Below are 57,671 nucleotides of genomic sequence, written 5' to 3'. Positions count from 1 at the left end.
TTCAGTGTGCTGATATTAGCCACGCTTCTTGCCTCCGAATTCGAGGTAGGCCCATGGGATGACGATGATGGCGACGGTCAGAAGCATCATGGTCGAGGCGGCGAAGCCCTGCCCCAGGTTCTGCGCCTGAAACATGTAGTCATAGACATATTTCGCCGGCACTTCGGAGGCGATGCCCGGCCCACCGCTGGTCTGCGCCACCACCAGATCGTAAACCTTGACGATGCCGCTGGCGATGATGACGAGCGTGGTGATGAAGACGGGCCGCATCATGGGAATGATGATGAGAATATAGGTCTTCCACATCGGAATGCCGTCGACGCGTGCAGCTTTCCAGATATCCTCATCGATACCGCGAAGACCGGCGAGCATCAGGCACATGACGAGCCCCGTGCCCTGCCAGAGCGCTGCAATCAAGATGCCGTAAATGACGATCTGGGAATTATAGAGCGGATCGAAGGTGAAGCTTTCCCAACCCATCGAGCGGACCACGGACTGGATGCCGAATTCCGGGTTCAACAGCCATTGCCAGACGAGGCCGGTAACGATGAAGGACAAGGCGAAGGGATAAAGAAATATCGTGCGGAAGGTGTTTTCAAACCGGATTTTCTGGTCCATCAGCGCCGCCAGCACGAAGCCGATAACGAGGCTGAAGATCAGCGACAGCACGCCGTATATCGCGAGATTCTGGATGGACACGATCCAGCGCGGCGCGGCCCACAGCCGCTCATATTGGTCAAAACCGATGAAGCTTGCCCGCGGCAGAAGCTTGGAATTGGTGAAGGAATAAATCACCGTCCAGATCGTTCCGCCAAGGAAAATCACCATGGCGGTTAGGATCATGGGAATGGAGGCAATCTTGGAATTGAGATTGCGGAAAAGCTGGTTGGGACGCCCTGAGCGCGTTTGACCTGCCATGTTACCTCCTCCTGTAACGTTACAGTCAACGACCGAGCAAAAAGCCCCGCCGCGTGAAACCCCGACCAGTGCCAACTGTTCTGGCGCAAACCGGACGTTGGAAAGGGGAGCGGTGAATCGCTCCCCGATCCGGAGAGATCACAATCAGTCAGCCGAACCGATAATGTCCGCGAAGCGCTTCTGCCCGTCTTCTGCCGACATCGAGCCCGCGAAGAACTCCGCCATCAGGTCTTCCTTCTGTTTCTGCGTATCGGCAGAAATCAGCTGGTCGGTGCTGGTCAGCGCATTGCCTTTGGCCAGAATTGCCAGACCCTTTTTCATGCAGTCATTGGCTGCATTGAGGTCGACGTCGCCGCGGATCGGCAGCGAGCCTTTTTTCAGGTTAAAGGCAACCTGCGTTTTCGGATCAACAATGGTTGCGGCAAGAACGTCCTGCGCCTTGGTTTTCGCCTCGTCTTTCAAAACAGGGAAATAAAAGGCGTCGCCACCCGTGGTGAGGTATTCACTGAGACCCAGACCGGGAAGGCAGGAATAGTCCGTGCCGGCTTTCTGATTGGCAAGCTGGAATTCGCCCTGTGCCCAGTCGCCCATGATCTGGCCGCCGGCCTTGCCCGTTATCACCATATTCGTGGCCTGATTCCAGTCCTGAACATTGGTGCCCTTGGCCATGTCGCGGGCCTCGACGGCAGCTGCGAAAATCTTCGCCATATCAGGACCGGCTGCCGCTTCGGCATCCTTGTCGCCATAGACCTTCTGATAAAGGTCCTTGCCGCCGATCGAAAGCGTCAGCGTGTCGAACAGGCCGTTCGCCTGCCATGCCTGGCCGCCAAGCGCGAGCGGCTGGATGCCCGCCTTTTTCAGCGCCGGTGCGGCTGCGACGAATTCCGTCCAGTTCTTCGGAACCTCTACGCCCGCCTTTTTGAAGGCCGCATTGGAAAGCCACAGCCATTGCCAGGAATGGATATTGACCGGCGCGCAATAGATCTTGCCGTCGATGGTGCAGCTGTCGAGCAGGCTTGCCGGCTTGATCACATCTTTCCAGTTACCCTTTGCGGCAACATCGGAAAGATCGCGCATCAGGCCTGCCTGGACAAGCTCTTCCGCCTGCCGGCCGTGGTTGAACTGGGTGGCACCCATCGGGTCGCCACCGGTGATGCGGCTGATCATGATCGGCCGGGCCGTGCCGCCCGAACCGGCAATCGCGCCGTCCACCCATTTATTGCCGGTCGCGTCGAAAGCCTTGGCCAGTTCGGCGACGGCAGCGGCTTCGCCGCCTGATGTCCACCAATGGGTCACCTCAAGATCGGTGGCCCCGGCAATACCCGCCGGAATCATGACGCTGGCCAGAAAAGCCGCAGAAATAACACGCATTCGCATGAGTCTCCTCCCTCACTGAAACGTTGCAGTTGGAACGTATGCGAAGATTTTTGATTAGGCAACCGCCTAAAATACGAATCTCGCCACCACCGTCAGGAGGCATTTCGAACGGGCAGTAAATATGCCGAACAGCCAAGCGACGCAGGGGATTGGACCGCGTAATCCAAACGCAATGCCGGTCATTTACAGACCTCATGGTGAGGAAAACAGGCGAAAGAGACCATGAAACGCTGGCATATTCTTTTGATCATCGGACTGACCGGCGTCGCATCGCTTTTACTGGCAACGTTTGAGCAGCTTATACCGGGGCAGCAAGCTTCATTGGCTATGCGCCTGCTGATCCTCGTCCAGCCGGCAATCCTGACCGTTACAGCGGTGGCAACCGGTCAGGTTCTTGCCGCGAAACTCGGGCTTGGCGCCCCGTTGATCGATAGCTGGTTGCAGGGTGACAATACGCGCGCAGTGCTGCGAAGACAGTTGCCGCCTGCGCTTGCGGCGGGCATTGCCGTCGCCGTGTTGATGATCATCTATTCGTCGGTGATCCTGCCCCTGGTCACGGATGCGGCAACCCTGGCAAAAATGACCAGATTTGACGTCCCGCTGGCGACCCGGATTTTATATGGCGGCATCACGGAAGAGCTGCTGACCCGGTGGGGCCTGATGTCGTTTTTCGCATGGGCCCTCTGGCGCATGACAGGAAGCGGGGAAATCCGATCATCTCTTGTATGGGCTGCCATCATAATCGCCGCAGCTCTCTTCGCCGCCGGCCATCTGCCGCTTCTGTTCACGATCGCCGCTCAGCCGCAACCGGCGCTCGTCCTTGCGGTGCTGCTCGGCAACTTTATTCCCGGCCTCATCTTCGGGTGGCTATTCTGGCGTCGGGGACTGGAAGCGGCGATACTGTCCCATGGCTTTGCCCATTGCCTGAACGCGCTGGCCGCCTGAACCAAAAAAGGCGAAGCGGACTTATGTCCGCCTCGCCTTATGTTCCCTTTGCATAGGCAGTGCCCCTATTGCCTCTTGTAATCATCCTCGATGCGGATGACATCGTCCTCGCCGATATAGGCCCCGGTCTGGATTTCGACCAGTTCGAGTGGAATCTGCCCCTCATTTGCCAGCCGGTGCGGCTGGCCGATCGGGATATAAACCGACTGGTTTTCCGTCAGCAGCCGGATTTCCTCACCGATCGTGACAGTCGCGGTTCCCTTCACGACGATCCAGTGTTCCGAGCGGTGATAATGTTTCTGGAACGAAATGCGGTGGCCGGGATCGACCGTGATGTGGCCCACCCGGTAACGCTCGTCCACATACATGTGTTCGATATAACCCCAGGGGCGATAGACGCGCTTGTGGGTCTGCGTCTGTGGCGCGTGTTCGCTGTCCTTCAGCTTTTCCACCAGACCCTTCACATCCTGCACCCGGTTTTTCGGCACCACCAGAACCGCATCCTTGGTGGCCACCACCACCATGTCCTTCGCGCCCACCACCGTCGTCAGCAATTGCGTGGAGTGGATGAGGCAGCCTTCGGAATCGATGAAGACGCCGTTACCTTCCAGTGCGTTGTCGTTGCCGCGCTTGTCGGCAATCTCCCAGATCGCATCCCAGCTGCCGATATCCGACCAGCGGAAATGGCCGTGCACCACCGCCATGCGCTTGGTTTTCTCGATCACCGCGTAGTCGATCGAGTTTTTCGGCGAGGCCTCGAAGCTTGCCTGATGCAGGCGCACGAAGCCGAGGTCGCTTTCATATTGCTCGACCGCCTGCGTCACCGCGGCAAGGATCTCCGGCGCGAAGGCCTTCAGTTCGGCGATCATCACATCGGAACGGAACAGGAAGTTACCGGAGTTCCAGAGGTAACCTTTTTCCAAGTAGGAGATCGCCGTCTTCACATCCGGCTTCTCGACAAAAGCATCGACGGTGCTGAGGTCTTCCTCGCCGTCGATCGCCTCGCCCGGCTTGATATAACCGTAGGAGGTACGCGGCTCGGTCGGCACGAGGCCGAAGACGACGATATTGCCCTGATCGGCGGCTTTTGCTCCGAGCTTCACGGCATCGGAAAACTTTTGGGCATCGAGCACCACATGGTCGGCGGCAAGCGCCAGCACCAGGCATCCGGGCTCGCGGCGCTCGGCAAGCACGGCGGCGGCGGCCATCGCGGCGGCGCTGTCGCGGCGGGCGGGCTCAAGCACCACCGTTGCCGGCAGATCGATCTCTTCCGCCTGGCGGCGAGCGAAGAAACGGAAATCCTCGTTGGTGATCACCAGCGGTTCGGCATAAAGGCTCTTGTCGCCCACCCGCTGCAGCGTCTGCTGATAGGTCGAAAGATTGCCGACCAGCGGCTGGAACTGCTTGGGCAACTGATCGCGCGATACCGGCCAAAGCCGGGAACCAGCACCGCCGGCAAGAAGAACCGGCGTGATCTTTCGAGATTGTTCCTTCACAACAAAACCTTTCCAACTCTAAAAATTTCCCGGCGCGCCGGACAATATACATATTTCGAAATGCCGCCATCATCGGTTCACGGGCGGATAAGCGCAAGCTCATAAATTCGCCTTGTGAAAGCTTGGTGAACGGCGGGAGTGTTTGCCGGCAGGACCGTTTTCCTAACGCAAGGGAGGGTGCAAGGTTCCGCACGGAATGGCCTCGCACTCCGGCCAGGGGCAAAGAAAAACCCCGGGGACCATGCCCCGGGGTTCCTTTTTCAGAGTGATAAACCGCCAAGATCAATCCGGCAGCGCATAGGCGATCACATAGTCGCCGCGATCGGGCGACTGGCGCGCACCACCGGCCGAGATGACGACATATTGCTTGCCGGTCTTCGGAGACTTGTAGCTCATCGGACCGCCTTGGCTGCCGACCGGAAGGCGGGTCTTCCAGACTTCCTTGCCGGTCGCCGTATCGAAGGCGCGCAGATAATAATCCTGCGTGCCGGCGATGAAGACGAGACCGCCCTGTGTGGCAAGCGTGCCGCCAAGCGTCGGCATGCCGATCGGGATCGGCAGGCCCATCTTGATGCCGAGCGGCCCGGTATCCTCGACCGTACCCACAGGTACCTGCCACTTGATCTTCTGGGTCTTCATGTCGATCGCGGTCATCGTGCCATAGGGCGGAGCCTGGCAGGGAATGCCGAGAGCCGAAAGGAAACGGTTCTTGTCGACGGCATAGGGCGTACCCTTCATAGGCACGAGGCCCATGCCGGTATTGACGCTTTCGCCGCCGCTTGCCGTTGCCTTGCTGGGTGCGGCTTCCTTCATCTGAATCCAGAGGCCGAGGCGCATGTCATTGACGAAAATGGTGTTCGTCGTCGGGTCAGTCGAAAGACCGCCCCAGTTCATGCCGCCGAGCGAACCCGGGAATGACAAGGAGAGGTCCGTACCCGGCGCCGTATAAAGCCCCTCGTAGCGCATTCCCTTGAAGGCAATACGGCAAAGAAGCTGGTCAAACGGAGTGGCGCCCCACATATCCGCTTCCGTCAGGGTCTGCGCACCGATCTCGGGCATGCCGACCGAGCGCGGCTGTGTCGGCGCATAGGGCTCGTTCGGAATATTGGCGGGTTTGACCGGAACTTCTTCAACCTTCGTCAGCGGCTGGCCGGTCGCCCGGTCGAGAACATAGATCTGCGCCGCCTTGGTGCCGAAGACCAGTGCCGGAACAGTCGTTCCATCCGCTTTTGGGAAATCGATGAAGCTTGGCTGCATCGGCACGTCGAAGTCCCAGAGGTCGTTATGAACCGTCTGATAGACCCATTTTTCCCGGCCGGTAGTGGCATCGAGCGCCAGCATCGAAGCACCATATTTATGGTCGAGCGGCGTGCGCGTCGCGCCATACAAGTCCACCGAAGGGCTGCCGACCGGCATGAAGACCGTGTTCAGCTCCGGATCGTAAGACATGGACGCCCAGACGTTGGGCGTGGAACGCGTGTAGGTCTGCCCTTCGGGCGGCAGTCCGGTGATCTCGGGGTTGCCGGGATCGAAGGCCCAGCGGAGCGCGCCGGTCACCACATCGAAACCGCGCATGACACCACCAGGCATATCCACCTGTACGTTGTCGGCGATACGGCCGCCGACAACGACGGTCGTTCCCGCCAGTGTAGGCGCCGAGGTCAGCACATATTGCGGGTCCGGCGCATTGCCGAGACCGATCTTCAGATCGACACGGCCATTGTTGCCGAAGTCAGGGCAAAACGCGCCGGTGTCGGCATCAAGCGCAATCAGTTCCGCATTGATGGTGTTCATCAGAATACGGCGCTGGCAAAGCGCGCCTTCGGCAACCACCGCCGGCGTGACAGGCGTTGAGCCCGGTGCGGTCGGCTGCTTCAGCGGCGCCTTGGCATCGAAATAGGCAAGACCGCGGCAGCGCATCCAGACGGAGGATTTCGCGTTGATTTCCGTCTTCCATTTCTCAGCGCCGGTATCGGCATCGAGAGCGATGACATTGTTGTGCGGCGTGCAAAGGAACACGGTGTCGCCAACCTGCAGCGGCGTTTCCTGATCTTCCGCACCATTCGCGCCGGGGCTGATCGGAGTGTCGCCGGTATGGTAAGTCCATGCGACTTCGAGGTTCTTGACGTTGTCACGGGTGATTTCGTCGAGCGCGACAAAGCGGCTGCCGCCGGACGTATTGCCGTAATGCTCCCAGTTCTTCTGCTCGGTTTCCGGGGTTACCGGCGTCAGCGCGGCCGCCTCACCATTGAAGGCGACGGTCGGATGCGGCACGAACATGCCGGCAAAACCTGCACCGGAAGCGATGGCGAGAATGGCGGCAATGGCAAAGGAAGTGCCATATGCCGGGGCCTTGCCTGCCGCACGGCGCAAAAGCGGATAGGAGAGCGCAACGACCGTGGCGCCGACACCTATCGCCAGAAGGCGGGAAATGAGCGGCCAGAAGTGCAATCCGGCTTCCCACACCGCCCAGGCGCCGGTGAGGACGACGACAAGGCCGAAGAGAAGCGCGCCGGCAGGCTTGCGCAACAGGATGAGCAGGCCGGAGACGATCAACGCGATGCCCGCCGCAATGAAGTAAAGGCTGCCGCCGAGGGCCGCGAGCTGGCCGCCGCCAATGGCGAAGAACAGGCCTGCGGCAATGATGACCGCGCCGAGCACCAACAGCCATAATCTGGCTGGGAGCGATAGTGAAGTTGCTGGATTACCCATGAAAGAATGTCCGGTTAGAAGAGCCGCCAAAAAGGCTGAAGCCCGATGATCGTTCAGTGTCCGGCAAAGCCGGGACAGTTCGCGGCCATTGCGGCCAGGCGAAGATGCGCCGGAGGCGGCGCGGCTGAACGGGGAACAATGGTGGGGAAGACTTCCGTCGTGACTGTCATTTTGACCCATTCACTGCAGGTGACCGCCGGCCCCATGGACGGCGGACAAGGTGCTTGAACAAATCCTCCCCGGTTCGTATCGCCAATGCCCGCATAAGCGGCAAAGACGACCGAAACACTGGCTGCGGTATAACGTCGCCTGCGACAAGATGACAATGCGCAAGACGGGCAATTTTGATAAGCTATACTTATACCACACCAAGCCCGACAACACAAAGACCTGTCCGCCGATGGATATTCGCCAACTCACAATATTCGTGGAAGCCGCAAGGGCCAGAAACTTTCGCGCCGCCGCCCTGCAGCTCGGCATCGCCCAGCCTGCTGTGACCCAGCGTATCCGGCAGCTGGAGGAAAATCTGGGCTTCAAGCTCTTTCACCGCATCAATCGCGGTGTGGAACTCACGCCTGCCGGCCAATCCATGCTCATCGAGGCGGAAGAAATCCTTGCCCGCACCAAAGGCGCGCTGGAAAAGGCGCAGCAGATCAGGCGCGGCCAGCTCGGCACGCTGCGCATCGGTTACGGCACCAGTGTCATGGCGGAACGCAAACTGCCGGCGCTGATTACCCGCTATGGCGACGAACACCCTGATGTGACGCTTGAACTGTTGCCCGGCATGACGATGGAGCAGCTGATCGAGCAGGTGGCGACCCGCAAGACCGATGTTGCCTTCATTCGCGCGCCCCTTCCCTCGCTGCCGCAGACCTTGCGCGCCATGCCCTTCGATCGTTCGAAACTTTGCGTCGCCTTGCCGGAACGGCACGCACTCGCCCACCGCTCGCGGATTTCGGTCGGCGATATCGTGCGCGAAAAACTGCTGTTGCCGGTTGACGAGATTGGCCTTGGCCTCAGCAGCAGCGCGCTTTCGCTTTTTGAGGATGCCGGCTGCACGCCGGAAATCGGCATGCGTATCGCCAACGTCAATACGATCCTCGCACTCGTGGAGGCGGGTGCGGGCATTTCCATCCTGCCGGAAACCACCGTGCGTTCCGCAAGGGGCATTGCCGGCGTGCCACTGGAGAGCGCGGATGCGTGGTCCGATTGTGTGCTGGTCGTCAGGCGCGGCGCCCTCGCCCTGCATGTCGAAGCCTTCGTGAACATGGCCCGTCAGGCCTATCGGCCGAGCCTCTGACACGAAAGACAGGAATTAATCGATTGAATCGGCCGCAAATTTCATCACGCTTAAATTTGCTGCACTGAACAACATTCAAGGCTTGGCAGGCGCGCGAAAAATACAATAACAACGGCGGATATTTTTACACTATTATCGACAGGAAAGCACGCTCAGCCCATGTCCGACACGACGAAACCCGCCAGCACAAGAACATCGGTTACGGATCAGGAAGCCCTGGATTTCCACGCGGAAGGCAGACCCGGGAAACTGGAAATCACCCCGACCAAACCGATGGCGACGCAGCGGGATCTGTCGCTTGCCTATTCGCCTGGCGTTGCCGTGCCGGTGAAAGCCATCGCCGAAAATCCGGCGACCGCTTACGACTACACCACGCGCGGCAACATGGTGGCGGTCATCTCCAACGGCACCGCCATCCTCGGTCTCGGTAATCTCGGCGCGCTCGCCTCCAAGCCGGTCATGGAGGGCAAGTCCGTTCTCTTCAAGCGCTTCGCCGACGTCGACTCCATCGATCTCGAGGTTGACACCGAAGACGCTGATGAATTTATCAATTGCGTGCGTTACCTCGGCCCCTCCTTCGGCGGCATCAATCTGGAAGACATCAAGGCGCCGGAATGTTTCATCATCGAAAGCCGCCTGCGCGAGCTGATGGATATTCCTGTTTTCCATGACGACCAGCACGGCACCGCCATCATCGCCGCCGCCGGCCTCATCAACGCCATCGAACTGACCGGGCGTGACTTCAAGACCACGAAGCTCGTCTGCAACGGCGCGGGTGCTGCGGCAATCGCCTGCATGGACCTCATCAAGGCGATGGGGTTCAACCCTGAAAACATCACGCTCTGCGATACCAAGGGCGTGATCTACCAGGGTCGCACCGAAGGCATGAACCAGTGGAAATCCGCGCACGCGGTAAAAACCAACAACCGCACGCTGGCCGAAGCCATGAAGGGTGCGGATGTGGTGTTCGGCCTGTCGCAGAAGGGCGCTTTCAGCGAAGAGATGATCCGCTCCATGGCGCCGAAGCCGATCATTTTCGCCATGGCCAACCCGGATCCGGAAATCACGCCGGAAGAAGTCTCGCGCATTCGCGACGACGCCATCATGGCGACCGGCCGTTCGGATTACCCGAACCAGGTCAACAATGTCCTCGGCTTTCCCTATATCTTCCGCGGCGCACTCGATGTTCGCGCCAGCCAGATCAACGACGCGATGAAGATCGCCGCTGCACAGGCGCTCGCCGATCTGGCCCGCGAAGACGTGCCTGATGATGTGGCCGCCGCCTATCAGGGCAACCGTCCGCGTTTCGGATCGCAATATATCATTCCGGTTCCCTTCGATCCGCGCCTGATCTCGGCCATTCCGGTGGCCGTGGCGAAGGCCGCCATCGAAACCGGCGTCGCCCGCCGGGAGCTGCCCGATCTCGACGCCTATGCCCGCGAGCTTTCCGCCCGCCGCGACCCGATGGCATCGACCACGCAGCGCCTTTACGAGCGCGTGCGCCGCTCGCCGAAGCGCGTCGTCTTTGCGGAGGCAGAGGAAGAACAGGTCATGCGCGCGGCGATTTCGTTTACCGCGCAGGGGCTTGGCACCGCCATCCTGCTCGGCCGCGACGACATCATCAAGGCCAACGCGGAACGCGCCGGCATCGATCTCGACCGCGCCAATATCGAGATCACCAACGCCCGCCTCTCCACCCGTGTCGATGCCTATGTCGATTATCTCTATGCGCGGCTGCAACGCGGCGGCTTCCTGCTGCGCGACGTGCAGCGTCTGGTCCACAATGACCGCAACCATTTCGCCGCCTGCATGGTGGCGATGGGCGATGCGGACGCGGTAGTAACAGGCGTTACCCGCAACTATTCGACGGCGCTCGAGGATATCCGCCGCTGCATCAACACCAAGCCCGGCCACCGCGTCATCGGCGTTTCGCTGGTCGTTTCGCGCAACCGCACCGTCTTCGTGGCCGATACCGCCGTGCACGACATGCCGAATGCGGAGGACCTTGCCGACATCGCCGAAGAAGCAGCCCACCTTGCGCGCCGTTTCGGCTACGAGCCGCGCGTTGCCATGCTCGCCTATTCCACCTTCGGCCAGCCGACCGGCGAGCGCTCAGACAAAGTGCGCGAGGCCGTGAAAATCCTCGACAAGCGCAATGTCAATTTCGAGGTCGATGGCGAAATGTCGGCGGATGTGGCGCTCAACCATCATCGCATGCAGAGCCAGTATCCCTTCGCGCGCCTTTCCGGCCCCGCCAATGTGCTGGTCATGCCCGCCATCCATTCCGCCTCCATCTCCACCAAGATGCTGCAGGAACTGGGCGGCGCGACCGTCATCGGCCCGCTTCTCGTCGGCCTCGACAAGTCGGTGCAGATCACCTCGATGGGCGCGAAGGACAGCGATATCGTCAACATGGCGGCAATCGCGGCCTATAACGCCGGTCGTTGAGACAGGCTGGGACGTTGCAGCACGTTTCTTCTCCCCGGCGGGGAGAAGAAACAAGCCGGATGCGCTCGCTCCGCATATGGCCATCCGGTCCTCAGCAACATCCGGATTACTCTCCCGCCCCTCATGGAGGGACACGAAGCGGCGAGACAAAGAACAGGATTCTACGATTTCCGGTTATTAGGATATTTTTTCCGCTGAAAGACTTTCTTGGAACCGGTTTCTATTCATAGTATTTTTTGCGCAATGCCAATTCTCGCTCTTGGCGGGTGCCTCATGTAGTTTCCACCTACAATCAAAAGGAAATACCCATGGCCCTCTCTTTCTCCAGATTTGCCGCAAAACTCATCGCCGGAACCGTCGTCATCGCTTCGATGGCAACCGCCGCTCACGCGGATGCAACGCTCGACCGGATCAAGGGCCGCGGCAAGCTCACTGTCGGCGTCATTCTCTCCGGCGCGCCTTTCGGCTTTATCGATCCGAAGACGCAGGAGCAGAAGGGTCTCAACATCGACGTCGCCAAGGCGCTGGCTGCCGGTCTCGGCGTCGAGCTGGTGACTGAGACCGTGACGCCGCCCAACCGCGTGCAGTTCCTGCAGCAGGGCAAGGTCGATATTCTGATCGCCAACATGCAGTACACCGAAGAGCGCGCCAAAACGCTCGATTATGTGCCCACCCCCTATGACCGCCAGGGCGGCGCCGCAATCGGCCGCAAGGACAGTGGCATCAGGGACTGGCCGGACCTGAAGGGCAAGATCGCCTGCGTTTCGCAAGGTTCCAACTACACGCAGCCGCTGATCGAACAATATGGCGCACAGGTAAAGGCGCTGCCGAGCCAGCCGGAATCGCTTCTGGCGCTGAAGGGCGGCAATTGCGACGTTTCCGTGCACGTCAACGGTACGCTGAGCCTGATGCTTCAGGACCGCGCCGACGAGTGGAAAGATTACGGCATCCTGATCCCGACCGACCTCATCCCGTCGGATTCTGTCATCTGGCTGCGCAAGGGCGAGGCCGACACGCAGGCCGCTCTCGACAAGATTGTCAAGGAACTGCACGCTTCCGGCAAGATGATCGAATTCGCCAAGGCCAACCGCCTGCCCAGCATCGGTTATATGGAAGAGCAGAAGAAGAAGCTCTCCGCCGCGCAATAAGGACCGGGGCAACCCCGCTCGGGTCTGGGTCCAGCGCGATCAAGTCCTTGACCACGAGAGTCTCCTTCGCGGCGCGGACGTGCCGCGGCTGGATGCCGGATCATCCCCGTGCTTGTTCCGGGGACCGGCATGACGGAAAGGGCGGCGGCTATCATCGCCATTTCCCCCAACCATCAAGAACGGCCGGTTTCGCCTGCCGTTCTTTTCTGCTTTATAACAAGGCAGGCCATTCTGGCGCCGCCCGCCGGGCGGCACCCGCAATAACAGCATGGATTTCCGATGCAGGATTCATTTACAGCGCGCTTCATAGAACTGGCCGCGCATCTCGGCCTTAACTATGACTTTCTGAACAGCGGTTACGAGGTTCAGATCTGGCTCGACGGCATGAAGATGACGTTGATCCTCGTCGCCGTCACCTTGCCGCTCAGCCTCGTCTTCGGTTTCATTTTCGCAGCCATGCTGACATCAGGCAAAACCTGGCTTGCCGGCCCCGTCCGCGCCTATGTGGAACTGACGCGCAACACGCCGACGCTGGTGCAGCTGATGTGCGGCTTTCTCGTGCTTAACATGCTGATTTCCAACGTACTCGGCGGCGCACAGAACAATCCGCTGACACCCTTCTTCTGGGTCGTCGCCATTACCGGCCTGCACATTGCCGCTTTCCACGCGGAAGCCTTGCGCGGCGGTATCGAGGCGGTGCCGGCCACTACCATCGAGGCGGCCCGCGCGATTGGTTTCAGCTCCTTCGAGATTTTACGCTATGTGGAGTTTCCGCTGGCGATCCGCACAGCGCTGCCCTCCATCATCAATAACCTCGTCAATCTGGTGAAGCTCACCACTGTCGGCTCGGCAATTGCAGTGGGTGAAATCACCTATGCCTCGATCCTGATCTGGACGCAGCGCGACAATGTGGTCGAGCTGATGATCGTCATCCTCATCTTCTTCAGCGTCATCAATTTTATCGTCGCAAGGGCCGGTCTGTGGCTTGAACGGCGTCTTGCGGTTCCGGGGTTCGGTCAATGAGTGCGGTGGTTTCTCCAACACAGGCGATAAGGAAGCCGCCCTTCGGCACCATTCTGCTGCTCGGCGTGGCGATATCAGTCATCCTGTGGCTGATCCTCGATCCCTCGCTCGGCCAGGTGCTGCTGCAATGGCTGCCCTATCTGGCCAAGGGTTTTGCCATGAACGTGCTGATCAGCATCCTGGCGATCGCCATCGGCACCTTCATCGGCGTCCTGCTCGGCATCATGGAGCTCGCGCCCTACCGTCTCGTGCGCGCGCCGGCGCTGACCTATGTTCAGATCTTCCGCAACGCCCCGCATCTGGTGCTGATCTTTGCCGCGACCTACATCTTCCCCTTCGAGATCGTCGCTTTCGGCAATTACATCCCGTTTCCGGACTGGATCAAGGCCGTGGTCGGCCTTGCTATTCCGGCCAGCGCCCATATCGCCGAAATCACCCGCGGCGCCATCCAGTCCATTCCGACCGCACAATGGGAAGCGGCGCAGGGGCTCGGCTTCTCGCGCAACCAGACACTGCGCTGGATCATCCTGCCGCAATGCGTGAAGCGCTCGCTGCCGCCATGGATGAACCTCTATGCGTCGATCACCATGGGTACGGCGCTCGCCTCGCTGGTCGGCGTGCATGAGCTTCTGCATGCCGCGACAGACGCCAGCACCGCCGTGCAGCGCAACGATTTTACCGTCGTGGTCTATCTCACTGTCCTGATGGCGTTCTTCCTGTTCTGCTATCCTGTCTCCCGTTTCACGCAGCGCCTCGAGCGGCGCTTCGCCTCCCGCTGATTGGAACAAGCCATGTCCGCACCCGCACCACAAACCGCCGCAAAAGCTCTGGTCGAACTGGAAGGCATACACCTGTCCTTCGGTGACAATCAGGTCCTGAAGGGCATCGACCTCACGGTCAACAAAGGCGACGCCGTCTCCATCATCGGCCCTTCCGGTTCCGGCAAGTCCACCATCCTGCGCTGCATCAACGGCCTGCTCATTCCGCAATCGGGCAAGATCACCGTCGGCGGCACCCGTGTCGACCAGCTGAAGACCGAGGCCGAACGCATCGCGCTGCGCAAACGCATCGGCATCGTTTTCCAGCAGTTCAATCTCTTCCCGCATCTGACGGTCATGGAAAACATCACCATCGCGCCAATCAAGATTCTCGGCACGCCGAAGGCGGAAGCCGAGCGCCATGCCCGCGAATTGCTGGAAAAAGTGCGCCTCTCCCAAAAAGTCGATGCCTATCCCGGCCAGCTTTCCGGCGGCCAGCAGCAGCGCGTGGCGATTGCCCGGGCGCTGGCCATGCGACCGGAACTGGTGCTCTTCGATGAGGTCACCTCCGCGCTCGACCCGGAAACCGTGGGCGAGGTGCTCGCCGTCATCCGTGATCTCGTCAATGACGGTATGACCAGCATTCTCGTCACCCACGAAATGCGTTTTGCCGAAGAAATCAGTGATAATATCGTCTTCACCGAAAACGGCCTGATCGTCGATCAGGGCACGCCGGAGCACATCTTCTACAGGTCGACCAATCCCCGCATCAACGCCTTCGTCAAGGGTCTCGGAGGACAGGTAGCGCGGGTCGCTGACGGCGAAGGGATCTGATATCATGACCGCCGACGAAAAACTCACGCTTCATCTGGCCGAGGCCATCGCTGCCTCCGATCCGTTGCGCGACGACGAGGCGGTTGCCATCGCCCGCACGGCGCTGATCGATTTTTTCGCCTGCGTACTGGGCGGCGCTGCGGATAGAAGCACGAAAATCCTGATCGACAGCTTTACACCGGGCGCGTCAGGCACGGCGGGCATTATCGGCCATGATCTGCGCACGGATGCCTTTACCGCAGCCCTCATCAACGGCCATGCGGGGCATGTGCTTGACTATGACGACGTCCATGGCAGCGTGCGCGGCCACCCGACCGTCGCCATCATTCCCGCTTTGCTGGCTATCGCGGTCGAGGAAGGCTCGACGGCGGATGCCTTCATCGCCGCCTATATCGTCGGGCTGGAAACCATGGCGCGTCTCGGCCTGTCGCTCGGGACCAAGCATTACGAAAACGGCTTCCACGCCACCGCCACACTCGGCCCCATCGGCGCTGCGGCAGCAATTGCGCATATCCTGAAATTCGATCCTCAGACCACGGCCGTGGCGCTCGGCCTTGCCGCCACGCAATCGGCCGGACTTCGCCTGCAATTCGGTTATGAAGCCAAGCCGCTGCATGCCGGGCTTGCCACGCGTGCCGGCCTCACCGCCGCGCGGCTGGCGCGATCCGGTTTTCAGGGCGCGCCGGATTTTCTGGAAAATCCCATCGGCTTTTATTCCGCTTTCGCCTTCGGTGCAGAACAGCCGAAACGCGTTCTCTCCGGCTGGGGCGCACCCTGGCAGATCGTCTCGCCCGGCCTCACCCTCAAGGCCTTTCCCTGCTGCACCGCGAGCCATCCCGTTGCCGTCGGTGCGCTGGCGCTCCGCAACAGCAATGGTCTGACACCGGATGAGGTCGAGGCGGTCACCATCACCTTCCCGCCCGGTGGCGATGCCGCGCTCGTTGGACCGGCCACGCCCACCACCGGCATCGATGCGCGCTTCAGCGCCGAATACGTCTTTGCCGCAGCACTGACAGATGGAGCACTCGGAATCGGCCATTTCGACGAGCACCCGACACGCGCCGACCTGCTTGCCCTTTCCGCCAAGATCTCACGCCGGCATGATGAGACCGCCCGCCGCCTCTCGCCCGATCCCACCACCCGTTTCGTGGTCATCGACGTAACGAAGAAGGACGGCACGGTGCTCTCGCGCCGTGTCGACGGCCTCCCCGGCATTGATGACCCGACCGAAAAATTTGCCGACGCGACCGGTGGCAATGAAAAATTCACCGGCATTCCGGCACTGGTGCGGTCCATGAAAACCGCAGCCGACCTCAGGAAGCTTGAAACGCTTCTGGTATCGCAAATATAACTCGACTGACATGAAGGCATGATCCCCGTGACCACCACGACACGCAAAAGACAGATGCATCTCGGACTTTTCCTGCAGGGCGCCGGGCACCACGTTTCCGGCTGGCGTCACCCCGATGCGGAGGCCGGCAGCGAGAATTTCGATCTCCTCACCCGTGTTACGAAAATGGCCGAGGCGGCGAAATTCGACATGGTATTCCTCGCCGACGGCCTCACCAGCGGCGTCGACGCCCATCCGTCAATGATCGCGCGTTTCGAGCCGCTGACCCTGCTTGCCGCGCTTGCCATGGTCACCGACAAGATCGGGCTCGCCGCCACCGCCTCTACCACCTATGGCGAGCCGTACCACACCGCCCGCGCCTTCGCTTCCATCGACCATCTGAGCCACGGCCGCGCGGCGTGGAACATCGTCACCACCTCATACGCCCGCACGGCGGCGAATTTTTCCAAGGACCATCCTGAGCATGACGAGCGTTATGCCGTGGCGGAAGAATATGTGAATGTGGTGCGCGGCCTCTGGGACAGCTGGGATGACGACGCTTTCGTCAAGGACAAGCAGGCAGGCCGTTACGTCGATCCGGAAAAGGTCCATATCCTCAACCACGAAGGCAAATATTTCACGGTCAAAGGGCCGCTCAATATTCCGCGTTCGCCGCAAGGCCACCCGGTTCTCATCCAGGCCGGCTCCTCCGGCCCGGGACAGGACCTCGCCGCCCGCACCGCCGACATCGTCTTCACCGCCCAGCAGGCTATTTCCGAAGCGCAGGCCTTCTACACCAGCCTCAAGGCGCGCGTGGAAAAATTCGGCCGCGATCCGGCCAGCGTCGCCGTGATGCCCGGCTTCATGCCGATCATCGGCAGAAGCTTTGAAGAGGCCGGTGAAAAGCTGAAGGAACTGAACCGGTGGACGGATATCAAGAGCGCCATGCCGCTGCTTGAAGAACGCATCGGCCACAGCCTTGCCGATTACGATCTCGATGGCCCGCTGCCCGATCTGCCGATTTCCGACCAGCTGCGCAGCCGCGCCGAACTTCTGACGGAACTGGCGCGCCGCGAAAAGCTGACGATCCGGGAGCTGGCGCTGCGCGTCGCCGCCGGCCGCGGCCACCACATCGTCATGGGCACGGCGAAAGACGTGGCCGACCGCATGCAGCAATGGTTCGAAAACGGCGCCGCCGACGGTTTCAACGTCATGCCGCCCTTCTTCCCCGGCGGGCTGGAGGAATTCAACCGCGAGGTCGTGCCGCTCCTGCAGGAACGCGGCCTGTTCCGCAAGGACTACGAAGGCTCGACCCTGCGCGACCATCTCGGTATCGCACGACCGGTTCTGCGGGGATAACCTTATGCGGATGCCCGATCAAAGGCATCCGCATCCACCAAATCTGGTTAGTGCCCCTAAGAGGACCTGGGCCCGATCTTTATGCCGCCCGCGCCGACGTCCGATCCCGCCGGGCGGTATCCGGAGACTCCGACCGGACGGAAGATCCGTCTTCGCGCTGCGTCGTGCGGCGGTTCAACTTGAACAGGCTGACAAGCTGCGCCAGCGCATCGGCACCCTGCGCCAGCGTGGTGCTGATGACGGTGGTGCGGGCGCTCATCGCCGCATTCTCCTGCGTCATCCGATCCAGCCGATTGACCGCCTTGTTGATCTCACTGATGCCGACAGCCTGTTCGTCCGCCGCCTTGGCGATCATGTCGACGTTGCCGTCAATGTGCCTGACCAGCGCGTCGATCTGCTTCAGCGCCGTGCCGGTCTCGCCCACCAACCGGACGCCTTCAAGAACCTCGGTGCCGGAATTGTTGATCAGCGCCTTGATTTCCTTTGCCGCATTGGCGGAACGCTGCGCCAGTTCGCGCACTTCCTGCGCCACCACGGCAAAACCTTTGCCCGCGTCGCCCGCACGCGCAGCTTCCACGCCGGCATTCAGCGCCAGCAGGTTGGTCTGGAAGGCGATTTCGTCAATCACGCCGATGATCTGGCTGATTTCCCGCGATGCCGTCTCGATACGCTGCATCGCATCGACTGTCCGCTCCACGACCTCGGTGGAGGCCACGGTGGATGCCCGCGCGCTCTGAACGAGCTTGCGCGTCTCTTTCATATTCTCAGTCGAAGATCGGACCGTCGCGGTGATTTCTTCTAGCGCTGCCGACGTTTCCTCAAGCGCCACCGCCTGCTCGCGCGAGCGTTCGGCAAGATTGACGGAGGCTTCGCTGACCTCCTGGCTGCTGCGGGTCAGGTCTCCGGTCTGGCCGAGAACATTTTCCAGCGTCTTCTGGAATTCCGCGATGGATTTATTGAAATCGCAACGCAGCCTTTCGAACTCGCCGACAAAAGGTTTGTCCAGCGTAATACGGATATTGCATTGAGAAAGCCGCTCGAGCGCAGCACCAAGTTCTTCGACTGCGCGCATCCGGTCCGTCACATCGAAAGCAAATTTCACCACCTTGAAGACGCGGCCCCGATCATCAATGATCGGATTATAGGAAGCCTGAATGAAAACGCGTTTGCCATCCTTGCCAAGGCGCATGAACTGCCCGGTCGAGAAGTGGCCCTTTCCGAGTTCCTTCCAGAAATCCCGATAGTCCTGAGACTGGGCATAGGCCGGCTCGCAGAACATCTGATGATGCTTACCGATCAACTCTTCCGCCGTGTAACCGAGCGTCGCGAGGAAATTCTCGTTGGCGCTGAGGATTTTCCCGTCGGGCGTAAATTCGATCATGGCCTGCGCGCGGGAAAGCGCTGCCAGCTTGCCGTCATCCTCGGCGCTCTTGCGCTTGATCGCGGTGATGTCGGTTGCAATCTTGATCACCTTGTAAGGTTTACCGAAACGAAACACCGGATTGTAAGAGGCCTCAATCCAGATTTCGTCGCCATTCTTGGCCTGACGCCGGTACTGGCCCTGATCGTATTCGCCGCGCGACAGCTTTGCCCAGAAGGCCTTGTATTCAGGCGAAGTCGCATCTTCGGAAGAAAGGAACATGCTGTGGGAGCGCCCAACGATTTCAGACTGCTGATAACCCACAGCCTTGCAGAAATTATCGTTCGCTTTCAAAATCTTGCCGGTCAGATCGAACTCGATGATGGCCTGCGAGCGGCTGAGCGCATCAAGCACCGCATAAGCGTCCAGACCGAGTTTAGAAAGGTGAGACATCTTTTTTGAACCCCCAACAGTAATCCATGTGCAGACCTCCTCCATCCCCGAAATATAAAGATGAAAAACGGTCGGTCCGCCTGCACGCGAAACTAGCCGGACACCGTTAAATAGCGATTAATGATGTTCCATAACTATCGATCGGGAGCCTGAATCGACTGCTGATATGCTTCACGGCGACTATATTCTCCTTGTCTATTTGGGACCGCTTATTTGCCACAGTGCTGATATTTCTGCGCCAGCGACACGATGCGGCCTTTCATCCGGGCAGCATTCATTGTTATGGCGGGGTTGAAAGATTTGTGTTGCAGGAGCGCCGATGACCAAAACCCTGAAATGCGATGTGCTGGTGATCGGCACCGGCATTATCGGTTCCATGGCGGCGCTTTATCTGCAGAATGCCGGACGCGAGGTAGTGCTTCTGGAGCGCGGCGAGGTTGCCCGGGGGGCGAGTTCCGGCAATGCCGGCATTCTGGCTTTCCCCGAAATCATACCCATTCCCGCTCCCGGCATCATAAAAAAAGCACCGCGCTGGCTGTTCGATCCGCTCGGCCCGCTCAGCGTGCCGCCTGCCTATGCGGCGAAGATCGCACCCTGGCTGTGGCGTTTCTGGCGCGCCAGCGCCGAGCGCAACTTCCGCCACGGGCTGAAGTCGCTGACGGAAATCAACCGGCTGGCGGCCATGGAAATGGCCCATATCGCCGCCATGCCGGAACTTTCGCACCTCGTTTCAAAAACCGGGACGCTCGATCTTTACGACAGTGAGGCAAGCCTCAACGCCGCCCGCAAGGACTGGGACGAAAAGGAAAGCGCCGGCTTCACCTTTGAGCGCGTCGGCCGCAACGAAATCGAAGAGCTGCAACCGGGTCTCGCGCCGCAGTTCCGCCACGCCATATTCTCTCCCGATGGCCTGCAGGTCTCCGACCCCTATGATTTCACCCGCGCTATTTTCGATCTGGTGATTGCCCGTGGCGCGAGCCTGCGAAAGGGCGAAGCCGAACGCATCGATGCCGTTGGCGAAAGCACGATCGTGACGCTCGAAAACGGCGACAAGATCGATGCCGACAAGGTGGTGATTGCCTGCGGTGCCTGGTCGAGAAAGCTTGCCGCGACGCTCGGCAACATCGTGCCGCTGGAAACCGAACGTGGCTACAACACCACCCTTCCCGCCGGCGCTTTCAACCTGACGCGCCAGCTTTACTTCAACGATCATGGCTTTGTCGTCACCCCGCTGGCGACGGGCATCCGTGTCGGCGGTGCCGTCGAACTTGGCGGGCTGGAACTGAAGCCGAATTTCCGCCGTGCAGAGGCGATGCTGAAGAAGGCTGGGCGTTTCCTGCCCGGACTGAAGCTGGAGGATGGAAAACAATGGATGGGTTTCCGCCCGTCGATGCCGGACTGTCTTCCCGTCATCGGCACGGCCCGCGCCACGCCCTCCGTGATCTATGCTTTCGGCCATGGCCATCTGGGGCTGACACAATCCGCAGCCACCGCCCGTCTGGTGACGCAGCTGGCCAGAGGCGAGGAAACGGCAATTTCGGTCGACCCATTCCGTCCGGGACGCTTCTCCTGAACGAAAGAGGCCGGTCTATTTTACCGGCTGCATGGAATCATCAGGAAATTCCACCTCGGCAAAGGACGGGTAGACCTTGCGCAGGATAGTTACCTGCTGCTGGTCGCTGACCCTCAACAGGTACCAGTCCGCACCATCCATCAGCGCCAGCGTGTGGGATTTCGCCTCGATCGTCTGGCCGCCGGTTTCCATCACCGTCTTCGTCGGAACGAGCGCATAGGGCGTTCCATCAGGCGTCTGCGCAAGAGTGATTGCCTGCGTATCCATGGTGAATTCGGTTATCTTGACCGCCGCAAGCGCCATCTGCATCTGCGTGGTCAACGCGCCGCGCAATTGTTCCACGCTAACACCCGCGTCGCGTGCGATGAATTCAAAGATTTTCGGCGGCACGGTCCTGCCGACAAGCTCGAAATCCTGTGCATTCAAAGCCGTGCTGAACCGCTCAATCCGTGTGCGCAGGCTATCCTGCTCGGCAGGAGAAAGATCGCGCGACAATGCCGGATGCGCAATCGCCACCAGCAGAAACAGACAATAAAACAGACGCTTCATGGCTTGGCCTCTCCGGTTGTCCGGCATCGCCCGGTTTCCGGGACGGAAACCGCTCATGAACGGGATTGTTCAGCGCAGCAGAAAGAAACCCGCGGCCGACAGCACGGCGAAGACGACCACACCGCCAAGGAAGCCGGCGGCGGTGAAGAACCCCGCGACCATGGCCAGCATCAGCACGCACAGCAACATGGTGCCATACTTCGTCAGGGCCAGAAAACCGTTATAGGTCTTTTCGTGCTCGGCGTAATTCATCTCGGCGCCAACTTCGACCGGACCCGTGTGGTGTTCGCTCATTCCGCTTCCCCTTTGCTCCATCCGTCATGCCCGTCGTACGGGGAAATCTGCCCGTGGACGATCACCGGGCCATGCCGGATTCTCCGTAGCCAGAGGTAACATGAAGTCGCCGAAAAGCGCAATGCGTTCTGCATGAAAGAGCGGCAACGGCATGCAGCACGACTGCTCAACCGGGCGAAACATGCCATAGGGCAACATTCTTTCGCAAACGGTTGAAAAGGGCACTCGGTCGAGCTGTTTCATGGCGGTTTTGGTTGCTTTTCGAACCGCCTGACCATACACGGGATTCTGTGGGGAGGAACTCTGGAGCCTGTGGCAGCGGAAGCACGTGGAGGCGTGGCTGCAGCAGGGATACCGGGCTTTGCTCTCCGCCATAAACCCGCAAAGGGCCCGAAAAGGGAAGAGGGGAAAGTTATATGAAGTCGCTTTTAAAATTAAGTGCGCTGATAGACCTTGCAAGCGAAGCGCTGGGCAAGGTCGCCGGTTATCTCGTGCTCATCTGCTGCCTCGTCAGCGCCGGCAACGCCATGGTCCGCTACGCCCTGAACTACAGTTCAAACGGCTGGCTGGAAATCCAGTGGTACATGTTCGCCTTCATCGTGCTGATCGGCGCATCCTATACGCTGCGCATGAACGAACATGTGCGAGTGGACATCATTTATGGCGCGATTTCGCCGCGCAGCCGCATCTGGGTGGATATTATCGGCATCGTGCTGTTCCTGTTGCCCGGCTGCTTTTACCTCGCCTGGCTTTCCTGGCCCATGTTCGCCCTGTCCTGGCATCAGAACGAAATGTCCTCCAATGCCGGCGGTCTTATCCGCTGGCCGGTGAAATTCATCATTTTCGCCGGTTTCGCTCTTCTGGTTCTTCAGGGTTTTTCCGAACTCATCAAGCGCATAGGAGCCCTTAACGGGCTTTATGCGCTCGATACGAAGTACGAAAAACCCCTGCAATGATCACACCGATCTGAACCTTCAGGATATTTCCCATGTTCGAATATGGTATTCTTCCGCCACTGATGTTCCTCGGCATGATCATCTTCATGCTTTACGGATTTCCGGTTGCTTTCTCGCTCGCCACCGTCGGCCTCGTTTTCGGCATCATCGGCATTTTCACCGAGCATTTTTCGCCGGCTTTTCTTCAGGCGCTGCCGCTGCGCATCTTCGGCATCGTCTCGAACGACCTTCTGCTGGCCATCCCCTTCTTCACCTTCATGGGCGCGATCCTCGAGCGATGTGGGCTTGCGGAAGATCTGCTTGAAGGGACCGGCAAACTGTTCGGCGCCATTCCCGGCGGTCTCGCCTATGCCGTCATCATCGTCGGCGCAATTCTCGGCGCGATTACCGGCACGGTTGCCGCCTCGGTCATCACCATGGGCGTCATCTCCCTGCCGATCATGCTGAAATACGGTTACAATCCGCGACTTGCCACCGGCGTCATCGCCGCATCGGGAACAATCACGCAGGTCATCCCGCCTTCGCTGGTTCTGATCGTTCTCGCCGACCAGCTCGGCAAATCCGTGGGCGACATGTATCTCGGCGCCATCGGCCCGTCGATCCTGCAAGTTGCCATCTTCATGCTCTTCATCCTGTTCATGTCGATCGTAAGGCCGAAGGACCTGCCGGCGCTGCCACCGGAAGCGCGCGGCGAACTCGACCGTAAGCTGGTATTCCGCGTGCTGGCGGGCATGGTCCCTTCCATCGTGCTGATCTTCCTCGTGCTCGGCACCATCTTCCTCGGCCTCGCAACGCCCACCGAAGCCGGTGCGCTCGGCGTCGTCGGTGCAATGGCCTTGGCAGCCGCGCACCGCCGCCTCAGCTGGGATCTCGTCAAGCAGGGCATGCATTCCACCATGCATATCACCTCCATGGTGGTGTTCATTCTGGTCGGCGCCACCTGCTTTTCGCTCGTTTTCCAGGGCATGGACGGCTCGCTGTGGATCGAACACATGCTGTCGGGCATTCCGGGGGGGCCCATCGGCTTCCTGATCTTCGTCAACATCTTCATCTTCTTCCTCGCCTTCTTCCTCGATTTCTTCGAGATCGCCTTCATCGTCATCCCGATGCTGGCCCCGATCGCACAGGCGCTCGGTATCGACCTGATCTGGTTCGGCGTGCTGATCTGCATCAACATGCAGACGAGCTTCATGCATCCACCCTTCGGATTTGCGCTGTTCTACCTTCGCTCCATCGCACCGCGCACGGTCAAGACGTCGGATATCTACATGGGTGCCATTCCATGGCTCGGCATGCAGCTCATCCTCGTCGCCATCGTGATCTTCTGGCCGGAATCCGTTACCTACTGGCTGGACAAGGCACCCGAAGTCGATCTGAATTCCATCAAGATCGAGATACCCTCATTTGGCAATCAGGGCGGCAACACCATGCCTAATTTCGGTCAGCCGGGTGGATTGCCAGGCATGCCTAATCTCGGCGAACCACCGAAGATCGGACCGTAAGAGCTGTCTTGTAAGGACCTGGCGAAACGCTTATGATTGCGGAGTGGAAGACAGGGTTGCAGCCCTGCCTTCCGTTTTGCTTATCGTTTGAAATGAAGCCGGACAGTCAGTGACCAGCCTGTCCGGTTTTTTCTAACGACAAACGCAATGCTCAGTGGTTTCCACATCGCATCACCTCCACAGTTGAGAGCAGGGCCTTTGCCGAGGTCGGCGTGGCCAATCCCCGCCAACACTCCGGCTGGTCGCGGAGCCTGCTGCTTTTGCTCACAACGGATTTGATCGTAAATCATCCTTTGTTGTCGGACACGTGAAGGCATGCGCGCACAGCAAAAACCCCGGAGATCGAAATCCCCAGGGCCTTTGCTCGGTCCGCCGTCACCGAATAATCAGAGCTTGCCGTTACGCTGCTGGATCATCATGAAAGTATCGAAAGTGTATTCCGCAAGCTGCATCCACAAATAACCTTCGCGCTTGAAGGCAACCTGGTCCTCGTAGATCTTCTTGAAGTCCGGATTGGACGCCGAAATATTGGCATACACTTCCAGTGCGGCCTTGTAGCAGGCCTCGAGGATTTCCTGGCTGAACGGCCGCAGTACCGCACCTTCCGACACCAACTGCTTGATGGCGATCGGGTTTTTCGCGTCGTATTTCGCCATCATACTGGTGTTGGCGAAAGCGCAGGCATCCTGCAGCGCCGTCTGGTAGTTTTTCGGCAGGCTGTTCCACTTGTCCAGATTGACAAAGGAATGGATGACCGGGCCGCCTTCCCAGAAAGCGGGATAATAGTAATATTTCGCCACCTTCTGGAAGCCGAGCTTGTGGTCGTCGTAAGGACCGACCCACTCCGCCGCGTCGATGGTGCCTTTTTCCAGCGCCGGATAGATGTCCCCGCCGGCGATCTGCTGCGGTACAACGCCGAGCTTTTCCACTACCTTGCCGGCGAGACCGGCAATGCGCATCTTCACGCCCTTGAAATCGTCGACGGTATTGATTTCCTTGCGGAACCAGCCGCCCATCTGCGCGCCGGTATTGCCCGAAATCATGCCGTAGAGATTGTGTTTGGCGTAAAACTCATTGAGTAGCTTGTTGCCGTTGCCTTCATAGAACCATGAGTTCGTCAGACGGGCGTTGAGGCCAAAGGGTATCGCCGTGCCGATGGCGAAGGTCGGATCCTTGCCGACGTAATAATAGGAGCAGGTGTGGCACATTTCCACCGTGCCTGACGACACGGCATCGGCCGCCTGCAGGCCGGGCACGATCTCGCCCGCGGCAAAGGGCTGGATGGTGAAATTGCCGTCGGTGGCAGCGGCGACGTGTTTGGCGATATCCTCGGCGCCGCCATAGATCGTGTCGAGCGATTTCGGAAACGACGACGTCAGACGCCAGTTGATCTTGGTATTCTGCTGTGCAATGGCGGGCGCGGCCAGAGCTGCCGTGGCAGCTCCCGCAAGCGCACCTTTTTTCATAAAGGAACGGCGATCCATCTATATCCTCCCAGATATGAACGCTGCCCGCAGCTTTGAATTCCCCTCGTTGCTGTTCAGGCATCACAGCAAAGTAAGCACGGTTACCGCCCGGCTGACAAGCACCCGCGCCAAGAATTAATCACGGAAAAACCGGCCTTTCCGGGAATTTTCCGAAACTCTGCTTCGCATTTTATTTGCAACTGAAATATCCCGGCACCGCCTTATACTTTAGGCGCATACAGGATCGTCAGAACGCAAAACGCGTGCTTGACTTGGCCAGCCGGCAGTCGCACAAATTTCGAAGATTCGTCCCGGAGCCACCATGCCAAAACCAATTATCGCCGTACCCGCCGACATCAGGCATTTCACCGGGGCCGACTGGCACGCCGCGCAGAACCAGTATCTTTCCGCCGCGTTTAAAGTGGCTGGTGTCATGTCCTTCATCATCCCGGCCTTCGAGGACGGAAACGAGGTTGACGCCATTCTCGATCGGGTGGACGGCCTGCTCGTGTCCGGCTCCGCCACCAATGTGCACCCTTCCCTTTACGGAAAAGAAGCGCAGGAGAGCGACGGCCCGTTCGATCAGGCTCGCGACGCCACCAGCCTGCCGCTCATCCGCCGCGCCATCGAGCGCGGTATTCCGATGCTGGCCATCTGCCGTGGCATTCAGGAACTGAACGTCGCACTCGGCGGTACGCTTGCTTCGGAAATTCAGGAGCAGCCCGGCATATGGGACCACCGCAAGCCGGAACATGACGACCGCGACGTGGCCTTCGCCATCCGCCAGCCGGTACATGTGCGCGAAGGCTCCTGCATTGCGCAGCATCTTGGCATATCAGGCGAAATCCAGATCAATTCGCTGCACCGGCAGGCGATTGCCGAGACCGCACCACGCCTGCAGGTGGAAGCAACGGCGGCGGACGGCACGATCGAGGCCGTTTCCGTCATCGACGCCAAGGGCTTCGCCGTTGGTGTGCAGTGGCATCCGGAATATTGGGCCGAGACAGACGCACCCTCACGGGCATTGTTCGAGGCCTTCGGCAAGGCCGTCCACGACTATCGAAACAGCAAGGTCTGAACCGCCGCTGATCCCCTCGGCCCACAAGAACACAAAAAAGGGGCAAGCCTGAAGGCCTGCCCCAAGTCTGGGAGGAGGATTTAGCGCTTTGCGCGTTTCTTCTGCCGGTAGACGTCGGCAACAACAGCAGCCACAATGATGAGGCCTTTGACGATTTCCTGGTAGTAGGCGTCGACCCTGAGGAAAGTGAAGCCCGACGTCATGACACCGAGAATGATGGTGCCGATCACCGTTCCGGTGATACGCCCGGCACCGCCGGCGAGCGACGTGCCGCCGATAACGGCCGCGGCGATGGCATCAAGTTCATACATCACGCCCATGCCGGCCTGCGCCGTCTGCGCGCGGGCAGCGGTGACGACGCCGGCAAGACCGGCCAGCATGCCGGCAATCGCATAGACCTTGATCAGATGCGCCTCGATATTGATACCGGAGACGCGGGCCGCCTGCTGGTTGGCGCCGATGGCATAGGTGAATTTGCCGTAACGGGTATAACGCAGCGCTACATGGAAAATGACGGCAACGACAAGGAAAACCACGACCGGCCAGATGCCCGTGCCGATGAAGTTGAAACCGTCGGTCAGGCCGGAGATCGGCTGGCCCTTCGTATACCATTTGGAAAGACCGCGCGCCGTCACCATCATGCCGAGTGTTGCGATGAAGGGCGGAATTTTGGTACGCGCGATGAGCTGTCCGTTGATGAAACCCGCCAGGGTACCGGCCAATATGCCGACCGCGAGCGGTATGAAGAAAGGCAGATCGGTCAGCCCCGGATAAAGAGCTCGCGGCCATGTGGAGGATTGCGCCACGCTGGCGGACAACATCGCCGTCAGGCCTACGACGGAGCCGGAGGAGAGATCGATACCGCCGGTGATGATGACCTGGGTCACGCCAACCGCGATGATGCCGATGACAGAAACCTGCAGGATCATGATCGTCAGGCGCTGCTGGTTCATGAGGAAGCTCTGGCCGATGAAAATCCAGCCGAGAATTTCATAAACCAGCGCAATGCCGATCAGCACGAAAAATATATTGGCCTCGGGCGGGATGCGCCGGTGCGGCTTGCGTCCGGATTTTGCATCCAACTCCGTGTTGGCGGCGGCGTTCGTATTCATAATCGTTCCTCCTCGAGAAATCCCGGCGCGCCTCACCGCGATGCGAGATCCATCACTTTCACCTGCGTGGCTTCACTTCTATCAAGGAAGCCCGTCACCCGACCTTCATGCATGACCATGACACGGTCGCTCATACCCAGAACCTCCGGCATTTCGGAGGAAATCATGATGACGGCGACGCCCTGGCGCGCCATCTCGCAAACCAGCTTGTGAATTTCGGCCTTCGCCCCGACATCGATGCCGCGCGTCGGCTCATCCAGAATGAGAATGCGCGGTTTGGTCAGCATCCAGCGACCGATCAGAACCTTTTGCTGGTTGCCGCCGGACAGGTTTTCGATACGTTCGTAAAGATGCGGCGTCTTGACCCGGAGCTTGCGGCACATCTCCTCGCAGGCTTCCGAAAGCGCGTTTTCCTGCACGAAACCATTGGCGACATATTTGTCCTGCAGGACGGCGATCTGCATGTTCTCAAGAATATTGAGGATCAGCAGGCACCCCGTATCCTTGCGGTCCTCCGTCAGAAACGCCATGCGGTGACTGATAGCCTTCGTCGGGCTGTCGATCGAAACCGGCTTGCCGTTGATCGTTATCGTCCCTGAGGAAGCGGGCGTCACACCGAACACGGTTTCCGCCACATTGGAGCGGCCCGAGCCGACAAGACCTGCAACGCCGAGAATTTCACCGGCGCGGACATCAAAGGAGACGTCATGGAACACGCCATCAAGGTTCAGGTTCTTGACCGACAGAACGACGTCGCCGATCGGAACCTCTTCCTTGGGGAACATCTGGGTGATTTCCCGGCCCACCATCATGCGGATGATGTCATCACGCGTCACATCGGTGGAAGCGTGAGTGCCGATATATTTGCCGTCGCGGAAAACCGAGAACTCGTCGGCGATCTCGAACAGCTCGTTCATCTTATGGGTGATGTAGACGATGCCGATGCCGCGTTCCCTGAGATCACGAATGATGCGGAAGAGATGCTCGACCTCGCGCTCCGTCAGCGCAGATGTCGGCTCGTCCATGATGAGAACGTCAGAATCGTAGGAAACCGCCTTGGCGATCTCGACCATCTGACGGCTTGCCACCGAAAGCTCACCAACACGGGTTTCCGGATCGAGATCAATACCCAGCCTCTCAAGCAGGGTCTGGGTGCGGCGATACATTTCGCCGTGATCAATGAAGCCCAGCCGGTTTTTCGGCTCGCGGCGGATCCAGATGTTTTCCGCAACCGTCATGTAAGCCATCAGGTTCAGTTCCTGATGGATCATGGCGATGCCGTTCTCCAGCGCATCGAGCGGGGAATCGAGACGGATCGGCGCGCCTTTCAGGCGGATTTCGCCTTTGTCCGGCTGGTAGATGCCGGCGAGAATCTTCATCAGCGTCGATTTGCCGGCGCCATTCTCGCCCATCAGCGCATGCACGGTGCCGCGCTTGAGGTGGAACTGCACATCATCGAGCGCCACGACGCCGGGAAATTCCTTGCGTACGCCATCCGCTGCGAGAAGAAACTCCGCATTCGGCACGGCTCCGCTGGCGCGCACGGCGGCCATTGTCGATGGACTGACGACCATCTCACCCTCCACAATAGACAAAAATGACCGGAGATAGGGTTTTGCCAGAGGGCGCACCTTGCCTCCGGGGAGGCTTACAGCGCCGTGCCGATCACGACACAAGGGCGCTGTAACACTTTGAATTCACTGAAATCCAATCGCAATCCGCTCACACACCGAAGCTTGCTCCCCAGTGCTGACGGGAACCGGCATCTGCCTCCGGGATCACCTGAAACAGACGCAGATGCCGGAAGGGGCCGTTAGTTCTTGGCCACGTAGTCCTTGACGTTTTCAGGCGTGACGAGCTGGAAAGGAATGTAGACCTTCTTCTCGACCTTGTCGCCCTTGACGAGCTTCAGCGCAGCATCGAGAGCACCCTTGCCCTGCCCCGCCGCATCCTGAAAGACCGTGACGTCGAGATCGCCCGCCTGCATGGCCGCGAGAGCATCCTGCGTGGCGTCAACGCCGGCGACGACATAGCCTTTCATGTCCTTGCCCGCGGCCTTCAGTGCCTGGAGAGCACCAATCGCCATTTCATCGTTGTTGGCGATGACGGCGTTGAACTCGATGCCGCTGGAGAGCCAGTTGGTCACGAGGTCGGACCCCTGCGTGCGCTGCCAGTTCGCGGTCTGCTCTTCAACCACGGAAATGCCCTTGCACTCGTCGGTCTTCAAAACATCCTTCGCAGACTGTGTGCGCATGCGCGCCGCCTGGTTGGAAAGCTCGCCCATCATGATGACCGCATTGCCCTTGCCACCGAGAAGGCGGCAAACTTCTTTCGCCTCAAGCGTGCCGGCAACCGTCTCGTCAGAGGCGACGAAGGCCTGGCCATCAGGCAGGCTATCGACGTTCACCGGCTGGCGGTTGACGTAAACGAGCGGAATTTTGGCATCGGCGGCAAGCTTCGACATGGCCGCCGTCGCATCCGTGTCAACCGGGTTGACGATGATCGCATCGACCTTGGATGCGATGAAGTTCTGGATCTGGCTCTGCTGCTTGGCGACGTCGTTCTGCGCGTCCTCGACCTGCAGGGTGACGCCCTTCAGTTCCTTGGAATAATCCTGCATGCCGTTGCGCAGCACGGTCAGGAAGTTGTCGTCGAACAGCGCCATCGAGACACCGACTGTCTCCGCATGTGCCGCTGTGCCGAGAAGCACAGACATGGCTGCGCCGATGATAAATTTCCTCATTGTTTTTCTCCTCCATGGCGTCCGGCGCCGCCTCTCCCAGCCGGAGGCGAACCCGAAAGCCCGCCGCAACCTCCTCACATTCAGAAAACGGAATAATGAAACCGATTTTCTGTCTGTTCGATATATTTATTCCATTTTTGGTTCGAACGTCAATGCTTTCTTCGCAGCCCTGCTGTGGAGCGGCGCACAAGACTGTGATGATTGGACATTCAAGCGGACGCACGTTCCAGACCGGATTGCCGATGAAGGTGCCAAAGCTCTGTTCGCCCCATTCCCGGTCTTTGGGCAAGGAACCATAAGCCGTTGAAATTACGGCTTGCGGTTCGGAATTGGGATTAACTCGGCTGAGATGGAAGATTTATTCCAAACCGCAATCCGCCGGCCCTCTTTTCAGAAGGCCGGCGGCGTATCGGATTTCTTCACCTTGGAACGTTCATGCGATTCACCATGCCGCCTGTGGAAATCTGGCGGCAGACGGACGGCAGCAAAAAGAACGTGCGTAGCGCCTTACTGGTGGGAGCCAGGCATGACATCGGCGGGAATCGGGCAGACATAGTTGCTGCCTTCGGTCTTTTCCTGCCACTCCTTCCTGGCGTTGGCGAGCAGTTCCGGCGAGGTCATCAGCGCAAGGCCTGTCGATGCCATTGCCTTGGCAGCATGCGCCATGGCCTTGTGTGCGGCAGGGCTTTTGCCCTGCGCCACCACCTGCCAGGTATGCGGATTGGTGCCGATCGCCCAGGCCGGCGTCCAGCACTGCGCCGTTGGCGTCACCCAGCTGACGTCACCGACATCGGTAGAACCCGCCCGGAAATGCGACTGGCCCTCGAAATCCCGCAGGCCGAGATGCAGGGGCGTCGAACCATCGATCTTCCGGTTGGAAAAAACATCGCCCTTTATCTGGTAGAGCCGGATGCTGCTTTTGATCGCCTCGTCGGTGAAAGTATCCTGAATGCGTTTGGCGAAAGCGATATCCGCCTCGTCGAAGGCTACGGGGCCAAGCGCCACCATGTTTTCATGCATCGCCGTTTCCAGCGTGATGTTGGGAAGGAGATTGGTGGAAGCGGTATCGAAGACGATCTCCACCTCGGTTTCGGTCATCATCGCCGCGCCGCGCGCGACCTTGTCCACCCGCGCGGCGAGATCGAGCGCCTGACGCATTTCCGGGGCGCGGATCAGGTAAAGTACTTCGGCCTTCGCCTGCACCACATTCGCCGCCTTGCCGCCGGTATCAGTGATCGCATAATGCACCCGGCAATCCTGCGGCATATGTTCGCGCAGGAAGTTGACGCCAACATTCATGAGTTCGACGGCATCGAGCGCCGAACGCCCGAGATGGGCGGCGTTGGAGGCGTGGGCTGCAACACCCTTGAAACGGTAGAAATATTCCAGCACGGCAAGATTATTGGTTGAGCGTACGCCGTTGAACGGTGCCGGGTGCCAGGTCAGCGCCGCATCGACATCATCAAACAGGCCGGCGCGCACCATGAAGGTCTTGCCGGAACCACCTTCTTCGCCGGGGCAACCGTAATAACGCACTGTGCCGGGAAGATGATTGGCTTTCAGATGCCGGGCGAGAGCAATAGCGGCCATCAATGAGCCGACGCCAAGCAGGTTGTGGCCGCAGCCATGGCCGGTGGCGCCTGCCTCGCGCGGCTGCACCTGCGCCACATCGGCCAACTGACTCATGCCGGCCAGCGCATCGAATTCGCCGAGGAAGGCGATGACCGGCTTGCCGCTGCCGAATTCGCCGATGAAGGCCGTTTCCATGCCTGCCACGCCGCGGCGAACCGCAAAGCCATTTTCCTCAAGCGCTGCAGCCAGAACGCCGGCAGATTGCCGTTCTTCGAATTTCAGCTCGGCAAAATCCCAGATACTGTCGCTCAGGGTGGTGAAATCGGGCTTCATCGCCTCGACTTCGGCGGCAATCGACATCACGGCATCACGGTTCATGGCTTGTCCTCGCATTTCCGCCCTTTGCGGGCACGCGCAAGCGCTTCGGCGGAAACTCCGCCAAATCCTTACGCTCTATGATGGAAAGACCGCGCCAGAGTCCGCCTCCGGCGCGGTCATAGTAGATCAGTTGTCGACCGAGACTTCCCAGAGACGGGCGTTCGACTGCCAGACCGGCTGGCCCTTCAGCTTTTTCGTCGCGCCCCAGACATCGACCATGTCGTAAAGGAAGATGCCCGGCATTTCCTTCAGCATCAGTTCGTGAAATTCGTCGAAAATCTTCTGGCGCTTCGTCTGGTCAGCCTCGACATAGGCCGCCTTCATCAGTTCGATCGCCTTCGGATCATCCCACATCAGGGAGGCGTTCTTGTCCTTGTTGCCGACATAGAAGGCATACATCAGCGCCGGGTCGAGACGCGGGGCGACCGACTGCGAGATCACCTGATAATTGCCGGAACGGCGGCGATCCACCTGCGTCGCATAATCCAGCACCTCGATCTGCACGTTGAGACCGACCTGCTGCATCATGGCCTGCGCCATGACGGCAGCCGGGAAGCTCGGCACGTTGCCGCGCTTGTTGGCGATGATGGAGATCGGCTCGCCCTTGTAACCGGCAGCCTCCAGTTCCTTTTTCGCTGCCTCGACATCATAGGCCGGGCGCTTTTTCTGGGCCTCGTCGTAATAGACCGAATCCTGCGAGACCATCGAACCGTTAGCCTCACCCGTGCCGTTCGATGCGGCTGCAACCAGTTCATCGAGATCGAGGGCCATCGCCATGGCGCGGCGCACACCGGGATTGCTCAACACCTTGTCGCGGGTCTGGATGTAGAACAGGTTCTTGCCGTTGTTGCGGGAGACGATGAGCTGCATCTTCTCGTTGGTCTTGAACTCGGGAATGAGATCGGGAGAAATCTCGGCAGTATCTAGCACGCCGGATTCAAGCCCGGCCTTCACGGTCGAGGCATCGGGAATGACCATGAACTTGATGCCATCGGCGAGCGGCCGCTTGGAGCCAACCATGCCATCCGGCTTACCGTCATTTACCGGCGAAACATAATCGGCAAATTTGGCAAGACGGATATATTCGCCCTTCTTCCACTCGTCCCACTGGAACGGCCCGGTGCCGATCGGCTTGGCGAAGCTGCCATCGGCAGCAACCGATTCCGGCGAGATCATGCCGGTATAACCGCATTCCGGCCGCGACATGAGGCCGAGGAAGACGCCTGACGGCTTTTCAAGCGTGATCTCGACCGTGGATGCATCCGTGGCCTTGACGCCGGTGACGTGTGCTGCGCCGCCTTCCGCGAAATCGTTGAGGCAGGTCCATTTGGTTTCCGGCTTCAGATAACGTGTCCAGTTCCAGACGACATCCTCTGCGGTGAGCGGCTTGCCATTGTGGAATTTCACGTCCTTGCGAAGCTTGAAAGTATAGATCAGGCCGTCAGAAGAGACATTGACGGTTTCGGCGAGAAGCGGCTTCACCTCGCCGGCATTGTTATAACCGACAAGGCCTTCGACGATGTGCAGGATAACCCCGTCCGTATTGCCGTCGCGGTTCACGCCCGGATTGTTGCTGCGCAGATCCGAGCTTTGCGCGATGGTGATATCGCGTGCTGCGGCGATATTGGCGGTCACGAGCAGGGCAACGCCTGCAAGAAGAAGTTTTTTCACTGTTCTACCCTCTTTGTTGTCGTTGATTGTGAGTGATTAAAACCCGTCCCAGCAGGCCTGTGCCAGCCGGCCGATCGTTTCGAGCGCGATGGTGTATCCCGGCGTGCCGTCCGGCAGGGTGTGCGGCACTTCATCGGTATAGGCGGTGATGATGAAAGACGGCGCGCCGTTCCTGTAGACGATGCCGGCATCCATGCGGCCGCGCTTGCCGCGTCCGCTCTTACTCGCCACCATGGTCTCGAAAGGCAGACGGGAGCGGATTCCATAACGCAAAATCTGGTTCTTCAGCGTCTGCATGGCCCATTCGCACAATTGCGGGCTGCATCCGAGTTTTGCCTGCGCCTCCGGCGAGGATTGCGCATCGAGAATGGTCTGCAGCAGCAGCACCTGATCTGCCGCCGAGGTGGTGGTGACGGTCTTCAGCGGATGGTCGGCCGCGAGCGCCAAAGGCGGAATGAGGAAACGGTGGTGCGTGTTGGCCATGCCGAGCGACTTGCAATAGCCGTCCACTTCCTCCAGCGTCAGCCGCTCCAGCACCATCTTGGTGCAGACATTGTCGCTCAGCACCATCATGCCGGCGAGCGCATCGCGCAGGGAAATGACGATGCCCGGCGTCAGATAACGGAACATGCCGCTGGCCACCTCTTCGGCCAGCCGCTTTTCGTAGGTGACGGGCTGGTCGAGATCGAGCCGCCCTTCGCTGGCGGCCTTGAGCACGGCCATCATGATCGACGTCTTGCGGGTGCTGCCCGATGGCGTCTCCTCGTTTTCTCCCCGTCCGATCTCTTCGCCGGTCAGGAGATTGCGCACCATGAAGCGCGTCACGAAAGGCTGTGCATCACAGATCGAATTCAGTTGGGCAGCCACAGTCATTGTCATCTTCCTGTTAAACTTCATCTTCCAGACGCCATTTCAGTGTCACGCCGCCCTTTTCATTCTGGTCGAGGGCGGGAATGGCCGAGAGGAGCCGGCGCGTATAGGCCTCTCTCGGGCTGTCGAAAATCGTATCGCGGTCGCCCTCTTCGATGATGCGGCCGTCCTGCATGACGACGACACGGTCCGCCACCTGCTCCACCACGCCGAGATCGTGGCTGATGAACAGGCAGGAAAAACCGTAACGTTTCTGCAGATCGGAAAAGAGATCGAGCACCTGCGCCCTCACCGTCACGTCGAGCGCGGAGACAGGTTCGTCAGCGATCAGGAAACGCGGACGGCGGGCAATGGCGCGTGCAATCGCCACACGCTGGCGCTGGCCGCCGGAAAGCTCGTGCGGGTAACGGGTGGCGTAGTCGGCGCCGAGCCCCACCTCCTCCAGCGTTTCCAGCGCCCGCTTGCGCTTGGCGGCCTGATCGAGACCGGGCACGAGGCGCAGCGCCTCTTCCACCAGCGCCTGAATGGTCATGCGCGGATCGAGTGAGGAATAGGGATCCTGAAACACCATCTGGCAATTCAGGCGATAGTCATTCCAGTCCTCTTTGCGCTCCCGCCCCTGAAACTGGATCTGCCCTTCGCTCTCCTGCACGAGACCGGCAATGGTGCGGCCAAGCGTGGTCTTGCCGGAACCGGAACCACCCACCAGTGCCACGACCTCACCTTCGTGAATATCGATGCTGACGCCGTGCAGCGCCCGCTTCGGCTTGGCTTTCTTAAGCAGCGACTTGCGTCCCGCATAATCAACGACGATGTTCCGGGCTGAAACCATTGGCGCCTTGCTGGTGTCAATGACACGCGGCTCGCCCCGGAAGGGCAGAGAGGAAAGCAGCTTTTTCGTATAGGGATGCTGCGGCGCGTCGAGCAGGTCTTCGGTTCGCCCCTGTTCGACGATCGCCCCTTTTTCCATTACCACGATACGGCTCGTATAGCGCGCCACCATCGGCAGATCGTGGCTGATGAGGAGGACGGCAGTCCCTTCCGCCCGCGTCAGTTCCACCATCAGTTCCATGACATCGCGCTGGATGACGGCATCGAGCGCCGTCGTCGGCTCGTCCGCGATCAGCAAGGCCGGCTTCAAAAGCATGACCGAGGCCAGCATGATGCGCTGGCGCATGCCACCGGAAAACTCATGCGGATAGGCCGCCAGCGCACCTTCGGGATCGCGGATGCCAACCCGCTTCAGCATGTCGAGAATTTTCTCGCGGCGCTCTTCCGGCGACAGCTTCGTGTGAAGGATCAGGCCTTCTTCCAGCTGCCGACCGATCGTCATCGACGGATTGAGAGAGGTCATCGGCTCCTGAAAAACGACGCCGATCTCCGCGCCGCGCAGGCGGCGAAGTTCCCTTGGAGGCAGGGACATAACGTCCTTGCCCTTGTAGATAACCGATCCGCCGGTAACGGCAATCGCCGGGGGCAGAAGCGAAATGAGCGCGCGGGTGGCGAGCGTCTTTCCCGACCCGCTTTCGCCGACGATGCCGAAGATTTCGCCAGCGGCAATATCGAAGGAGACATTCTTGACCACTTGGTGGCCGGTTCTGGCGACCTCCAGCGAAAGGCCGCGCACGGTAAGAAGAGTATTGTCCGTCATTTGAGACCTCTCATGCGCGGGTCAAGCCTGTCGCGAAGGGCATCGCCCAGAAGATTGATGCCTAGCAGCGTCAGCGCGATGCAGAGACCGGGGAAAAGCCCGAGCCAGACGGCCTGCTGGATGAAGGGCCGGCCGGCGGCCAGCATGTTGCCCCAGGTCGGAGCCGGCGGCGGCACACCAAGACCGAGGAAGGACAGCGCGCTTTCCGACAGGATGGCCCAGCCGAACATGGAGGTGGCAAGAACCGTGATCGGCGCAATGCAATTGGGCAGGATGTGGCGGAACATGGTGTAGATCTCGCCATTGCCCATGACCAGCGATGCCTCGATGAATTCCCGCTCACGCAGAGAAAGCACGGCACCGCGCACCACGCGGGCCATGGATGGCGTGTAGGCGATGCCGAGTGCGAAGATGATGCCATACTGATTAGCGCCGAAAACCGCGAGCAGCCCGAGTGCGAGTAGAATACCCGGAAAGGCCAGGAGCGCATTGTTGATGGCCATGATGACGCCATCCACCCAACCCCGGGCATAACCGCTGACGAGACCGATCAGCGTGCCGCAGATCGTCGCGAAGCTGACCGTCAGGAAACCGATCCAGACACTGGCGCGCGCGCCGACCATCAGCCGGCTCAAAACGTCGCGCCCGAATTCGTCGGTGCCGAGAAGATGGCTTGGACCGGGTGCGGCCAGACGCGAGGCGAAGCCGAGCTTCATCGGGTCATAGGGCGTCCAGAACAGGCCGGTCACGGCAGTGATGAGCAGGAGGGCGATGAGAAAGCCGCCGATAAGCCCGTTAAGTGTGAACTTTTTCATTCGGCAACCACACGCGGATCGAAGAGGGGATAAAGAAGGTCGACGAACAGGTTGACCAGCACATAGGACAGCGAGACGAACAACAGGCAGCCCTGTATGACCGGATAGTCGCGGGCAAAAATACTGTCGACCATCAGCCGTCCGAGGCCGGGAATGGTGAACACCGTCTCGATGACGGCGATGCCGCCAAGAAGATTGCCGAGGATGAGGCCGATCATGGTCCAGGTCGGGCCGAAGGCGTTCTTGAACGCGTGCCGCCAGAGAACCGCACTTTCCGAAAGCCCCTTGGCGCGGGCATGGGTGATGTAATCCAGCCGCAGCACTTCCAGCGTCGAGGCACGCGCCATGCGGATCAGAACACCCATTTCATGGATCACCAGCGTCATGACAGGCAGGACCAGATAAAGCATGCCGCCGACCAGATTGTCGCCGATCGACACATATCCCAGCACCGGCAGCCAGCCGAGCTTGAGGCCGAAAAACAGAAGAAGCAGAAGGCCCAGCCAGAATGTCGGGATGGACAGCAGCAGGGTTGCCGTTCCAACAAGGGCAAGATCGGTCAGGCTGTTCTGCTTCCAGGCGGCGATCACGCCTGCCGGAACCGCAATCAGGCTGGCGAGCAGCACGGCGACCACGACGATCTCGGCGCTGACGAGAAAGCGCGAGACGACCAATGGCAGCACCGCCTCGTCATTGACGATGGAACGACCGAAATCGCCCTGCACCACATTGCCGGCCCAGATGAGGAACTGTTGGGGCATGGACTTGTCGAGGCCGAGTTCGGTCCTCATCGCTTCGATCTGTTCCGGTTGCGCCATGTCGCCCAGCATCAGGGCAGCCGGATCACCTGGAATAAAGCGGATGAGCGCAAAGACCGTGATCGACACGAATGCGATCGTCGGCAGCGCCATCAAAAGACGGCTCAGTATGAATCTTACCATCGGTTCCCCACGATTGATGGCCGGGAACGTACTCCAGCCTCTATCGGTTTCGTTGCGAATGACTATGACGGATTGATAAATAAGGCGCAATATTATGCATAAACGTCATATGTCTATGCAGAATGGCGGCACGTTTCATCCTGACAGGAACAATGAGATTTGCCGCGCAAAATCCCGTTTTCAGTCGATTTTTTGCGAGAGCTGGATTTCCCGCTTCAAGGCATCGCTGAGCGCCTGCGCGGCGATGGATAGCGGTGCACCGGAGGCACGGGCGAGACCGAATTCCTGCGTTGACTGCGGGACAAACGGCCGGGCGACGACGGGAAGGTGCCGGTAAAGATTCGCGTAGAAACTGCTGATGATCGTAACCCCCAGCCCGTGCGCGACATAGGCGCATGCGGAACTGTTGGTATGGGTCTCGATCTTCACCATCGGCTTGACGCCCGCCTTCTTGAAAACCTGATCGAGCGCCATGCGGTTCGGCCGCTGACGGCCGATCAGAATAAGCGGAATGTTGCGCAGGTCCTTGACCGTAATTTCGTCAAGCGCAGCCAGCGGATGATCCTGCCGGACCACACAGACGCTTTTACCGGTCGCCACCCGCTCGACATCGATCCCCGGCCCGATCTCGCCTTCCATCCGCAGAAAACCGAGATCGATCACCCGCTCGCCGACCAGTTTGTTGATGGCGGTGGTCGTTTCGAAAAATGTCTCGATACGGACACCGGGGAAATCTCTGACATAGTCGATTAGCATGGCGGGCGCGAAATTCTCCCACATGCTGCTTGGGAGGCCGATGCGGACGATTTCGGGGCCTGCCGCACCATTACGCAAATCTTCGGCGTGACCGGACATGCGGTCGACCGCGAGCAGCACATTTTCCGCGTCGCGAGCGAGAAGCGCTGCCTCCGGTGTCGGGATCAACCGCCCCTTGTCTCGGGCAAACAGCGTCAGCGACAGGTCCGCCTCGAGTTGGGCCAGAAGCCGGCTGATACCGGACTGGCTGAGTCCCATCGCCTTGGCCGTAGCGATGGTCGAGCCGGTGGAAAGAAGCGTGCGCAGGACTTCAAGCTGCTTGATGTTCATGAGGCCAGCACCATGGGTGAAAAGACGAGCCAGTTTCGGTTCACCCGTTTTGCCGCCGATGAGGCTCCATGTCACCGGTTTTTTTTAGCACTGTTATGCGACCCGGATAGTCGCCGGTTACAATTCCACCTCATAGACCCTGTCGTGGGTGGCAACGCGGGCCTCTCCTGATGGGGTCACCCAGCCCCGGAACATGCCGGGCGTATTATAGGGCGCGGCGATGCCACCTTCGGCATCGATAGCAACCAGACCCGCACCGATATCGTAGGGCGCCAGATCCTTGTGGACGAGGTTGCCGGCGGCGGTTTCCAGATCCTGCCCGAGATAGGCGACACGGGACGCGATCTCATGACCGACGACATAACGGATGAAAAATTCACCCTTGCCGGTGCCGGAAACGGCGCAGGCACCGTTACGGGCATAGGTGCCGGCCCCGATCACCGGGCTGTCGCCAACCCGCCCATCCGGCTTGTTGGTGTAGCCGCCGGTGGAGGTCGCGGCTGCAAGATGCCCCGCCGCATCGAGCGCCACCGCGCCGACGGTTCCGTGTTTTTCGTTTTCCGTCGCTTCCGTACCGGCGGCGGCATGGACTTTCATGGCCGCCAGCGCCTCAAGGCGCTTTTGCGTGGTGAAATAGGATTGAGGCTCCGTGGCAAGCCCCTTCTCCTGCGCAAACCGGTCAGCCGCTTCACCGGTGAGATAGACTGCGCGTTCATCCTCCATGAGCGCCCGGGCCGCCTTCACCGGGTTGCGGATGGCGCGGGAGGCGCTGACCGCGCCCGCCGCCAGGGTCTTGCCGTCCATGATCGACGCGTCGAGTTCGTGGATGCCATTCTCGTTGAGCGCCGCCCCATGACCTGCGTTGAAATGCGGGCTGTCCTCCATGACGACGACCGCCGCCTCAACCGCCTCGAGCGCAGTTCCACCAGCCCTAAGGACGCCATAACCGGCACGCAGTGCGGCTGCCAGATCGTGTCGCGCCGCCTCCCATTCCTCCGACGTCATGCTGTTTTCCGGCATTACGCCGCAACCACCGTGAATGGCCAATGCGATCTTCGTCATGTCCTCACTCCACTGTCGCCGAGCCGCAGGCCGGGCCTCTTACCATCAATGAAAGGCGATATCGCCGATAACACGCACCCGTACCCGCCGCGCGCCGCCGGGCAGATAGGCGATGGGAATATCCTCCACCTCAAGCGTCTTGAGGCTCGCGCGCTCCGCTCCCGAAGCAACCGCCGCGTTCTGCGCTTCGGTCTCGGCTTTCGCAAGCGCCTCGTCGCGGCTCAACCCGGAAAAGACCTGATCCACCTCGCCGGAAACCTGCGCCATTGCCGCACCGAGCGCATTGGCAACCCCTGCATTTTCCACACGCAACACCTCGGAAGCGCCCGGAACCCGTTCAGGTATCAGGAACGCCCCACCGCCGACCGCGACCAGCGGCACGTCTTCCGCAGAAGTCTTCATCTGGTCGAAACTGTCGGCCACCATGTCGCGAATGCGTTGAAGTATCGCCTGCACGAATGCCGGATCGAGGTCTTTCACACGGTCCCTGTCGCCCATCTCGATCAGGCCTGCGGCAACGGCGATATCCGATGTCGTCAGTGTCTCGCCGCCGAAAACGCGGGCTTCGGTCAGGATGCGATACCCCACCGAGCGCGGGCCGATCTTGCCTGTCTGCGGGTCGACAATCGTCCCGCCGCCAAGTGCGATCGGCAGAAGATCGGGCATTCGGAACAGGGTGCGGACCCCACCAATATGGACAATATTATTCGCCTCACGCGGGAAACCGCCGACAAGGCAACCAATATCGGAGGTGGTGCCGCCGACATCCACCACCATGGCATCGGAAAGCCCGGTGAGGAAAGCAGCACCGCGCATCGAATTGGTCGGGCCGGAAGCGAAGCTGTGCACGGGGTTTGCGGCGGCCACATCCGCAAGTGCCACGGTGCCATCGTTCTGGGTCAGATAGAACGGCGCTTTCACGCCAGCCTCCCGTAGCGCATCGGAAAATGCCTGTACCGTGGTCTTGCCCAATGTCTGAAGGGCGGCATTCAGAAGTGCGACGTTCTCGCGCTCCAGAAGCCCTATACGGCCGAGCGTGTGGGAGAGCGTGATGCGCGCATCGGGGATCACCGAACGGACGATCTCCGCCGCCCTCACCTCGCACTCCGTGGTCAGCGGCGAGAAGGTTGCGGAAATGGCGATGGAGGTGATGCCCGCATCGCGGATTTTCATCGCCGCTTCACGGATCTCATCCGGGATCATCGGCACCAGCGGGCTGCCGTCATATTCATGACCGCCGTGGACCATGAAGATCAGCGGATCGACGGCCTCGTGGAGGTCTTTCGGCCAGTCGCACATGGGCGGCAGCGAAGAACCTGTTGGTAGGGCGATGCGGATGGCAGCAACCCGCTCCAACCGGGCGCGCTCCACCACCGCGTTGGTGAAATGGGTCGTGCCGATCATCACCGCGTCGATCGGGCGATCCACCGCGCCGACATGACCCGCCACATGGGCAAGCGCCGCCTTCACGCCGGAAAGGACATCCTGCGTGGTCGGAACCTTGATGGAGGCGACAATCGTGTCGCCATCTATGAGAACGGCATCCGTATTGGTGCCGCCAACGTCAATACCGATGCGTTTCATGGGAATACCGATTTAAAGTCAATGTCATAACCGAAGGCACGCGGGCCGACGGCGGCGATGCCGGCAGGCGTCGTCAAAAGTTCCGGCGCCGGCAGGGCGACAACCGTTACACGCTGGCCATAACGCACCGATTCCGTGCCGATGGCACTGCCCGAAACGGTGTCGAGAAGGCAAAGCAGGTCCGGCGTCATGGCAACCGGCTGGCCATCGCGGAAGGCGACCGCCCATTCATTCTGGAAGGCGAGTTCGAGGCGCGAGCCCCTGTCAGCGTCGATGCCTTCAATAGTGGTGCTACCGCGCAGGAAGCCACCGGTGGTCTCGCGGGCCACATCCACCACCTTGCCGCGGAACAGCTGCTTGCCACCCTCATGGTTGAGAACCGCCTGAACCGGGTCGTCATGGCGCGCACGCGCCTCCATAACCGCGCGCCCGAGTTCGGTCGCCTTGGTGACGGTGTAATGAATGCCCCATTCCTTCACTTCCTTGCCGGTGCGCGGCGCCTTGCAGGTGGCAGCGGTGGAACCGACTTCGGTGCAGACCTTGCGCGAGATGCGCTCCATCCACTTCCAGGAGGCAGCGCGCGTCACGATCACCTCATTGTCGCGTACATCAACCAGCGACAGCGGAAACATCGGCAGATTGCCGATAGCGAAGGACGTCATCTGCGCTTCGGGATAGGCGCGTCCCATCGCATCCGCATTGACGACGGGCCGGTCGAGCATGGCGGCAGCGAGGAAAGAAGACAGCGCGTTCGAACCGCCGATTTCAACGCTCATGATCGCCCGGAACGGCTTGCCGAGATAATCCTCCATCACCTCCACCGCGCGGGCGAGATGAACGGGGTCTCCCAACCGCTCCTGACCAACGAGCGGCGCGCCCATCTTGGAGACAACGGCAACCATGTCGTCATCGGCGAGCGCCATCGGGTCCATGACCTTCACCCGTCTGCCTTCGGCATAAAGCCGGCGCAGATTGAGCGTCGAGATATAGGGATTACCTCCGCCGCCCGTTCCCAAAATCCAGGCGCCGGTGGCCAGAGGTTCGATATCGTCTTCTGAAAATTCCTGGATCATGCGTCATCCTCGGGCATGCCGCAGCCGTTCTGGCGCAAGCGATGCTCCTTCCCTTAGTCGTTCCAAGTCTCATCGGCCCCGCCCTGCGGCGGGACCGGTTTTCATGAGGCGGAAATCACTCCGCCTTGCAGTCCCAATGGAAGTTGGAGAAGTTCAGGTCCCAGCTCTGCATGGGAATGAACTCGTAACCCTGAAGGCACTTGTTCGCCGCATAACGGCGGTTCGGAGCAACCGCCCAGACATCCGGCTGAAGATCGGCGATCTTCGTCTGCAGTTCCTTGTAGGTGGCGTTCTGCTCGCCGACATCGGTCGTGGCGCGAACCTTGTCGATCAGCCCGTCGATTTCCGCGTTCTGCAGCCATTCCATCGACATCCACGTGCCGGAAGCCTTGGAATGATACTGGTTGTAGAACATCGCATCCGGCGACGGATAGGTGGGCGAGATGTTCACCTGCGTCGATGCGGGCGTCGTATCGGGCTTGGAGGAAAGCTCCACGATGCGGTTCCACGGCTCCGGCTTGATATCGAGCGTGATGCCGATCTGCTCGAGGCTGGACTGCAAAAGCAGCGCCACTTCCGCCTCGAAGGCCAGCGAAGCGACATAGCTGTTGACCAGCGTGATCTTCTGTCCGGCATATTTCGACTTCGCCAGTTCTTCCTTCGCCTTTTCCAGATCGTAGACGCCGGGCTGGATATCGCCGTTATGCGCGTCCTTGAAAGCGTCGGAGAGCGGTCCCTTCATGTCGAAACCGGGATAGATCACTTCCTGGATCGTCTTGTAGTCCGTTGCGTAGGCAATGGCGCGGCGAACGTGAACGTCGTCGGTCGGGTAGACCTTGGTGTTCAGCTTGATGACGAAACCGCCGGCGGTGCGGGTCTGGATCAGCTTGTAGTTTTTCATCCGGCCGATGGATTCATAGGTGTCGTTGCCAAGCCCGTGCGAGGAAAGACCAAGTTCGCCTTTTTCCGCAAGCGCCTTGACGGTAGCGTCGTCGCTCGTCTGGACGAAGCGTACTTCGTCGATCGGCTTGCCCTTGGTCCAGCCAAGGAAATAGTCCGCATTGCGGGCGATGACCATATCGGCAGAACGGTTGTAGCTGACGAGCTTGTAGGGGCCGGAACCGGCGGAATGTTCGCCAACATAGGCCTCGCCCCACTTGTCTTCGGGCTTGGCATTGGCTTCGATCAGCGTCTTGTTCAGCGCCATCATCAGCGGCGTGGCTGCCATGAAGGGCGAAAACTGACGCTCGATCTTCATGACCAGCGTCGCATCGTCAGGCGCGGTGACGTTTTCGGGCTTCAGCACGCCGACGATGAGGTTCGACGGACCCTTGTTGATGCCAAGCAGGCGCTGCACGGACCAGACGAGATCGGCAGCCTTTACCGCCGTGCCGTCCTGGAATTTCGCATCGTCGCGGAGATGGAAGGTGTAGGTCAGGCCGTCTTGCGAAACATCCCAGGACTTCGCCAGATGCGGCACGATTTCGCCCTTGGCGTTCACCGTTGTCAGGCCGTCATACATGTTCACGATGGCCATGTAGCCGGTATAATCAGTCACTTTCGCCGGGTCGAGCGAACTGAATATCTGCATGGTGTTGACCGCGACCGACACCTTGTCTTCCGCAAAAGCAGCGGAAGGAACAAGCGGCAGCGCGATTGCCGTGCCGAGCGCAAGCACGGCAAGGCGGGAAGAAAGTCCTGGCATTTTCATTTTTCGTTCTCCTCTTTATTGCGGGTCATTTGCCCCGCTTATGGTTAGGCAGCCTTGCTGACCGGGACGGGCAGCGGTGAGAAGGGAATATCGGGGTAACCGAAGGCCGCCGGCCCGACGACCTCAAGCGCGCGTGCGCTGCGCAACAGATCGTGGCAGGGGATGGCGATGACGGCCACGCGCTGGCCGTAGCGCAGCACTTCAGTGGTGATCGGATAACCGGTGTCGACATCGAGCAGGACGATCAGGTCGGGTACCGTCACTTCCACCTTGCCGTCACGGGTAAACAGCAGGAACTCGTTCTGGATGGCGACGCCCGCCGTCTGGCCCGCGCAATCATCGAAGCCGGAGAGTGTGAGATCGCCGACCGCAAAACCGCCGCGCAGATGGCGCTTCAGATCGGTGATCTTGCCGTTGAAAATGCGCCGTCCGCCTTCGAGCGCGCAGACAGCCGCAATCGGGTCTTCCTGCTGCTTGCGGGCGCGGATAACCGCCTCACCGATGGCAATCGCCTTGGTATAGGTTTTCGGAATGCCGTACTGGTGCACGTAGTGGGCCTGCATCGGCGCGGTCGCCAGCATTGCACCACCGCCTTGCGAAACGACGCAGGCGCGGGCCATGCGCTCGTGCCAGACCTCAGAAACGGCGTGACTGAAGATGACGGCATTGCCGTGCAGGTCGCACATCACCGATGGCGTGGAACTGTGACCGTAGATGGAGAAGGTCGTCATCTGCATCTCAGGGAAGGCCCGGCCCATGCCGTCGCAATCTAGGATCGGCAGGCCGCCGAGCGCCGCCGTCACCAGCGGGTTCATGGAGTTGGAACCGCCGATTTCCTCGCAGACGATCGCGTCTACTGGCGTGCGGATCAGCTCTTCCATGGCGCGCAGGCAGCGCAGGCCTTCACGGCCTTCGCGGATGCGCTCGACACCAACCACCGGTGCGCCGATGCCGCCGATGGACATGCAAAGCGCATCCGGCTCGATGGCGCCGGTTGCGAGAATCTTCATCTCGTAACCGGCCTTCATGGCCTCGAGCGCAAGCAGCTTGCCCAGATAGGGATTGCCGCCGCCGCCCGTGCCGAGAATGCCGGCACCGATTTCCAGCGCGTCGAGATCTTCCCGCGTCAGCGTACGCAATGCCGCTTCGTCATATTTCAGCTTGCGCGTCTCAGCCATGATTGGCTCCCATTTCTCCAACAACTTTCACATGAATGCGGGTGGCATTGCCGGGCAGATAGGCAAGCGGCATGTCCTCGCGCTCGATGACTTCCAGCGTTTCGGCCAGTGCGCCTGCCGCAATCGCCTTCTCGCGCGCCTCGGCCTCGGCCTCGGCAAGCGCGCTCTCACGCGTGCGCCCTTCGATCAGCGAGAAGACACGATCCGTCTCGCCGCTGATCTGCGCGATCGCCGCACCGACGGCATTCGCCACCGCGAAATTCTCAGGGCGGATGACTTCCAGTTCACCGATACGGTCAGGCATGAGAATGGAGCCGCCGCCAACGGCGATGACAGGCACCGGCGAGGACGAGATGCGGCTGCGTTCCACACATGCCTCGAGCATGGCGTTGATCTTTTCGACCGCAGCATCCACCAGCCGCTTGTCGAGAGTGGAAACCAGCACCTTTTCACCCACATCCGCCTTGCCGGATGCGACCGCGATATCCGTCGCGGTCAAGGTCGTGCCACCGAAGCAGAGCGCCTCGCGGCGGACGCGATAACCGACGGATTTCGGGCCGACGGTGAGGCCATGGTCGCCATTGACCACCAACGAGCCGCCGCCGAGGCCGATGGAGAACACATCCGGCATGCGGAAATTGGTGCGCACGCCGCCGATGTCCACGGTCGTGGACGCCTGGCGCGGAAAGCCATGCGACAGCGAGCCGACATCGGAAGTGGTGCCGCCGACATCCACCACGACGGCATCCTTGAGACCGGTGAGGAAGGCGGCGCCGCGCATGGAGTTCGTCGGACCGGAGGCAAAGGTGAGCACGGGAAAGCCGCGCACAACATCCGCCGCCATCAGCGTGCCGTCATTCTGGGTGATATAGAACGGGCAGGTTATGCCCGCTGCCTTCAGCGCCTCGCCGAAAGCGGCGACGGTGCGGTCGGCGAGCGACAGGAGGCTGGCATTCATGATCGCCGCACTCTCGCGGGCGAGCAGGCCGTGCCGGCCGATATCCTTGGACATGACCACCGGCAGGCCGGGGCAACGCTCCTGCAGGATTTCCTTCGTCCGTAATTCCATCGCATCGTTGATGCCGCTGAAAACGCAGGTGACGGCTGCGGCCTTCAGACCCTTGGCGCGAATGTCGGCGGCGATACGGACGATCTCGTCCTCATCGAGGGCTGATATTTCGCGGCCGTCGAATTCGTAACCGCCACGCACCTGATAACCGTGGTTGCCGACGATTTCCCTGAGATCATCCGGCCAGTCGACCATGGGCGGCAGGCCAGCGCCCGACGGCAGGCCTAGCCGAATGGCGGCGACCTCGTCCATATGCCGCCGCTCGATCACGGCATTGGTGAAATGCGTGGTGCCGATCATCACGGCGCCGATGCGTGCCCTGTCGATGCCCGACGCCCCGATCACCTTTTCAAGGGCTTCGATGACACCGGACGTCACATCCTCGGTGGTGGAGGCCTTAACCCCCGCCAGAACGGTTTTATCCTGTAACACAACGGCATCGGTATTTGTGCCGCCGACGTCAATTCCAACGCGATACACGTCAGGCTCCTCTTTTATCAATCGGTCGTTTTTACGAGGAAGCGCATGCGCTCTTCCTCAGTCACGGTGGGTTTCAGACGTTCTTCCTCGTCGGTGACGACGGGGATCGCCGCGATCAGGGCGCGGGTATAGGGATGCTCCGGCTGGGCGAAGACTGCGGACGTCACCCCTTCTTCAACGATCTCGCCACGCAGCATGATGGCGATGCGCGAGCAGAAATTGCGCATCAGCGACAGGTCGTGCGAGATCATCAGATAGGTCAGGCCAAGCTCCTCACGCAGCTGCAGCAGGAGGTCGATGACCGTCTTCTGCACCGAAACGTCCAGCGCCGCCGTCGGCTCGTCGAGGATGAGGATTTTCGGCTCGGCCGCCAGCGCACGGGCAATGGCGACGCGCTGCTTCTGTCCGCCGGAAAGCTCATGCGGATATTTGCCGAGATAGGATTGCGGCAATCGCACCAGCCCCATCAGTTCCTGCATGCGGTTTTCGCGCGCCTGCGCATCCATGCCGATGGATTTCAGCGGTAGGGTAAGCGTCTGCCTGACGGTGCGCTTCGGATTGAGGGAAGTGCCCGGATTTTGATAGACGATCTGCGTCAGCCGCTTGCCACGCCCCGGAGATGGGGCGTCGATGACGAGATTGCCGGAGGTCGGGCGCGAAAGGCCCATGATCATGCGCGCAACCGAGGTCTTGCCGGAGCCGGATTCACCCGCAAGGCCGAAAATCTCGCCATCCTTCAATGTTATGTTCACGTCGCGCACGGCGTGGTAACCGTTACGCCTGCCGTAAATCTTGTTCAGCCCTTCGATGGTGACGATCGGCGGGCGCGTGCTTTGCGCCAGATCGGTGACGCGTGGGCCGTAGAGCGGCGGCACCGCATCCAGCAGCGAACGCGTGTAATCCGCAGCGGGTGCATGAAGGATTTGCGTGCAGGGACCGGTCTCGACGATATCGCCATGGTGCATGACCACGACCCTGTCGGCTACCTTGCGCACGACGCCGAGATTATGGGTGATCATCAACAGCGCCATATTTTCTTCGGCAACCAGCTGGTTGATGAGATTGAGGATTTCATCCTGTGTGGTCACGTCGAGCGCCGTACCGGGCTCATCCGCGATCAGGAGCTTCGGCTGATGCAACAGCGCAAGCCCGATCAGTACGCGTTGGCGCATGCCTCCCGAAAGCTCGGACGGGTAGGCATTCATGACCCGCTCGGTATCGGCAAGCTGCACGCGGCGCAGAACCGCCGCAATGCGAGTACGGCGCTCGGCCTTAGACGAGTTGATGCCGTCACGCTTGTCGGCAAAGCGCATGACATCATCGAGATGCGTGCCGATCTTGAATACCGGATTGAAGGACGACAGCGGGTCCTGCATGATCAGCGAAAACGCCGTTCCCTTCAGCGCTTCGCGTTCCCTTCGCGGCATGGCAAGCACATCCCGGCCATCGATGACGATGGCACCGGAAGTAATCGCGGCATTCTTCGGCAGGGTGCCGATGATGGCCTTGGCGGTGACCGACTTGCCAGATCCGGTTTCGCCGATTAGCGCCACGCGCTCGCCGGCGGCGACCGTGAAGGCGACATTGCGCAGCACCTGCCGCGTGCGGCCATAATTGGTGAATGTGACGTTGAGGTTTTCGACCTTGAGAAGCGGTTCAGTCATGGTTTTAGCTTTCCACGTCGAACATGTCACGCAGGCCGTCGCCCAGCAGATTGAAACCCAGCGTCACGTAAAGCACGGCCGCGCCGGGGCAGAGGACTTCCCACCAGAAATCCGGCATGAACTGGCGCCCGTCGGCAACCATCGATCCGAGATCGGGGGTTGGCGGTTTGACGCCGAAACCGAGGAAGCTCAGCGTCGCACCGAAGAGGATGACGAAAGCCGCATCCAGCGTCGTCTTGACTGATATGACCGAGACGCAGTTGGGCAGGATTTCGCGAAAGAGGATGTGGAGTGGACCGGCACCGGCAAGACGCGCGGCTTCGATATAGTCTTCGGACGCGATGGACTTCGAAACCGAATAAATCAGTCGCGCATGCCAGGTCCACCAAAGCAGCGTGATCGCGATCATGGCATTCATCAGCGTCGGTTCCAAAAGGTTGGAGACCGCCAGCGCCATGACGAGCGGCGGCATGGCCAGCATCACATTCGTCAGGCCGCTGATGATTTTTTCAGTCCAGCCGCCGAAATAACCGGCCATCAGACCAAGCACCGTGCCGACGGGAACCGAAATGCCGAGCACACCGATAACAAGAAGAAGCGAAACCCTGAGCCCGAAGACGGTACGGGAAAAGATGTCGCGTCCGGCCTTGTCGGTGCCGAACCAGTGCTCCATATCCGGCGGCATGTGGCGCGCCCGGAAATCGACGACCGCCCCGATATGTTTGGGATAGGGTGTGAGCCAGGGCGCAAAGATCGCCAGAACCAGCACCGACAACAGGATCAACGAACCGATGACCGCCGCCGGGTTGCGGCTGAAACGGTACCACATCATGTAACCGGCGCTTAGGCCCCGATCGGTGGGTTCGAGCATTTTTATATCAGCCATCAGCGAGCCTCCTTGCGGCGCAGGCGCGGGTCGATGATCGAGATCAGGACATCAACGATCAGGTTCGCAACGATGAAGAACAGGCCGGCCACCAGCACCACGGCGGTCACGGCATTGAGGTCTTTCTGAAGGATGGAATTCAGCCCGTAGGAGGCAAAGCCGCCCCAGGCGAAGACCATTTCGATCACGAAGGCATTGCCGATCAGCGAGGCGAATTCGAGCCCCATGATCGTCAGCGGCGCGATGGAAGACAGCTTCAAGAGATAACGGAAGATGATGACCCGCTCCGGCACGCCGAAGCTTTGCAGGGTAAGCACGTGGTCCTTGCGCTGGTTCTCGATCATCGAGGAACGCGTGATGCGGGTGATCTGGCCGATGCCGGCCATGGAGAGCGCAAAAGCCGGCAGTGCAAGGTGTTTCAACGCATCAAGCACCACATCGAACCGTCCGGCCAGCGTACCGTCGATCAGGAGGAAACCCGTTGGGCCGCCCTGCCAGCCGAGCGCATGATCGATCCTGCCGATGATCGGCCAGCCGGAGACAAAGCGGGCGGCCAGCAATTGCAGCGTGATGGCGAAAAGAAAGCTCGGGATCGTCACGCCGGTCAGCGACAGGATGCGACCGATATGGTCAAGCGGACGGTCGCGGTAATGCGCGGTGATGACGCCGAGCGGGATGGCGACGGCAAACATGAAGATAACCGAGACCAGAACCAGCTCGACCGTGGCCGGAACGGTCTGTGCCAGATCCGTCGTGACAGGACGCTGCGACACCAGCGAGAAGCCGAGATCACCGTGCAGGGCATTGCCGATATAGTCGAGATATTGCACGGCCAGCGGCTTGTCGAGACCCATCTCACCGCGCAGCGCATCCACCTGTTCCTGCGTCGCCGCAGGGCCGAGCGCCATGCGGGCTGGATCACCCGGCACCACGCGAGCCAGGACGAAAATCATGATGGACAGGGCGATCATGACCAGCACGAAAGCGCCGAGCCTGTTCAAAATCGCGACCAGCGGATGTTGCTGCATCGGTGGAACGTTCCTTGTGCATCAGTTGCCTGAGCACAAGTTTTCACCACCACCCCTTTTGAACAATCTCTGAAAGGTATAGTTTTTTGAAAGATGAGTATAGGTTTTTAAGCTTAAATACCCTATCGCTTTGTGAATGACACTCCTGCCCCGCACCCGCCTCTGCCGCCGAATCGTCAGCGAAACCGCTGGCGTAATCTTTCTGCGCGCCCCGGCGGGCGCGGGAAAAAGCGTGCTGCTGGAAATGCTCGCAAAGGAACTGGGAACGCAGATATGCCGCACGCACCAGCCGCGAAGCGATGATGCAGCAAATGACTGCCTTCTATGGGACGTGCCGGTTTTCGCACGGGCAGTGCGCATGCCCGCCGCCATTCTGGAAACGGTGCGTTTTATGGTCATTGCCTGCCGCCCGGATCAACGGATAAGCGGACTGGCCCGGCAGATCCTGCATCGCGGTTCGCTTACCATCGGACCGGATGAACTGGCGCTAGGGCAAGATGAGACCGAAAGCCTCCCCCCTCAACAGCGGCGTCTGGTACTGCAGGATTATGCAGGATGGCCGGCCTTTCTGTCGCTTGCCCGGCATCCGGATGAAAAGCTGTGTGCCGACTATCTTCGGGAAAACTACCTGCCGCATCTTTCACCCGCCCAGACGGTTGAGCTTTCATTCTGGCTCGAAAACCCCTCCGCAGAACCCGAGGCGGAATGGACAGAACTGCTGCCGCCCTTCCTGACTGGAACCCCCGAAAATCACCCCACCCTAATACGGCTTCTCACCCTGGCTGCGCGAGAACGTCTCTCCACCTTGCAGGCCGGCAGCGCCGTGGTGGAGGTCGCATCGGCTTTTGAAAAGGCTGGACATGCGCTCCCGGCCATGGCGATGCTGCTCGACCGCGGTTATGAGACCCATGCCGCGCAAATTCTTGAACGCGCCCATGGCCGCGAACTGATCTACCGAAGCAGCGTCGACAGGTTTCGCGAGATCATCATGCGGTTTTCGCAGGACATGATCGCAACGAATGAAACCGTGCTCTTTGCCGTTACCCGCGCATTGCTGAAACAGGGTGAATTGCAGCGCGTGCGCCATCTGCTCGGCAAAGGCCTCGGATCGGATTATCTCGATCCGCTGAAGGTGCTCGCCCGTGGTTCGCGTTTTTCCTTTGCCGCCCGCACCTTCCGGCTGAACCTGATGATTGCCGAGGATCTGACGCCCAATGACGCGGTAATAACGCGTCTCGCCGAGTTCATGGCCGATTATCCCATGGACGACCACGGCAAGTGGGCGGCCTATTACAATGCGCTGCTGGAGTTCGAAATTCGCCGCCGCAATTTCCGCGAGGCGGAGGCGGCTGCCGCCCGTGCGCTGATCTATCTGCGCAAGATGGGCGGGCAGCCCCTGCTCGAATTCTTCATCCACCTGCACCAGATCGTGTTGCGGCTGATGAGCGGTGATGTGCTTCTGGCGCGTCACGCAGCACAGGAGGCCCGCGCGCGGCTGGAACAGGTGCCGCATGATGCGGTGCAGGAGTTCCGGATGCTGCGACTGGCGGAAGCCTGCCTTGCCTATGAGGCCGGAAAGCCCCGCGATCTCCTGCATTTCGTCGAACATGAATTCGATCATTTTGCTGCGGCCGAGATATGGCCGAGCCTCATGCAGTTCGCACTGCACTATGCTTCGCAGGTGCTGATCGACCATTTTCCGATGACCGTTCGCCCGGGTTTTCTAGACGGTCTGTGGATTCATCTGTCGGAAGGGCTGCAATTCCATGCGATGATGGAAATCAGGACGGCCATCGCCTATCAGAACGCCAACCGCTGGGCGGATGCCGCTGCAACCCTTTCCGCGATCCGCATGCCGATGGGCCGCAACTGGGTGGAAAGTGCGCATGAGGACCTTTCCCGGCTGACGCGGCGCGATGAAATCGCCTATGTCATGGCCTGGCTGCGCGATGCGGTGCATCTTTTCACGCCGCGCGCCTATCTCTCCCGCCAGATCGACGCGATGATCGCCAACCCCAAGGTCACCAACCGCGAGAAAGTCGCGCTCAGAATATGGCAGAGCTATGCCGCGCACCAGCGTCGCGACAATGCCGCCGCCCGTGCCCATATTCTGACCGCGCTTGAATCGGCAACCCGCCTTGGCTGCAGCGGCGTCCTGTCGGAAGAGCGCGTCTTCCTATCACCGCTTCTCAACAATCGCCGCATCCGCAGTTTCATCGAAACCTCTTCCGATGTCCGCACCGCGCTGTCGATTTTCGCCGCTTCGGTGAACTCGCCGCAGGCACGGGCCCTGCATGGCGGGCTTTCACAGCGGGAAGCGCAGATGCTGCAACTTCTGGCCAGCGGCATGTCGAACAAGAAGATCGCCCAGACGCTTAACATCTCGGAAGTGACGGTGAAGTTTCACCTCGGCAACCTGTTCCGCAAGCTGGATTGCAAACGCCGCGCGGAGGCGATCCGCGCGGCGAAAGCACTGGGCTGGCTATAAGGTTCAGCGGTTGTTCTTCTTGCGCCATTCGGCAAAAGCCGTCTGGTGTTCTTCCTTGGTGCAGGGGTAAAGCCCGATGATCGTCTGGCCGGCCTTGACCTGCTCCACCACGAAATCTTCGTAAGCCGTCATTTCCACCGCCTCGGTCGCAACTTCGTCGGCAATGCCCGCGGGGATGACGATGACGCAATCCGCGTCACCAACGATGATGTCGCCGGGAAAGACCGGCGCATCGCCGCAGCCGATCGGGCCGTTGATTTCGATCGCCTCGTGTTTGGTCAGGTTGGTGGGGCTGGAAGGACGGGTGTGGTAAGCCGGAATATCCAGCTCGGCAATGGTGGCCGCATCACGGAAACCGCCATCGGAAACGATGCCCGCACCGCCGCGAACCATCAGGCGGGTCACCAGAATATCGCCGGCCGAGGCGGCGCTGGCATCCTTGCGGCTGTCCATGACAAGCACGTGGCCCGGCGGGCAGGTTTCGATGGCGACGCGCTGCGGATGGGCGGGGTTGCGGAATTCGACGAGCTGGTTACGGTCTTCGCGGGCCGGCATGTAGCGCAGGGTGAAGGCCGGGCCGACCATGTTCTTGCCCTTGTAGCCCAGCGGGCGCACGCCCTGGATGACCTGGTTGCGCAGGCCGCGCTTGTAAAGCGCCGTCGCCAGGGTGGCGACGGAAATCGTCATCAGTTTTTCGCGCGTTTCATTGTTCATGTCTGTCTCCTCGCAATGGGCGGATGGATGTGTTTCAAGTTCTGTGAATGGGCTCGTCTATAAAGACGCCGCCCTGATATTTTGCGATCGCAGCCTCGGGATCGGGGCGCGGCACATCGCGTTCGATTTCCGCGCGGTAGCGCGCGGCATTATCGCGCCGCTGCCAGCCGAGAAAATCGACATGGGAATTATCCCACCAGCTGTCATCATTGGCGGAAACGCCCCAGATGACCGGGCATCCAAGCTTCGGCACGCAGAAGGTGGCCTCGATCAGCGAAACGAAGTCGCCGTAGCTCAGCCAGGTCGACAGCATCCGCCAGTTGGAGGGCTTTTCTTCGCAAGAGCCAATCCGGACGATAGCAGTCTCCTGGCCGAATTTGGAATGGTAGAGGCTCGCCATCGCCTCGCCGAAAATCTTTGAGACGCCGTAAAGGCCGTCTGGCAGAAAGGGCGTGTCGGGAGCAAGCTGTTTGCCCTGCGGGTAGTAACCGATCGTGTGGTTGCTGGAGGCGAATAGAATGCGCGGCAGGCCGTTCAGCCGTGCCGCCTCGTAGAGATTGTAGACCCCGCGCAGATTGGCAGACTCAATCGGGTCGAAGGCCCTCTCGACGGAAACTCCGCCGAGATGAACGATGCCGTCGCAGCCCCTCACGAGATCATGGACCGCCTGCTCGTCCTCAAGCGCGCAACGAACGAGCTCTTCGTGAGATGCTGGTGAACCGAGATCAACGACGTCAGAAAGACGAATGATTTCGGCGACATGGCCAAGCCGCCCGCGCAGCATGCTGCCCAGCTTGCCGCCGGCACCGGTGATGAGCAATCGCTTCAACATGATGGTGCCCCTTAGAAAATATCGGGCTCGCCGGCGGTGCGGCCGAAATCCGTCTGCAGGAAGTCGAAATCGCAACCTTGATCGGCCTGCGTGACGTGCTTTGAGAAGAGATAACCATAACCGCGCTCATAACGCGGCGCAGGTGCCTGCCAGGCGGCACGGCGGCTGGCGATCTCCTCTTCGCTGACCAGCATGTCGAGACGACGCTGCGGCAGGTCGAGGCGGACGATATCGCCTGTTTTCAGGAGCGCGAGCGGGCCGCCGACGAAGCTTTCCGGCGCGACATGCAGCACGCAGGCGCCATAGGACGTGCCGGACATGCGGGCATCGGAAATGCGAACCATGTCGCGGTGGCCCTTCTTGATCAACGCCTTCGGGATGGGCAGCATACCCCATTCGGGAAAACCGGGACCGCCGAGCGGACCGGCATTGCGCAGCACCAGAACATGATCCGGCGTGACATCAAGGTTCTCGTCGTCGATCGCCTTCTTCATCTCCGGATAGCTGTCGAAGACCAGCGCCGGGCCTTCGTGCACATGATATTTCGGATCGCAGGCGGCGGGCTTGATGACGGCGCCGTCGGGGCAAAGATTGCCACGCAACACCGCAAGCGAGCCTTCCGCATAAACAGGATTGTCGAGCGAGCGAATGACGTCGTCGTTGTAGACCTTCGCGCCTTCGAGATTTTCACCCATGCTGCGGCCGGTCACGGTCAGCGCCGAACAGTCGAGACGGCTTTCCAGCTGCTTCATCAGCGCGCGCAGACCGCCGGCATAATAAAAATCCTCCATCAGATAGTCTTTGCCGGAGGGGCGGACATTGGCGATGAGCGGCGTGACCCGGCCAAGTTCGTCCAGCTCGTCCAGCGTCATCGGCACGCCGGCGCGGCGCGCCATGGCGATCAGATGCACGACGGCATTGGTGGAGCAACCGGTCGCCATGGCGACGATGGCGGCATTGCGAAACGCCGTCGCGGTCAGAATACGGTCCGGCGTCAGCTCCTCGCACACCATCTCCACGATACGCCGGCCGCAACCTGCCGACATGCGCTGGTGTTCGGCATCTACCGCCGGAATGGAGGAGGCTCCCGGCAGGGTGAGGCCAAGCGCATCGGTGATGGCGGTCATGGTCGAAGCTGTGCCCATGGTCATGCAGACACCGGCAGAGCGGGCGATGCCACCCTGCACGCCCCGCCATTCCTCATCCGTAACATTGCCGGCACGCCGCTCGTCCCAATATTTCCAGGCGTCCGAACCGGAACCGAGCACCTTGCCGGCATAATTGCCGCGCAACATCGGGCCTGCAGGCAGATAGATCATCGGCACGCCGGCCGAAATCGCGCCCATGACGAGGCCGGGTGTCGTCTTGTCGCAACCGCCCATCAGCACCACGCCGTCAAGCGGATGCGAGCGGATCATTTCTTCCGTCTCCATCGCCAGCATGTTGCGGTAGAGCATGGATGTCGGCTTGGTGAAGCTCTCATCGACGGAGAGCGATGGCATTTCGACGGGGAAGCCGCCCGCTTGCAGGACACCACGCTTCACATCCTTCACCCGCTCTGGGAAATGCGAATGACAGGTGTTGAGCTCCGACCATGTGTTCAGGATGCCGATGACGGGTTTGCCGACGAAATCCTCCTCCGCATAACCAAGCTGCATCATGCGCGAGCGGTGGCCGAAGCTGCGCAGGTCGTCGGGTGCGAACCAGCGGTCGGAACGGAGTTTTTTATCGGTCATGTCAATGGTCCTGCGTTGCGGGTTGCGCCTGGAGCTGTCAGTCCTGCCGGAGCGTCAGCCCGCTCGTCGTATCGAAAAGATGGATGTGTTCCAGCGGCGGCGACAGGCGGATGACTTCGTCCGCCGATGTCGAGGTCTGGCCGGAAAGATGCAGCGTCACCCGGGTGCCATCCCCGAGAGTACCGTAAAGATAGGATTCGCCGCCCAGCTGTTCGGCGGTGCGCACAGACATGGTCAGTGCGCCTTCGCCACCCGCCTGCACATGGTTCGGGCGGATGCCGAGCGTCACTTTCTGACCGGGCTTGTAGGAAAAACCGGTCTGCGGCAGCGGGATCAACTCACCGGTGGCGATCTTCAGGGACGGCGTTGCATCCGAAGTTACTTCGCCGGCAAAGAAGTTCATCTTCGGTGAGCCGATGAAGCCCGCAACGAAGATATTGGCCGGGCG

47 protein-coding genes (2 of these 47 cut by a window edge) are annotated in these 57,671 nt (G+C 60.2%); 15 read left to right on the top strand and 32 right to left on the bottom strand.

The window, feature by feature from the left end; genetic code table 11:
- From DA915_RS22310 to DA915_RS22300, 3 genes are all read right to left on the bottom strand, one after another.
- Positions 1-23, bottom strand: the beginning of a protein-coding gene (locus DA915_RS22310) for a carbohydrate ABC transporter permease (RefSeq protein ID WP_080864875.1). The gene continues 919 nt to the left of window position 1, outside the view; the window shows 23 of its 942 coding nt (coding positions 1-23); the start codon lies at positions 21-23; its stop codon lies off the left edge, out of view.
- Positions 16-918: a carbohydrate ABC transporter permease gene (locus DA915_RS22305; protein WP_003506291.1), complete on the bottom strand. Its 903-nt coding sequence runs from the start codon at positions 916-918 to the stop codon at positions 16-18. Before DA915_RS22305 ends, DA915_RS22310 begins: the two co-directional genes overlap by 8 nt.
- Before the next feature lie 144 nt (positions 919-1,062).
- Positions 1,063-2,295, bottom strand: a complete 1,233-nt coding sequence (locus DA915_RS22300; protein ID WP_020811968.1) for an ABC transporter substrate-binding protein — start codon at positions 2,293-2,295, stop codon at positions 1,063-1,065.
- Between the two features lie 222 nt (positions 2,296-2,517).
- On the opposite strand from DA915_RS22300, the gene DA915_RS22295 reads away from it, so the two are divergent.
- Positions 2,518-3,240, top strand: coding sequence for a type II CAAX prenyl endopeptidase Rce1 family protein (locus tag DA915_RS22295; RefSeq protein ID WP_107677350.1), 723 nt, complete (start codon positions 2,518-2,520; stop codon positions 3,238-3,240).
- A 65-nt stretch (positions 3,241-3,305) separates the two neighbouring features.
- On the opposite strand, the gene DA915_RS22290 is transcribed toward DA915_RS22295, so the two are convergent.
- Entirely contained in the window at positions 3,306-4,736 is a 1,431-nt protein-coding gene (locus DA915_RS22290) for a mannose-1-phosphate guanylyltransferase/mannose-6-phosphate isomerase (RefSeq protein ID WP_107677349.1), read from the bottom strand.
- Between the two features lie 282 nt (positions 4,737-5,018).
- Positions 5,019-7,448, bottom strand: a complete 2,430-nt coding sequence (locus DA915_RS22285) for a glucose/quinate/shikimate family membrane-bound PQQ-dependent dehydrogenase (protein ID WP_107677348.1) — start codon at positions 7,446-7,448, stop codon at positions 5,019-5,021.
- Positions 7,449-7,773: 325 nt separating this feature from the next.
- Here DA915_RS22285 and DA915_RS22280 point away from each other — a divergent pair, with 325 nt between their 5' ends.
- From DA915_RS22280 to DA915_RS22245, 8 genes are all read left to right on the top strand, one after another.
- A complete protein-coding gene (locus DA915_RS22280) occupies positions 7,774-8,748 on the top strand; it encodes a LysR family transcriptional regulator (protein WP_065695123.1) in 975 nt (324 codons plus the stop codon).
- A 159-nt stretch (positions 8,749-8,907) separates the two neighbouring features.
- On the top strand, positions 8,908-11,196 hold the full coding sequence (locus DA915_RS22275) for an NADP-dependent malic enzyme (RefSeq protein WP_107677347.1): 2,289 nt from the start codon (positions 8,908-8,910) through the stop codon (positions 11,194-11,196).
- 308 nt (positions 11,197-11,504) lie between these two features.
- The gene (locus DA915_RS22270) at positions 11,505-12,344 is read left to right on the top strand and encodes a transporter substrate-binding domain-containing protein (protein ID WP_107677346.1); all 840 of its coding nucleotides are present in this window, start codon (positions 11,505-11,507) and stop codon (positions 12,342-12,344) included.
- Between the two features lie 279 nt (positions 12,345-12,623).
- Positions 12,624-13,367: an amino acid ABC transporter permease gene (locus tag DA915_RS22265; protein ID WP_003510310.1), complete on the top strand. Its 744-nt coding sequence runs from the start codon at positions 12,624-12,626 to the stop codon at positions 13,365-13,367.
- Positions 13,364-14,146 (top strand): amino acid ABC transporter permease, encoded by a 783-nt coding sequence (locus DA915_RS22260; protein WP_107677345.1) that lies wholly within the window; start codon positions 13,364-13,366, stop codon positions 14,144-14,146. The genes DA915_RS22265 and DA915_RS22260 overlap by 4 nt, the downstream gene beginning before the upstream one ends.
- A gap of 12 nt (positions 14,147-14,158) precedes the next feature.
- Positions 14,159-14,959, top strand: a complete 801-nt coding sequence (locus DA915_RS22255; protein ID WP_003510314.1) for an amino acid ABC transporter ATP-binding protein — start codon at positions 14,159-14,161, stop codon at positions 14,957-14,959.
- A 4-nt stretch (positions 14,960-14,963) separates the two neighbouring features.
- Positions 14,964-16,310: an MmgE/PrpD family protein gene (locus tag DA915_RS22250; protein ID WP_107677344.1), complete on the top strand. Its 1,347-nt coding sequence runs from the start codon at positions 14,964-14,966 to the stop codon at positions 16,308-16,310.
- Between the two features lie 18 nt (positions 16,311-16,328).
- On the top strand, positions 16,329-17,648 hold the full coding sequence (locus DA915_RS22245; protein WP_192886635.1) for an LLM class flavin-dependent oxidoreductase: 1,320 nt from the start codon (positions 16,329-16,331) through the stop codon (positions 17,646-17,648).
- 79 nt (positions 17,649-17,727) lie between these two features.
- Here the strand turns inward: DA915_RS22245 and DA915_RS22240 are convergent, their stop codons facing one another.
- Positions 17,728-19,461: a PAS domain-containing methyl-accepting chemotaxis protein gene (locus DA915_RS22240; protein WP_107677343.1), complete on the bottom strand. Its 1,734-nt coding sequence runs from the start codon at positions 19,459-19,461 to the stop codon at positions 17,728-17,730.
- A 319-nt stretch (positions 19,462-19,780) separates the two neighbouring features.
- On the opposite strand from DA915_RS22240, the gene DA915_RS22235 reads away from it, so the two are divergent.
- Positions 19,781-21,034: an FAD-binding oxidoreductase gene (locus tag DA915_RS22235; RefSeq protein WP_107677342.1), complete on the top strand. Its 1,254-nt coding sequence runs from the start codon at positions 19,781-19,783 to the stop codon at positions 21,032-21,034.
- 15 nt (positions 21,035-21,049) lie between these two features.
- Here the strand turns inward: DA915_RS22235 and DA915_RS22230 are convergent, their stop codons facing one another.
- A complete protein-coding gene (locus DA915_RS22230) occupies positions 21,050-21,583 on the bottom strand; it encodes a hypothetical protein (RefSeq protein ID WP_174041827.1) in 534 nt (177 codons plus the stop codon).
- Between the two features lie 69 nt (positions 21,584-21,652).
- Positions 21,653-21,877 (bottom strand): aa3-type cytochrome c oxidase subunit IV, encoded by a 225-nt coding sequence (locus DA915_RS22225; protein WP_003510326.1) that lies wholly within the window; start codon positions 21,875-21,877, stop codon positions 21,653-21,655.
- 416 nt (positions 21,878-22,293) lie between these two features.
- Here DA915_RS22225 and DA915_RS22215 point away from each other — a divergent pair, with 416 nt between their 5' ends.
- Positions 22,294-22,833, top strand: coding sequence for a TRAP transporter small permease subunit (locus tag DA915_RS22215; protein WP_087745654.1), 540 nt, complete (start codon positions 22,294-22,296; stop codon positions 22,831-22,833).
- 32 nt (positions 22,834-22,865) lie between these two features.
- Positions 22,866-24,335 (top strand): TRAP transporter large permease subunit, encoded by a 1,470-nt coding sequence (locus DA915_RS22210; RefSeq protein ID WP_060724802.1) that lies wholly within the window; start codon positions 22,866-22,868, stop codon positions 24,333-24,335.
- Positions 24,336-24,721: 386 nt separating this feature from the next.
- Here the strand turns inward: DA915_RS22210 and DA915_RS22205 are convergent, their stop codons facing one another.
- The gene (locus DA915_RS22205; RefSeq protein WP_003510333.1) at positions 24,722-25,819 is read right to left on the bottom strand and encodes a TRAP transporter substrate-binding protein; all 1,098 of its coding nucleotides are present in this window, start codon (positions 25,817-25,819) and stop codon (positions 24,722-24,724) included.
- 304 nt (positions 25,820-26,123) lie between these two features.
- Between DA915_RS22205 and DA915_RS22200 the strand changes: the two genes are divergently transcribed.
- Positions 26,124-26,879 (top strand): gamma-glutamyl-gamma-aminobutyrate hydrolase family protein, encoded by a 756-nt coding sequence (locus DA915_RS22200; protein ID WP_107677341.1) that lies wholly within the window; start codon positions 26,124-26,126, stop codon positions 26,877-26,879.
- 80 nt (positions 26,880-26,959) lie between these two features.
- On the opposite strand, the gene DA915_RS22195 is transcribed toward DA915_RS22200, so the two are convergent.
- The 3 genes from DA915_RS22195 to DA915_RS22185 form a co-directional block, all read right to left on the bottom strand.
- Positions 26,960-27,991 carry an ABC transporter permease gene (locus tag DA915_RS22195; protein WP_003510336.1) on the bottom strand — a complete coding sequence of 344 codons (1,032 nt, stop codon included), beginning with the start codon at positions 27,989-27,991 and terminating at the stop codon, positions 26,960-26,962.
- 32 nt (positions 27,992-28,023) lie between these two features.
- A complete protein-coding gene (locus DA915_RS22190; protein WP_065695090.1) occupies positions 28,024-29,565 on the bottom strand; it encodes a sugar ABC transporter ATP-binding protein in 1,542 nt (513 codons plus the stop codon).
- Positions 29,566-29,804: 239 nt separating this feature from the next.
- Positions 29,805-30,734, bottom strand: coding sequence for a sugar ABC transporter substrate-binding protein (locus DA915_RS22185; RefSeq protein WP_107677340.1), 930 nt, complete (start codon positions 30,732-30,734; stop codon positions 29,805-29,807).
- Here DA915_RS22185 and DA915_RS22180 point away from each other — a divergent pair.
- The gene (locus tag DA915_RS22180) at positions 30,706-31,041 is read left to right on the top strand and encodes a hypothetical protein (protein WP_107677533.1); all 336 of its coding nucleotides are present in this window, start codon (positions 30,706-30,708) and stop codon (positions 31,039-31,041) included. The genes DA915_RS22185 and DA915_RS22180 overlap by 29 nt on opposite strands.
- Positions 31,042-31,241: 200 nt before the next feature.
- Here the strand turns inward: DA915_RS22180 and DA915_RS22175 are convergent, their stop codons facing one another.
- The 16 genes from DA915_RS22175 to DA915_RS22100 all read right to left on the bottom strand — a co-directional run bounded on the left by DA915_RS22175 (position 31,242) and on the right by DA915_RS22100 (position 51,453).
- The gene (locus DA915_RS22175) at positions 31,242-32,684 is read right to left on the bottom strand and encodes a M20 family metallopeptidase (RefSeq protein ID WP_107677339.1); all 1,443 of its coding nucleotides are present in this window, start codon (positions 32,682-32,684) and stop codon (positions 31,242-31,244) included.
- A 126-nt stretch (positions 32,685-32,810) separates the two neighbouring features.
- Positions 32,811-34,355: an ABC transporter substrate-binding protein gene (locus tag DA915_RS22170; protein ID WP_107677338.1), complete on the bottom strand. Its 1,545-nt coding sequence runs from the start codon at positions 34,353-34,355 to the stop codon at positions 32,811-32,813.
- Positions 34,356-34,391: 36 nt separating this feature from the next.
- Positions 34,392-35,228 (bottom strand): serine hydrolase, encoded by an 837-nt coding sequence (locus tag DA915_RS22165; RefSeq protein ID WP_192886634.1) that lies wholly within the window; start codon positions 35,226-35,228, stop codon positions 34,392-34,394.
- A 13-nt stretch (positions 35,229-35,241) separates the two neighbouring features.
- Positions 35,242-36,876 (bottom strand): ABC transporter ATP-binding protein, encoded by a 1,635-nt coding sequence (locus DA915_RS22160; RefSeq protein ID WP_107677336.1) that lies wholly within the window; start codon positions 36,874-36,876, stop codon positions 35,242-35,244.
- The gene (locus DA915_RS22155; protein ID WP_003500526.1) at positions 36,873-37,691 is read right to left on the bottom strand and encodes an ABC transporter permease; all 819 of its coding nucleotides are present in this window, start codon (positions 37,689-37,691) and stop codon (positions 36,873-36,875) included. Before DA915_RS22155 ends, DA915_RS22160 begins: the two co-directional genes overlap by 4 nt.
- Positions 37,688-38,632, bottom strand: a complete 945-nt coding sequence (locus DA915_RS22150) for an ABC transporter permease (protein ID WP_107677335.1) — start codon at positions 38,630-38,632, stop codon at positions 37,688-37,690. Before DA915_RS22150 ends, DA915_RS22155 begins: the two co-directional genes overlap by 4 nt.
- 180 nt (positions 38,633-38,812) lie before the next feature.
- A complete protein-coding gene (locus DA915_RS22145) occupies positions 38,813-39,718 on the bottom strand; it encodes a LysR family transcriptional regulator (RefSeq protein WP_107677532.1) in 906 nt (301 codons plus the stop codon).
- A gap of 117 nt (positions 39,719-39,835) precedes the next feature.
- The gene (locus DA915_RS22140) at positions 39,836-40,780 is read right to left on the bottom strand and encodes an isoaspartyl peptidase/L-asparaginase family protein (protein WP_107677334.1); all 945 of its coding nucleotides are present in this window, start codon (positions 40,778-40,780) and stop codon (positions 39,836-39,838) included.
- A gap of 45 nt (positions 40,781-40,825) precedes the next feature.
- Positions 40,826-42,364: a hydantoinase/oxoprolinase N-terminal domain-containing protein gene (locus DA915_RS22135; protein ID WP_107677333.1), complete on the bottom strand. Its 1,539-nt coding sequence runs from the start codon at positions 42,362-42,364 to the stop codon at positions 40,826-40,828.
- Positions 42,361-43,437: a DUF917 domain-containing protein gene (locus DA915_RS22130; RefSeq protein WP_099087192.1), complete on the bottom strand. Its 1,077-nt coding sequence runs from the start codon at positions 43,435-43,437 to the stop codon at positions 42,361-42,363. Before DA915_RS22130 ends, DA915_RS22135 begins: the two co-directional genes overlap by 4 nt.
- A gap of 115 nt (positions 43,438-43,552) precedes the next feature.
- Positions 43,553-45,148, bottom strand: a complete 1,596-nt coding sequence (locus DA915_RS22125) for an ABC transporter substrate-binding protein (protein ID WP_107677332.1) — start codon at positions 45,146-45,148, stop codon at positions 43,553-43,555.
- A gap of 44 nt (positions 45,149-45,192) precedes the next feature.
- Positions 45,193-46,326, bottom strand: coding sequence for a DUF917 domain-containing protein (locus tag DA915_RS22120; protein WP_107677331.1), 1,134 nt, complete (start codon positions 46,324-46,326; stop codon positions 45,193-45,195).
- A complete protein-coding gene (locus DA915_RS22115) occupies positions 46,319-47,875 on the bottom strand; it encodes a hydantoinase/oxoprolinase N-terminal domain-containing protein (RefSeq protein WP_107677531.1) in 1,557 nt (518 codons plus the stop codon). Before DA915_RS22115 ends, DA915_RS22120 begins: the two co-directional genes overlap by 8 nt.
- Before the next feature lie 17 nt (positions 47,876-47,892).
- Positions 47,893-49,539, bottom strand: coding sequence for an ABC transporter ATP-binding protein (gene nikE / locus DA915_RS22110; protein WP_107677330.1), 1,647 nt, complete (start codon positions 49,537-49,539; stop codon positions 47,893-47,895).
- Between the two features lie 4 nt (positions 49,540-49,543).
- Positions 49,544-50,425 carry an ABC transporter permease gene (locus DA915_RS22105; protein WP_107677329.1) on the bottom strand — a complete coding sequence of 294 codons (882 nt, stop codon included), beginning with the start codon at positions 50,423-50,425 and terminating at the stop codon, positions 49,544-49,546.
- Positions 50,425-51,453: an ABC transporter permease gene (locus DA915_RS22100; protein WP_107677328.1), complete on the bottom strand. Its 1,029-nt coding sequence runs from the start codon at positions 51,451-51,453 to the stop codon at positions 50,425-50,427. The genes DA915_RS22105 and DA915_RS22100 overlap by 1 nt, the downstream gene beginning before the upstream one ends.
- A gap of 136 nt (positions 51,454-51,589) precedes the next feature.
- Between DA915_RS22100 and DA915_RS22095 the strand changes: the two genes are divergently transcribed.
- Positions 51,590-53,941 (top strand): LuxR C-terminal-related transcriptional regulator, encoded by a 2,352-nt coding sequence (locus DA915_RS22095; RefSeq protein WP_192886633.1) that lies wholly within the window; start codon positions 51,590-51,592, stop codon positions 53,939-53,941.
- 3 nt (positions 53,942-53,944) lie between these two features.
- On the opposite strand, the gene DA915_RS22090 is transcribed toward DA915_RS22095, so the two are convergent.
- The 4 genes in view from DA915_RS22090 to DA915_RS22075 are tightly spaced (at most 37 nt apart) and all read right to left on the bottom strand, a layout consistent with a single transcriptional unit that may run on beyond the window.
- A complete protein-coding gene (locus tag DA915_RS22090; RefSeq protein WP_003506768.1) occupies positions 53,945-54,655 on the bottom strand; it encodes a ribonuclease activity regulator RraA in 711 nt (236 codons plus the stop codon).
- Positions 54,656-54,689: 34 nt separating this feature from the next.
- Positions 54,690-55,487: an NAD(P)-dependent oxidoreductase gene (locus DA915_RS22085; RefSeq protein ID WP_107677327.1), complete on the bottom strand. Its 798-nt coding sequence runs from the start codon at positions 55,485-55,487 to the stop codon at positions 54,690-54,692.
- Between the two features lie 11 nt (positions 55,488-55,498).
- Complete coding sequence (araD, locus tag DA915_RS22080; RefSeq protein ID WP_107677326.1) at positions 55,499-57,223, bottom strand: L-arabinonate dehydratase; 1,725 nt, start codon at positions 57,221-57,223, stop codon at positions 55,499-55,501.
- A 37-nt stretch (positions 57,224-57,260) separates the two neighbouring features.
- Positions 57,261-57,671, bottom strand: partial view of an ABC transporter ATP-binding protein gene (locus tag DA915_RS22075; RefSeq protein ID WP_107677325.1) — the 3' end only. 669 nt of this gene lie beyond the right edge of the window; 411 of the gene's 1,080 nt are visible here — the last part of the coding sequence; its start codon lies beyond the right edge, outside the window; its stop codon occupies positions 57,261-57,263.

Origin of the sequence: Agrobacterium sp. LAD9 (genome assembly GCF_003031125.1) — a bacterium.
In the GTDB taxonomy this organism is placed as follows: domain Bacteria; phylum Pseudomonadota; class Alphaproteobacteria; order Rhizobiales; family Rhizobiaceae; genus Agrobacterium; species Agrobacterium radiobacter.
The sequence above is the reverse complement of the archived record's forward strand: the minus strand, read 5'-3'. Positions and strand labels throughout refer to the sequence as shown.

Excerpts from the sequence above, each read along its gene's own strand:
- DA915_RS22305 (WP_003506291.1), bottom strand. The coding sequence starts at position 918 with ATGGCAGGTCAAACGCGCTCAGGGCGTCCCAACCAGCTTTTCCGCAAT.
- DA915_RS22300 (WP_020811968.1), bottom strand. The coding sequence starts at position 2,295 with ATGCGAATGCGTGTTATTTCTGCGGCTTTTCTGGCCAGCGTCATGATT.
- DA915_RS22295 (WP_107677350.1), top strand. The coding sequence starts at position 2,518 with ATGAAACGCTGGCATATTCTTTTGATCATCGGACTGACCGGCGTCGCA.
- DA915_RS22285 (WP_107677348.1), bottom strand. The coding sequence starts at position 7,448 with ATGGGTAATCCAGCAACTTCACTATCGCTCCCAGCCAGATTATGGCTG.
- DA915_RS22280 (WP_065695123.1), top strand. The coding sequence starts at position 7,774 with ATGCGCAAGACGGGCAATTTTGATAAGCTATACTTATACCACACCAAG.
- DA915_RS22275 (WP_107677347.1), top strand. The coding sequence starts at position 8,908 with ATGTCCGACACGACGAAACCCGCCAGCACAAGAACATCGGTTACGGAT.
- DA915_RS22270 (WP_107677346.1), top strand. The coding sequence starts at position 11,505 with ATGGCCCTCTCTTTCTCCAGATTTGCCGCAAAACTCATCGCCGGAACC.
- DA915_RS22265 (WP_003510310.1), top strand. The coding sequence starts at position 12,624 with ATGCAGGATTCATTTACAGCGCGCTTCATAGAACTGGCCGCGCATCTC.
- DA915_RS22260 (WP_107677345.1), top strand. The coding sequence starts at position 13,364 with ATGAGTGCGGTGGTTTCTCCAACACAGGCGATAAGGAAGCCGCCCTTC.
- DA915_RS22255 (WP_003510314.1), top strand. The coding sequence starts at position 14,159 with ATGTCCGCACCCGCACCACAAACCGCCGCAAAAGCTCTGGTCGAACTG.
- DA915_RS22250 (WP_107677344.1), top strand. The coding sequence starts at position 14,964 with ATGACCGCCGACGAAAAACTCACGCTTCATCTGGCCGAGGCCATCGCT.
- DA915_RS22245 (WP_192886635.1), top strand. The coding sequence starts at position 16,329 with ATGATCCCCGTGACCACCACGACACGCAAAAGACAGATGCATCTCGGA.
- DA915_RS22240 (WP_107677343.1), bottom strand. The coding sequence starts at position 19,461 with ATGTCTCACCTTTCTAAACTCGGTCTGGACGCTTATGCGGTGCTTGAT.
- DA915_RS22235 (WP_107677342.1), top strand. The coding sequence starts at position 19,781 with ATGACCAAAACCCTGAAATGCGATGTGCTGGTGATCGGCACCGGCATT.
- DA915_RS22230 (WP_174041827.1), bottom strand. The coding sequence starts at position 21,583 with ATGAAGCGTCTGTTTTATTGTCTGTTTCTGCTGGTGGCGATTGCGCAT.
- DA915_RS22225 (WP_003510326.1), bottom strand. The coding sequence starts at position 21,877 with ATGAGCGAACACCACACGGGTCCGGTCGAAGTTGGCGCCGAGATGAAT.
- DA915_RS22215 (WP_087745654.1), top strand. The coding sequence starts at position 22,294 with ATGAAGTCGCTTTTAAAATTAAGTGCGCTGATAGACCTTGCAAGCGAA.
- DA915_RS22210 (WP_060724802.1), top strand. The coding sequence starts at position 22,866 with ATGTTCGAATATGGTATTCTTCCGCCACTGATGTTCCTCGGCATGATC.
- DA915_RS22205 (WP_003510333.1), bottom strand. The coding sequence starts at position 25,819 with ATGGATCGCCGTTCCTTTATGAAAAAAGGTGCGCTTGCGGGAGCTGCC.
- DA915_RS22200 (WP_107677341.1), top strand. The coding sequence starts at position 26,124 with ATGCCAAAACCAATTATCGCCGTACCCGCCGACATCAGGCATTTCACC.
- DA915_RS22195 (WP_003510336.1), bottom strand. The coding sequence starts at position 27,991 with ATGAATACGAACGCCGCCGCCAACACGGAGTTGGATGCAAAATCCGGA.
- DA915_RS22190 (WP_065695090.1), bottom strand. The coding sequence starts at position 29,565 with ATGGTCGTCAGTCCATCGACAATGGCCGCCGTGCGCGCCAGCGGAGCC.
- DA915_RS22180 (WP_107677533.1), top strand. The coding sequence starts at position 30,706 with ATGGCTGCGCCGATGATAAATTTCCTCATTGTTTTTCTCCTCCATGGC.
- DA915_RS22185 (WP_107677340.1), bottom strand. The coding sequence starts at position 30,734 with ATGAGGAAATTTATCATCGGCGCAGCCATGTCTGTGCTTCTCGGCACA.
- DA915_RS22175 (WP_107677339.1), bottom strand. The coding sequence starts at position 32,684 with ATGAACCGTGATGCCGTGATGTCGATTGCCGCCGAAGTCGAGGCGATG.
- DA915_RS22165 (WP_192886634.1), bottom strand. The coding sequence starts at position 35,228 with ATGACTGTGGCTGCCCAACTGAATTCGATCTGTGATGCACAGCCTTTC.
- DA915_RS22160 (WP_107677336.1), bottom strand. The coding sequence starts at position 36,876 with ATGACGGACAATACTCTTCTTACCGTGCGCGGCCTTTCGCTGGAGGTC.
- DA915_RS22155 (WP_003500526.1), bottom strand. The coding sequence starts at position 37,691 with ATGAAAAAGTTCACACTTAACGGGCTTATCGGCGGCTTTCTCATCGCC.
- DA915_RS22150 (WP_107677335.1), bottom strand. The coding sequence starts at position 38,632 with ATGGTAAGATTCATACTGAGCCGTCTTTTGATGGCGCTGCCGACGATC.
- DA915_RS22145 (WP_107677532.1), bottom strand. The coding sequence starts at position 39,718 with ATGAACATCAAGCAGCTTGAAGTCCTGCGCACGCTTCTTTCCACCGGC.
- DA915_RS22140 (WP_107677334.1), bottom strand. The coding sequence starts at position 40,780 with ATGACGAAGATCGCATTGGCCATTCACGGTGGTTGCGGCGTAATGCCG.
- DA915_RS22135 (WP_107677333.1), bottom strand. The coding sequence starts at position 42,364 with ATGAAACGCATCGGTATTGACGTTGGCGGCACCAATACGGATGCCGTT.
- DA915_RS22130 (WP_099087192.1), bottom strand. The coding sequence starts at position 43,437 with ATGATCCAGGAATTTTCAGAAGACGATATCGAACCTCTGGCCACCGGC.
- DA915_RS22125 (WP_107677332.1), bottom strand. The coding sequence starts at position 45,148 with ATGAAAATGCCAGGACTTTCTTCCCGCCTTGCCGTGCTTGCGCTCGGC.
- DA915_RS22120 (WP_107677331.1), bottom strand. The coding sequence starts at position 46,326 with ATGGCTGAGACGCGCAAGCTGAAATATGACGAAGCGGCATTGCGTACG.
- nikE (WP_107677330.1), bottom strand. The coding sequence starts at position 49,539 with ATGACTGAACCGCTTCTCAAGGTCGAAAACCTCAACGTCACATTCACC.
- DA915_RS22105 (WP_107677329.1), bottom strand. The coding sequence starts at position 50,425 with ATGGCTGATATAAAAATGCTCGAACCCACCGATCGGGGCCTAAGCGCC.
- DA915_RS22100 (WP_107677328.1), bottom strand. The coding sequence starts at position 51,453 with ATGCAGCAACATCCGCTGGTCGCGATTTTGAACAGGCTCGGCGCTTTC.
- DA915_RS22095 (WP_192886633.1), top strand. The coding sequence starts at position 51,590 with ATGACACTCCTGCCCCGCACCCGCCTCTGCCGCCGAATCGTCAGCGAA.
- DA915_RS22090 (WP_003506768.1), bottom strand. The coding sequence starts at position 54,655 with ATGAACAATGAAACGCGCGAAAAACTGATGACGATTTCCGTCGCCACC.
- DA915_RS22085 (WP_107677327.1), bottom strand. The coding sequence starts at position 55,487 with ATGTTGAAGCGATTGCTCATCACCGGTGCCGGCGGCAAGCTGGGCAGC.
- araD (WP_107677326.1), bottom strand. The coding sequence starts at position 57,223 with ATGACCGATAAAAAACTCCGTTCCGACCGCTGGTTCGCACCCGACGAC.